General features: G+C 41.2%; 48 protein-coding genes, 1 tRNA gene and 1 pseudogene (1 of these 50 running past the window's edge). 18 read left to right on the top strand and 32 right to left on the bottom strand.

Going from position 1 to position 57,671, the window contains the following annotated elements:
• A protein-coding gene (locus H5125_RS04695; protein WP_101087597.1) for an AI-2E family transporter crosses the window boundary here: on the top strand, positions 1–174 show its final stretch. Its footprint begins 909 nt before the window's first position; the window shows 174 of its 1,083 coding nt (coding positions 910–1,083); its start codon lies beyond the left edge, outside the window; its stop codon occupies positions 172–174.
• Between the two features lie 263 nt (positions 175–437).
• Here H5125_RS04695 and H5125_RS04690 read toward each other — a convergent pair whose 3' ends face one another.
• The 13 genes from H5125_RS04690 to H5125_RS04630 all read right to left on the bottom strand — a co-directional run bounded on the left by H5125_RS04690 (position 438) and on the right by H5125_RS04630 (position 12,670).
• Positions 438–680 (bottom strand): DUF2897 family protein, encoded by a 243-nt coding sequence (locus H5125_RS04690; RefSeq protein WP_182743665.1) that lies wholly within the window; start codon positions 678–680, stop codon positions 438–440.
• Positions 681–755: 75 nt separating this feature from the next.
• Positions 756–1,493, bottom strand: a complete 738-nt coding sequence (kdsB, locus tag H5125_RS04685; protein WP_101087599.1) for an 8-amino-3,8-dideoxy-manno-octulosonate cytidylyltransferase KdsB — start codon at positions 1,491–1,493, stop codon at positions 756–758.
• Between the two features lie 88 nt (positions 1,494–1,581).
• Positions 1,582–2,652 (bottom strand): 3-deoxy-alpha-D-manno-octulosonate 8-oxidase KdnB, encoded by a 1,071-nt coding sequence (gene kdnB / locus H5125_RS04680; protein WP_182743664.1) that lies wholly within the window; start codon positions 2,650–2,652, stop codon positions 1,582–1,584.
• A 71-nt stretch (positions 2,653–2,723) separates the two neighbouring features.
• Positions 2,724–3,908, bottom strand: coding sequence for an 8-amino-3,8-dideoxy-alpha-D-manno-octulosonate transaminase KdnA (gene kdnA, locus H5125_RS04675; protein WP_011637227.1), 1,185 nt, complete (start codon positions 3,906–3,908; stop codon positions 2,724–2,726).
• Positions 3,909–4,077: 169 nt separating this feature from the next.
• Positions 4,078–4,692 carry a carbonate dehydratase gene (gene can, locus H5125_RS04670; RefSeq protein WP_101087601.1) on the bottom strand — a complete coding sequence of 205 codons (615 nt, stop codon included), beginning with the start codon at positions 4,690–4,692 and terminating at the stop codon, positions 4,078–4,080.
• A 109-nt stretch (positions 4,693–4,801) separates the two neighbouring features.
• Positions 4,802–5,650 (bottom strand): alpha/beta fold hydrolase, encoded by an 849-nt coding sequence (locus H5125_RS04665; protein WP_182743663.1) that lies wholly within the window; start codon positions 5,648–5,650, stop codon positions 4,802–4,804.
• Between the two features lie 35 nt (positions 5,651–5,685).
• Entirely contained in the window at positions 5,686–6,396 is a 711-nt protein-coding gene (locus H5125_RS04660; protein ID WP_182743662.1) for a M15 family metallopeptidase, read from the bottom strand.
• On the bottom strand, positions 6,387–7,520 hold the full coding sequence (dapE, locus tag H5125_RS04655; protein WP_220487226.1) for a succinyl-diaminopimelate desuccinylase: 1,134 nt from the start codon (positions 7,518–7,520) through the stop codon (positions 6,387–6,389). The genes H5125_RS04660 and dapE overlap by 10 nt, the downstream gene beginning before the upstream one ends.
• Positions 7,520–7,861, bottom strand: coding sequence for an ArsC family reductase (locus tag H5125_RS04650; RefSeq protein WP_182743660.1), 342 nt, complete (start codon positions 7,859–7,861; stop codon positions 7,520–7,522). The genes dapE and H5125_RS04650 overlap by 1 nt, the downstream gene beginning before the upstream one ends.
• Before the next feature lie 275 nt (positions 7,862–8,136).
• Complete coding sequence (gene crr / locus H5125_RS04645) at positions 8,137–8,646, bottom strand: PTS glucose transporter subunit IIA (RefSeq protein WP_101087606.1); 510 nt, start codon at positions 8,644–8,646, stop codon at positions 8,137–8,139.
• 81 nt (positions 8,647–8,727) lie between these two features.
• Positions 8,728–10,449, bottom strand: a complete 1,722-nt coding sequence (ptsP, locus tag H5125_RS04640; RefSeq protein WP_101087607.1) for a phosphoenolpyruvate--protein phosphotransferase — start codon at positions 10,447–10,449, stop codon at positions 8,728–8,730.
• Between the two features lie 12 nt (positions 10,450–10,461).
• Positions 10,462–10,719, bottom strand: coding sequence for an HPr family phosphocarrier protein (locus H5125_RS04635; RefSeq protein ID WP_182743659.1), 258 nt, complete (start codon positions 10,717–10,719; stop codon positions 10,462–10,464).
• Between the two features lie 334 nt (positions 10,720–11,053).
• Positions 11,054–12,670, bottom strand: coding sequence for a methyl-accepting chemotaxis protein (locus tag H5125_RS04630; RefSeq protein WP_162024329.1), 1,617 nt, complete (start codon positions 12,668–12,670; stop codon positions 11,054–11,056).
• Between the two features lie 275 nt (positions 12,671–12,945).
• On the opposite strand from H5125_RS04630, the gene H5125_RS04625 reads away from it, so the two are divergent.
• Positions 12,946–13,656 carry a DUF3334 family protein gene (locus H5125_RS04625; RefSeq protein ID WP_101087609.1) on the top strand — a complete coding sequence of 237 codons (711 nt, stop codon included), beginning with the start codon at positions 12,946–12,948 and terminating at the stop codon, positions 13,654–13,656.
• A gap of 145 nt (positions 13,657–13,801) precedes the next feature.
• Here H5125_RS04625 and H5125_RS04620 read toward each other — a convergent pair whose 3' ends face one another.
• Together H5125_RS04620 and H5125_RS04615 are read right to left on the bottom strand one after the other, a co-directional pair.
• The gene (locus H5125_RS04620; RefSeq protein WP_101087610.1) at positions 13,802–14,209 is read right to left on the bottom strand and encodes a hypothetical protein; all 408 of its coding nucleotides are present in this window, start codon (positions 14,207–14,209) and stop codon (positions 13,802–13,804) included.
• A complete protein-coding gene (locus tag H5125_RS04615; RefSeq protein ID WP_082707333.1) occupies positions 14,206–14,646 on the bottom strand; it encodes a T6SS effector amidase Tae4 family protein in 441 nt (146 codons plus the stop codon). Before H5125_RS04615 ends, H5125_RS04620 begins: the two co-directional genes overlap by 4 nt.
• Positions 14,647–14,991: 345 nt before the next feature.
• Between H5125_RS04615 and H5125_RS04610 the strand changes: the two genes are divergently transcribed.
• A complete protein-coding gene (locus tag H5125_RS04610) occupies positions 14,992–16,029 on the top strand; it encodes a LacI family DNA-binding transcriptional regulator (protein ID WP_101087611.1) in 1,038 nt (345 codons plus the stop codon).
• A 192-nt stretch (positions 16,030–16,221) separates the two neighbouring features.
• Complete coding sequence (locus H5125_RS04605; protein ID WP_101087612.1) at positions 16,222–17,154, top strand: DUF808 domain-containing protein; 933 nt, start codon at positions 16,222–16,224, stop codon at positions 17,152–17,154.
• Between the two features lie 164 nt (positions 17,155–17,318).
• Here H5125_RS04605 and H5125_RS04600 read toward each other — a convergent pair whose 3' ends face one another.
• The 5 genes from H5125_RS04600 to trmY all read right to left on the bottom strand — a co-directional run bounded on the left by H5125_RS04600 (position 17,319) and on the right by trmY (position 25,558).
• Positions 17,319–17,714, bottom strand: coding sequence for a DUF805 domain-containing protein (locus H5125_RS04600; RefSeq protein ID WP_101087613.1), 396 nt, complete (start codon positions 17,712–17,714; stop codon positions 17,319–17,321).
• Between the two features lie 172 nt (positions 17,715–17,886).
• A complete protein-coding gene (locus tag H5125_RS04595; RefSeq protein WP_182743658.1) occupies positions 17,887–20,349 on the bottom strand; it encodes a glucan 1,4-alpha-glucosidase in 2,463 nt (820 codons plus the stop codon).
• Positions 20,350–20,686: 337 nt separating this feature from the next.
• Positions 20,687–22,246, bottom strand: coding sequence for an MFS transporter (locus tag H5125_RS04590; RefSeq protein ID WP_182743657.1), 1,560 nt, complete (start codon positions 22,244–22,246; stop codon positions 20,687–20,689).
• 398 nt (positions 22,247–22,644) lie between these two features.
• Positions 22,645–24,738 (bottom strand): glycoside hydrolase family 97 protein, encoded by a 2,094-nt coding sequence (locus H5125_RS04585; RefSeq protein WP_182743656.1) that lies wholly within the window; start codon positions 24,736–24,738, stop codon positions 22,645–22,647.
• A 223-nt stretch (positions 24,739–24,961) separates the two neighbouring features.
• Positions 24,962–25,558 carry a tRNA (pseudouridine(54)-N(1))-methyltransferase TrmY gene (trmY, locus tag H5125_RS04580; RefSeq protein WP_162022952.1) on the bottom strand — a complete coding sequence of 199 codons (597 nt, stop codon included), beginning with the start codon at positions 25,556–25,558 and terminating at the stop codon, positions 24,962–24,964.
• A gap of 290 nt (positions 25,559–25,848) precedes the next feature.
• Here trmY and H5125_RS04575 point away from each other — a divergent pair, with 290 nt between their 5' ends.
• Positions 25,849–26,319 (top strand): GNAT family N-acetyltransferase, encoded by a 471-nt coding sequence (locus H5125_RS04575; protein ID WP_182743655.1) that lies wholly within the window; start codon positions 25,849–25,851, stop codon positions 26,317–26,319.
• A gap of 172 nt (positions 26,320–26,491) precedes the next feature.
• Here H5125_RS04575 and H5125_RS04570 read toward each other — a convergent pair.
• Positions 26,492–26,691, bottom strand: a pseudogene (locus tag H5125_RS04570) (delta-class carbonic anhydrase); the annotation flags it as partial.
• A 90-nt stretch (positions 26,692–26,781) separates the two neighbouring features.
• On the opposite strand from H5125_RS04570, the gene H5125_RS04565 reads away from it, so the two are divergent.
• Together H5125_RS04565 and H5125_RS04560 are read left to right on the top strand one after the other, a co-directional pair.
• Complete coding sequence (locus H5125_RS04565; RefSeq protein WP_182743654.1) at positions 26,782–27,024, top strand: YecH family metal-binding protein; 243 nt, start codon at positions 26,782–26,784, stop codon at positions 27,022–27,024.
• Positions 27,025–27,443: 419 nt separating this feature from the next.
• Positions 27,444–28,757, top strand: a complete 1,314-nt coding sequence (locus tag H5125_RS04560) for a coproporphyrinogen III oxidase family protein (protein WP_162022954.1) — start codon at positions 27,444–27,446, stop codon at positions 28,755–28,757.
• Between the two features lie 104 nt (positions 28,758–28,861).
• On the opposite strand, the gene H5125_RS04555 is transcribed toward H5125_RS04560, so the two are convergent.
• From H5125_RS04555 to H5125_RS04540, 4 genes are all read right to left on the bottom strand, one after another.
• Positions 28,862–30,850, bottom strand: coding sequence for an alpha-amylase family protein (locus H5125_RS04555; RefSeq protein ID WP_259395394.1), 1,989 nt, complete (start codon positions 30,848–30,850; stop codon positions 28,862–28,864).
• A gap of 179 nt (positions 30,851–31,029) precedes the next feature.
• A complete protein-coding gene (locus H5125_RS04550; RefSeq protein WP_182743652.1) occupies positions 31,030–32,949 on the bottom strand; it encodes a glycoside hydrolase family 13 protein in 1,920 nt (639 codons plus the stop codon).
• Between the two features lie 68 nt (positions 32,950–33,017).
• A complete protein-coding gene (locus tag H5125_RS04545; protein ID WP_182743651.1) occupies positions 33,018–34,541 on the bottom strand; it encodes a tryptophan halogenase family protein in 1,524 nt (507 codons plus the stop codon).
• Positions 34,542–34,652: 111 nt separating this feature from the next.
• The gene (locus H5125_RS04540; protein WP_182743650.1) at positions 34,653–37,370 is read right to left on the bottom strand and encodes a TonB-dependent receptor; all 2,718 of its coding nucleotides are present in this window, start codon (positions 37,368–37,370) and stop codon (positions 34,653–34,655) included.
• A gap of 505 nt (positions 37,371–37,875) precedes the next feature.
• Between H5125_RS04540 and H5125_RS04535 the strand changes: the two genes are divergently transcribed.
• The 4 genes from H5125_RS04535 (at position 37,876) to H5125_RS04520 (ending at position 44,938) form a co-directional block, all read left to right on the top strand.
• Positions 37,876–39,510 (top strand): alpha-glucosidase family protein, encoded by a 1,635-nt coding sequence (locus H5125_RS04535; RefSeq protein WP_101087625.1) that lies wholly within the window; start codon positions 37,876–37,878, stop codon positions 39,508–39,510.
• A 162-nt stretch (positions 39,511–39,672) separates the two neighbouring features.
• Positions 39,673–40,938: a sugar MFS transporter gene (locus tag H5125_RS04530; protein WP_101087626.1), complete on the top strand. Its 1,266-nt coding sequence runs from the start codon at positions 39,673–39,675 to the stop codon at positions 40,936–40,938.
• Between the two features lie 303 nt (positions 40,939–41,241).
• Complete coding sequence (locus tag H5125_RS04525; RefSeq protein WP_059746707.1) at positions 41,242–42,456, top strand: RsmB/NOP family class I SAM-dependent RNA methyltransferase; 1,215 nt, start codon at positions 41,242–41,244, stop codon at positions 42,454–42,456.
• 223 nt (positions 42,457–42,679) lie between these two features.
• Entirely contained in the window at positions 42,680–44,938 is a 2,259-nt protein-coding gene (locus H5125_RS04520) for an EAL domain-containing protein (RefSeq protein WP_182743649.1), read from the top strand.
• A gap of 124 nt (positions 44,939–45,062) precedes the next feature.
• Here H5125_RS04520 and ald read toward each other — a convergent pair whose 3' ends face one another.
• A complete protein-coding gene (gene ald, locus H5125_RS04515) occupies positions 45,063–46,178 on the bottom strand; it encodes an alanine dehydrogenase (RefSeq protein WP_101087653.1) in 1,116 nt (371 codons plus the stop codon).
• 182 nt (positions 46,179–46,360) lie between these two features.
• Between ald and lrp the strand changes: the two genes are divergently transcribed.
• The 6 genes from lrp to serS all read left to right on the top strand — a co-directional run bounded on the left by lrp (position 46,361) and on the right by serS (position 53,448).
• A complete protein-coding gene (lrp, locus tag H5125_RS04510; RefSeq protein ID WP_101087629.1) occupies positions 46,361–46,858 on the top strand; it encodes a leucine-responsive transcriptional regulator Lrp in 498 nt (165 codons plus the stop codon).
• 273 nt (positions 46,859–47,131) lie between these two features.
• Positions 47,132–49,789: a DNA translocase FtsK gene (locus tag H5125_RS04505; RefSeq protein WP_182743648.1), complete on the top strand. Its 2,658-nt coding sequence runs from the start codon at positions 47,132–47,134 to the stop codon at positions 49,787–49,789.
• Positions 49,790–49,791: 2 nt separating this feature from the next.
• Positions 49,792–50,436: an outer membrane lipoprotein chaperone LolA gene (lolA, locus tag H5125_RS04500; protein ID WP_182743712.1), complete on the top strand. Its 645-nt coding sequence runs from the start codon at positions 49,792–49,794 to the stop codon at positions 50,434–50,436.
• Between the two features lie 8 nt (positions 50,437–50,444).
• Positions 50,445–51,776, top strand: coding sequence for a replication-associated recombination protein A (locus H5125_RS04495; protein ID WP_182743647.1), 1,332 nt, complete (start codon positions 50,445–50,447; stop codon positions 51,774–51,776).
• A complete protein-coding gene (gene crcB, locus H5125_RS04490) occupies positions 51,769–52,143 on the top strand; it encodes a fluoride efflux transporter CrcB (protein ID WP_101087633.1) in 375 nt (124 codons plus the stop codon). Before H5125_RS04495 ends, crcB begins: the two co-directional genes overlap by 8 nt.
• An 18-nt stretch (positions 52,144–52,161) precedes the next feature.
• Entirely contained in the window at positions 52,162–53,448 is a 1,287-nt protein-coding gene (gene serS / locus H5125_RS04485) for a serine--tRNA ligase (protein ID WP_182743646.1), read from the top strand.
• Between the two features lie 512 nt (positions 53,449–53,960).
• Here serS and H5125_RS04480 read toward each other — a convergent pair.
• The 6 genes from H5125_RS04480 to punR all read right to left on the bottom strand — a co-directional run bounded on the left by H5125_RS04480 (position 53,961) and on the right by punR (position 57,209).
• Positions 53,961–54,299 carry a TusE/DsrC/DsvC family sulfur relay protein gene (locus tag H5125_RS04480; protein WP_182743645.1) on the bottom strand — a complete coding sequence of 113 codons (339 nt, stop codon included), beginning with the start codon at positions 54,297–54,299 and terminating at the stop codon, positions 53,961–53,963.
• Positions 54,293–54,601 (bottom strand): sulfurtransferase complex subunit TusB, encoded by a 309-nt coding sequence (tusB, locus tag H5125_RS04475; protein ID WP_182743644.1) that lies wholly within the window; start codon positions 54,599–54,601, stop codon positions 54,293–54,295. Before tusB ends, H5125_RS04480 begins: the two co-directional genes overlap by 7 nt.
• Positions 54,598–54,954: a sulfurtransferase complex subunit TusC gene (gene tusC / locus H5125_RS04470; RefSeq protein WP_182743643.1), complete on the bottom strand. Its 357-nt coding sequence runs from the start codon at positions 54,952–54,954 to the stop codon at positions 54,598–54,600. Before tusC ends, tusB begins: the two co-directional genes overlap by 4 nt.
• 19 nt (positions 54,955–54,973) lie before the next feature.
• Positions 54,974–55,363 (bottom strand): sulfurtransferase complex subunit TusD, encoded by a 390-nt coding sequence (gene tusD, locus H5125_RS04465; protein ID WP_182743642.1) that lies wholly within the window; start codon positions 55,361–55,363, stop codon positions 54,974–54,976.
• A gap of 65 nt (positions 55,364–55,428) precedes the next feature.
• Positions 55,429–56,088, bottom strand: a complete 660-nt coding sequence (locus H5125_RS04460; RefSeq protein WP_182743641.1) for a Bax inhibitor-1/YccA family protein — start codon at positions 56,086–56,088, stop codon at positions 55,429–55,431.
• Between the two features lie 218 nt (positions 56,089–56,306).
• Positions 56,307–57,209, bottom strand: coding sequence for a DNA-binding transcriptional activator PunR (punR, locus tag H5125_RS04455; protein ID WP_059746694.1), 903 nt, complete (start codon positions 57,207–57,209; stop codon positions 56,307–56,309).
• 339 nt (positions 57,210–57,548) lie between these two features.
• On the opposite strand from punR, the gene H5125_RS04450 reads away from it, so the two are divergent.
• A tRNA-Ser gene (locus H5125_RS04450) sits at positions 57,549–57,638 on the top strand.
• Positions 57,639–57,671 lie beyond the last annotated feature (33 nt).

The following is a 57,671-nucleotide window of genomic DNA, read 5'->3' as shown; positions in this document are numbered from 1 at the left end:
GATGCGGTTGATTTACACCCGGTTGTGATTATTGCCGCCGTATTAGTCTTTGGGGGCTTATGGGGCGTTTGGGGAGTCTTTTTTGCCATACCACTAGCATCGCTAGTAAAAGCAGTCATTAATGCTTGGCCGAATAACCAAGAGCAACAACGAGTCACACTTGACAGTGAATAACACTTGCCTGTGGTATTAAAACATCAGTACAGCAACAGAGCCGTTGGATACATTAAGCTAACCTCATTATGGGGTTAGCTTTTTTATTATTAGGCTTAAGTTGCGCCATATAGAGGTTATGACGAATGGAAATACAGATATAAAATAACTGCTAGGCAAATAACAACGATTAAGAACGAGAAGATAGGCCAACATGGGCGTTATGCTATTTGCAACCCACTAAATTATAGATAGGCTCATTTTATAGATAGGTACATTGAGCATTATAACGTTTTGTCTTTGCTGTCTTTGCTGCCGTTGTCTTTCTCGTCTGAAGGTTCTTCAGTCAGTTTTTGTTCAGATTCTGGTGAACTGGTTTCTTTTTCAGGATTTTGCTCTCGGTCTTTATGTTCACCAAATTGAGGCATTTTAAATTTGGCAGAATATTTCAACACCGCAATGTTACTTGCAATAACGCCGATGACTAAAATGATAATTAGCCAAACTTCATAACCTTCTAGACTCATTGGAAACTCCTTTTAACCTGCAATTTTATAGCTGATGTTGTTAAGACAACACCAGTTATAAGCATATATGTTTGGTTAGTCGACGGCTAAACGTAGTTCACATTTGCGAATATCTTCAGGGGTATCGACTTCTGGAGAGTCAAATGCGCTGATAGCAATTTTAATTTTGTGGCCGTATTCGAGTGCGCGTAGCTGTTCTAATTTTTCGAGATCTTCAAGTCTACCTAAAGGTAACTTAGCAAAGGCATTCACAAAACGCTTAGTGTAGCCATAAACACCTAAATGCTTGTAAACCGGATAGTCATTGGTATCGCGACCAAAGGGGATACGAGAGCGAGAGAAATACAATGCATTATGGTCATTATCAAATACCATTTTAACGTGCATAGGGTCGTCTAATTCTCTTTTATCGACGATTTCAAATCCTAATGTCGCCATTTCGAATTCACCAGGGTGACGTTCAAATAGACTTATGATTTGTTCGATTGAGATAGGATCAATCAGCGGTTGATCGCCTTGTAAATTAATCACTAAATCGTCATCGTTAAGACCAAGCAATGCAATGGCATCATTAATACGGTCGGTACCAGAGGCGGCATCAGGGCTGGTCATTACGACTTTACCACCAAAGGATTCAACGGCATCTTTAATGCGGTCGTCATCTGTAGCAACATAGATGCTATCGAGGCCTTTTGCTAATGATGCACGTTCATAAACGTGTTGGATCATGGGTTTACCATTAATCGGGGCTAGCGGCTTGCCCGGGAAACGGCTTGAACCATAACGTGCCGGGATTAATAGAGTAACTTTCATTAATATGACCTACTTGTGGTTGTGACAATAATATAGACAATAAATAAAAGGGCTCATAAGAGCCCTTTATGACTTAATCTGTCGTTTATTATATACGACGGAATAACTTAGTCAGCATTTCATCGGTAACTTTCTCTTCCCAGCCTTTACCGTACACGTTGTCCCAAAGTGGACCCATGCTCTTAGTCACGGCAACCATCTTAGCGATAGTTTCATCTGGCAAATCTTTACAGATGTTTTTAGGCAGAGTGATGTTATGAATTTTCATCATTTTACGGAATTCAGTCACACCTTCTGGATAGAATTCTTCCAGCACGTCAAAGGCTAAACAGTTACCAATACCGTGGTGATAACCCAGTACATAACCTAAACCGTAAGATACCGCATGACATGCACCGACTTGGCTATAAGCAATGCTCATACCGCCCATGTATGACGCCATCATTAACTTGTCGTCTTTTTCTGCGTGGTCGTCTAAGAACACTTGACGACATAAATCCATTGATTTTTCGGCAAATGCTTTAGCAAACTCGTTGAGGTATGTGCCTTGTAATGATTCTACACAATGGATAAAACAATCCATACCAGTATAGAACCACTGATCAGTCGGAACCCCTGCAATTAATTCAGAGTCCATGATGATTTGATCAAACACGGTGTAATCTGAGTTTAAACCTAGCTTACGAACGGGTCCGCACAATACTGCAGTACGTGATGCTTCAGCACCCGTGCCAGACACTGTTGGAATACCAATATGATGTATTGCAGGATTTTTAATTAAATCCCAACCTTGGTATTCAGAAGAACTACCAGGGTTAGTGAGCATTAGTGATACGGCTTTGGCTAAGTCCATCGTTGAACCGCCGCCTAAACCAACTACGCTCACTGGTAACTTAGTGTTAAATGCGTTAACTTGCGCCGTTAACGCATCAACTTGTTCAGTTGTTGGCTCATCATCTACTTTTACGTAAATCAGTAGGTCGTGCGCTTGAGTTGGCACGCGGTCAGCTAGCGGTTTACCTTGATGTACATCATCGACAAGGAAAACGACAAAATCGTTAGCATCTTGGCGTTCTTGACCTAATACAACATCAAGTTGTACAAATGAACCACGGCCAAAGATCATTTTTGGTACACATTTAAAATTTTTAAAACTCATTACAACAGTCTCCATTGAGATAAGTACTGTAAAAAGTGCTCTGAGCCATCACTGACCGAGAGGCATCAATGCTAGGCAAAAGCGCGTTTGATATTTTCAATACGTTCAGCTATTTGCTCATCAGTCCAAGACAACTTGATCAACATCGAAATCGTTCGGCTCATGATAGCGTCAGATTTAGGTGTCAGCACTTTAGTGTAGTCAGGGCGATCAGCGATTAGCATAATAGGTAATGCGGCAGGTGCTTTAAGTTCTTGGATGTGTTTCCAATTTTTAAGGTAATGCCAGTTGTTAACATACCAGTAAAAACAACCATCAACTTTGTTGGCAGCCAGCTTTTTATTAATTTCTTGAGTGCGTTCTTCTGTTGGCATCATAAATGTTAAGAAGCCTGCAGAATCGCCGTCTGGATCTGGAATTTCACGGAAGGTGATTTCAGCAATAGATGCCATAGCATCTTTAATGGTTTTCTTATTTTTACGCTGAATAGCAATGATTTTATCAAGCTTACGTAATTGTGCTAAACCCATTGCTGCATTCATTTCTGAAATTCGGAAATTCAAACCCATAATTGGGTGTGATTCTGCACCACGATCATTACCAACATGGTCATGACCGTGATCTGAAAACATGTGTGAGTGGTTATAAATTTCGCTATTGTTAGTGACAATCGCGCCACCCTCACCACAGGTGATGGTTTTAACTGAGTCAAATGAATAACAACCTACATCACCGATGGTGCCCAATGCTTGGCCTTTATAACTGCCACCGATGGCTTGACATGCATCTTCTAAAATCACCAAGTTATGCTTTTTACACACCGCTTTGATTTCGTCCATCTTCGCCATAGAACCACACATATGAACAAGGTTAATAGCCTTGGTACGTGGTGTGATGACAGCTTCAATACCTTCTGGAGATAAACATAATGTTTCGTCAATTTCAGCAAAAATAGGTACAGCACCGGCCATAAACACGGCTTCAACAGAGGCTACGAAGGTAAATGGAGGCACAATAACTTCATCGCCAGCACCAATGCCCGCTGCTGCCATTGCAGTTTGTAATGCAGCAGTACCGCTTGATACTAAATGAGCGTGTTTCACGTTCATTTTTTCGCAAAGTAGTTGCTCCATGTCGCGGGTTTTCCAGCGATCATTACGCATATGGTCGAAGTTATAACGGAAGGTAAAACCGTTCTCCATTACGTCAGCAACTTCCTGCTTTTCTTCAGGACCAAATAATTCAAAACCAGGCATGGAAATCATCTCCTAAAAATTCTGCGCATAGTAGCGCTAAATAAACTGGATGATTATAACGTTCTTCAGTGGTGGTTCGCGACTTTTATTGCATATTTTTAATAACAATAAACAAAGGCCTGCTAAATAACAGGCCTATTAAAAGTGTAAATGGAGATAGAAGGCAAGGTTAAGCTAAATTGCGCCCATGAAGACGGTCGATTGTCACGTCTAAATCTGTGAGTAATCCGTTATTAATTCCGTAAATCCAACCATGTATTGCAACATCTTGGCCACGATCCCATGCTTCTTGAACGATGTTGGTCGACACAACATTTGACACTTGTTCCATCACATTAAGCTCACACAGGCGATCAAAACGCCCTTGTTCACTCATCGATTCAAGAGCATCCTCGTGAATACGATAAATGTCACGTAAATGTCCGAGCCAATTGTCAATCAGGCCCAGTCGCTCTTTATTCATTGCCGCACGAACACCACCACAGCCATAATGCCCAACGACCATGATGTGCTTTACTTTTAGTACATCGACAGCATATTGCAGCACTGATAAACAATTTAAATCTGTGTGAATGACCATATTAGCGATGTTACGGTGAACAAACACTTCACCGGGTAATAAGTCGATAATCTGATTAGAAGGCACTCGGCTATCTGAGCAACCAATCCATAAGTATTCTGGGTTTTGTTGTTTTGCCAGTTGCGCAAAAAAGGTAGGATCTTCTTTATTGATCCGTTCAGCCCAACGGCGATTATTATCAAATAATGGTTTAAGAAGTTTCATGAGCGCTCGAATTAGGTCGTTTTTTACCGGTAAGGTATTACAGGTAATATGTCATTTTGTAATGAGTATATCAGCAATGCCGACGGATCTGGTCTATCCATTGAGGTGATTAATTAAAATTAACTTTACTCAAAAAATCAACAAGATGCTGATTAAAAATGGCTGGTTTTTCGATGTTAGCTAAGTGACCAGCTTGTTCAATGTGCAATAATTGACTGCCATCAATACAGTCATGCATTAAATAACTTTCCAGTGCGGTACGCAAATAACCACTTAATCCTACGGCCACCAAAGTCGGTAATGTTAATAACTCAACCGATTCGAGTGTGTCACGTTTGAATATGGCCATATTGGCAAATTTAAGTAACGCAGTAAGTTGGGCGCCAGAGTAAGACGTTAATTCAGCGCTAAATTGTGCAACAATATTAGCTAGATTGGGGTCTTGGTTGACCAATTGCTCAATCTCTTTACTAAAATATAATGTGCTAATGGTTTGTGCAAGGTCTGCTGATATAGCTTGGTCGTTGGCAACTTGAGCCATTAACCCTTGGTATTTAACGCAATTAACTTGCGGTTCAAATCCCACAAAACTGTTTAACATCACCAAGCCATTAATGCGAGCCGGTGCATGTAATATAAGCTCTGCCGCAATTGCACCGCCACTACCATGACCTACGATGGCGGCAGAGTTGATTTCAAGCTTATCCATTAACGTTAATACGTTTTGGGCCACATCTTGTAAATTTTCAACAGATTCTGGGATAGTGGTTGTTTGACCATGGCCCCAAAAGTCGATGGCAATACATCGATACTGTGATGACAGTTGGTCAATTTGCGATCGCCACATAGTGCTATTGGTGAGTAAGCCATGACAAAAAATAACAACAGGTCCATGTCCTTCATCTAAGTAATACAGTGGTTGATTATCAATTTCTATGTGATGCATTAAAGTGGACATAACAAACTCATTCAAAGAGGAAATGCGCGCAAACATTAAGCCGGAGAGGGCGCAACAAAGAAAACATAATGATTAACTAACTCTGTTAGCCGTTCAATTAAGGGTGATTTTAACGATATTTCTGCCGCAGACAACACTTTTGCAAATTCATCTGCGCTAAATTGCTCCAACAACTCATTAGCGACAGGAAAATAGCTCATGTGCCATGGCTCAGGACTAACGCCACTTAAATCAGGTTGATAGGGGAAATAAAATCCAAACTCAGCAGCATGCGAGATAAGCCATTGATGTAGAGGAGCACAAGGGCCATCGGCGGTATATTCTGCAGTGATTAACTGCAGTGCTTGTTTGCTAATGTTATTCGCATCATATATATCGAAATCGGTACCCCAATGATGCCGAGATGCGCCAGGGAGTGCAGACCATATCAAAATGGTATCAATCAGCTGTTGGGGCGTGAGTGACGTAAACTCAACTGGATTTGAGTCTTGGTCGAGTAATGGTCGCTGACCTGTGGCTTTGGCGTTCCAAATACTCAATTGACGATCAAATGGTCTATATGCAGAACATATTTGTACATTAAACCCCGCAGCAGATGCCGCGTTCTGCAACTGCTGAAATGCAGTTGCAGTGCGTTGTTCAAGCAAAAACTGTCCTACTGAAACTAAATGACGATCGTCTAAACCGTATAGTTTAGCTTGCTCGTTAGGGATATCAATCGAAGAAAACTGTGAGCTTATTTGCACAATAGCTTTTCCAAAATGCGTTCATAGCAATTAGCTAATATTTCTAAGTCGGCCACGTTGACACATTCATTCACTTTATGAATTGTCGCGTTGACTGGGCCTAACTCCAACACTTGTGCGCCAGTTGGTGCGATGAAGCGACCATCTGAGGTACCACCTGAGGTTTGGGGGTCGGTTTCATAACCTGTGACTTCGCGAATCGCTTCCCGTGTGGCATCAAGCAGTGGACCGTCACCCGTTAGAAACGGTAAACCATTAAATATCCAGCTGATATCATAATCTAAGCCATGGGCATCAAGAATACTTACCACCCGTTGGATTAACTCTTCAGCGGTCACTTCGGTTGAGTAACGGAAGTTAAACATCACGGTTAATTCACCGGGGACAACATTAGATGCCCCTGTACCGCCATTTATATTAGCAATTTGGAAACTGGTTGGTGGGAAAAACTCATTACCGTTATCCCAATGCATTTGTGCGAGTTCAGTTAGTGCTGGAACCGCGTTATGAATAGGGTTGTCGGCTAAATGTGGATAGGCAACATGGCCTTGAATTCCGTTAACGGTTAAGTTGCCCGTTAAGCTGCCACGACGACCATTTTTGACGACATCACCCAATTTATGCGTTGATGAAGGTTCGCCAACTAGCGCCCATGTCATTTTTTCATTACGAGCTTCGAGCGTATCAATAACCCGAGTGGTACCGTTAATAAAAGGACCTTCTTCGTCACTGGTAATTAAATAAGCAATAGAGCCGTTGTGGTCTGGATGCTTAGCAACAAAACGTTCAGTCGCGATAATCATCGCGGCTAATGATCCTTTCATGTCTGCTGCACCGCGACCATGTAAATAGTTATCAATGATGGTCGGTTCAAACGGAGGAGTATGCCAACGGTTAAGATCACCAGTAGGCACCACATCGGTATGACCTGCAAAGCAGAAAACCGGATCACTGTTCCCTCTTCTTGCCCACATATTGGTGGTGTCTTCAAAAACCATTGGTTCAATGTTAAAACCAATGGCGGCAAGGCGATTGGCCATTAAGGTTTGGCAACCTTCATCCAATGGTGTCACCGATGGACGTGAAATCAGATCTTTTGCTAATTCAACTACATCATTATTCATTATGCGAACCACGCTTGGTATTGAGCTAGGTTAAAACCAACCAGTAATTTATCGTTATTGACGAGAATAGGGCGCTTAATTAATGTTGGATGTTGCACCATTAAGGCAATGGCTTTGTCTTGAGTGATATCCGTTTTATCTGCATCAGATAAACCACGAAAACTGGTGCTACGTTTGTTAAACAAGGTTTCCCAACCTACAACATCAGCCCACTGCGTAACCATGGCTTCATTTAGGCCATCTTCACGGAAGTCGTGAAACGTGTAATCAATTTTTTCGGCTTCAAGCCATTTGCGCGCTTTACGAACGGTATCGCAATTTTTTATGCCGTATAAAGTCAAAAGAATACTCCATTAATGTCGATAGGGGTGTCATGTAGAGGCTTGGCTCTATAGATAAGCCTGAAAAAGTGCCTTATGTAACACTGATATCATTGAATGCATTTAACAACATTGTGGCATTGTGAAGCGGCTTGGACAAGCCGAAGACGGTGTTTTGAAAAGATTTCATAATATGCAACCTACGCTCACTTAAGCTGAAGGTTGCATATTATCGTGGCGTAATAGTTTACGACACGATTGAGTAGAGGTATTAAATAAATCGAACCAATTTGATGTTACATTTGCACCGTAAAAATAATATCTTTACCCGCAATAACGCTGCCTTGGGCCTTATCTAATTGTTTAACGTCTTCCATATTGGCCAGCACTACCGGAGTGAGCAAACTATCAACTTTTCCGCGTAAGTAAGCTAAATCGAAAGACAAAATCGGTTCACCGGCTTTAACTTGCTGACCTTCCTCGGCTAAACGCTTAAAACCATTGCCTCTAAGTTCAACGGTACCAACCCCAAAATGCACAAACAGCTCAAGCCCTTGTGGAGACTCAATACTAAATGCGTGGTTGGTTTCAAAAATTTTACCTATAGTGCCATCAATCGGGGCAACAATAAATTCGCCCTTAGGGTCGATAGCAATCCCATCGCCAACAATTTTTTCAGCAAATACCACGTCGGGTACTTTTTCAATTGCAACAATATCACCCGATACAGGTGCATAAATGGCAATACCACCCGTTAATGGTGGTTGGCCGGAAATAAGTCGTCTAATGCGGCTTAAAAATCCCATAAGAACAAGCCCCTTTTATTAATATTTTTATGCGCTTAATTGTAAACGGCTCTGTCAACTTTACCAACTTTATTCGTGTGATTAATCGCAATCATGTGCAAAAGCGTTAATGGCTTTACGAATTTCAGTAATTCGAGTTAACAAAGCAATGTGTTGTGCATGGCGGACAAATTTTGTGTAATTACCTTTAATCAATGCCACTTTTACGTCTAATAAATTAGCCGGGTTGATACTCAACTCATCAAGCCCAAGTCCGACTAACAAAGGTAAGACGTATGGATCGCTGCCAAGTTCACCACATAAAGAGACTTTAACGTTTGCCTGTTTACAGTGGTTTATGGTGATGGAAATTAATTGGATAACAGCAGGTGATAAAGGTGGATATTGTTTGGCTAAATGCGGATTAGTTCTATCGGCCGCTAAAGTATACTGAGTTAAATCATTGGTGCCGATACTGACAAAATCGAGCAGTGGCAGCATGCTGGGTAGGTTCAATACCGCTGCTGGGGTTTCAACCACAATGCCGTAACTCAGGGTACCAAAACCTTTTTCTTGTTCAATTAATTCTGCTTTGGCACGTTCAATTAATAAAAATGCGGCGTCAAGTTCTTCAACCTGGCTTACCATCGGAAACATTAATCGAACCTGGCCATGATTCGCCGCCCGAAGTATCGCTTTTACTTGGGTGATAAAGGTCTCTGGGTGCGCCAAACTATAGCGAATACCACGAATGCCAAGAGCTGGATTATCTTCGTTGCTTTGCGGCAAACAAGGGATCTCTTTATCTGCGCCGATATCAAATGTTCGAATGGTCAGTACGTCACCTTGTAAGCTATGAAGGGCGTCACAATAGAGTTTATATTGTTGCTGCTCATTAGGTAGCGCTTTGGCATTCATCAATAAAAATTCAGTACGAAACAAGCCAATGCCTTGTGCTCCGACTTCGGCTGTATGAGATATTTCACTCAGATTACCCACATTGGCCAGCAAAGTGACCAGATGACCATCATTGGTTTGACTGGGCTTATCTTTATAAATCATTAACGCTTGGCGACGCAGTAACTCTTGTTGTTGTTTTTGCTTTAATTGGTCGAAAAGTTCAGGTGATGGGGCGATATGTAACTCACCAGACATACCATCTAAAATAAGCTGCGAGCCATCTGTAATAGGGTCTTCAGATTGTGAAAACTGATAATTGAGTAATGCAGGAATTCCTGCTGCCCGAGCCAAAATGGCAGTATGGCTTGTTAGGCCTCCTGATTCGAGAATAAGTCCAGTAATGTGGGTTAATGGCAATATGGCAAATTCAGCAGGGGTTAAGTCATCTGCGAGTAAAATAGTGTCTTCAGTGAGTGTTGATAAATCCCATTGCAAATGGCCATGCAAAGCACTGGTGAGGCGTTTAGCCAAACAAATTATATCACCGCTACGATTGGCCAAATAAGGGTCGTCTAATGACAACATTTCTGCAGCATGTTGATTAAAAATACGATCAACTGCGACAGCTGCGCAGACTCTAAATTGCTCAATATGTTGATGTAGTTGCTGCTGCAGCTCCTCATCTTCAAGCAACATAATATCGCTATCAATCAGTTGGAAATTATCACAATCTGGGCACAGGTGATGTTGGCAGTGTTGTAAATGTGCAATCAAGTGATGAATTGCCTGGGTTAACTGTTGCTGTTGCTGGTCAATTTGTTCAATAGAAAGCAGTTTAAAATCGAGTGGTGGCAGTTGGGTGGTAATAGTCAATGCTTTACCAAAAGCGATACCTGCAGATACAACGATTCCATTGATTGACATAACGTTGTCCTATTAACTAAGCGTAATCAGCATTGAGGCTATTTTGTCAACGGCTGCTTGGCCGTGTTCACCTGACGCTAACACCGTCACAGACATGCCTTGGTAAAGGCCTAATGTTTGCAACTTAAATAAACTTTTCGCACTGGCTTGTTTTCCATTACATTCGACCATAATGTCGCAATCAAACTCTTTTGCCTCTTTTACCAGTAATGCCGCTGGACGGGTGTGAATACCGTGAGGAGCAACAATGGTGACCGTTTTATGATACATAAACAACATACTCTGTAATGAATGACAACTAAATACTCATCGGATTAAGTATCAATATTTCAATAAGCTAGTCGAAAGTACTCACTAGCCATTTGGTTGAAAAATGCTTGTAGAACCCAAGTTTTTAATCTGATGGAGACAATATACCCTAAAGTCAGAAGGGCTAAAAGTGATGTTCGACTCGAAATGATCGGCGATGTAATCATCAGGGATATAAGCCAATAATGGCAGTGCTAAGAATGAGAGGGTTTAGCAGGTAAAAAACTAAGGCTTTTGGGGCTGACATTTGCAATGCTCCGCCTGACAAGCCTTAGTTAATAAATCGTTTTATTAATTATATTTTAAATTGCCCTAGTGTTTTGCTCATATCAACACTAATGGCTTGCAACGATTGCGCTGCCTGGCTGTGGGTTTCGTTAGCGGTTAACGACTGTTCGGTGAGTTCAGAAATGGTATTGACGTTGACATTGATGTCTTCGGTAACCAATGCTTGTTCTTCAGTGGCACTAGCAAGTTGTGCTGTCATGCCACTAATATTATCGATGAGTGCTAGAATTTCGATAATTGCATCGCTTGACTGAACGGCTTTTGACTGTAACTGAGCAGACTCCCGTTGGGTATGAGTAATGCTGTCGATAACCGATTGAATACCCGTTTGGATCTGACTAATAATTTTATTGATTTCATTAGTCGATGACTGAGTTCTATTCGCGAGTGCTCGTACTTCATCTGCCACTACAGCAAAGCCTCGACCATGTTCACCGGCTCGTGCTGCTTCAATGGCGGCATTGAGCGCAAGCAGGTTAGTTTGATCTGCAATACTGCCAATAACATCAAGAATACTGCCAATCTCAGCGGATGAATGACTCAGTGTTAGTGACACTGTTTCAGCTTGATGTAATTCATGGACTAAACTTTGTGTTTGTTCAACGGTTTGTTGCATCAATTTTTGATTCTGTTCCGCTTGATGTTTTACATTAGCGGCACCGTCAGCTGCATCTTGTGTATTTCGTGCCATTTCTTGGCTAGTCGATAACATCTGGTTGATAGCCGCGGCGACACTTTGGGTTTCACTATGCACTTGATTCGCGCTTTGATTAGATGACTTTACGGTGTCTAATAAATGTATGGCTTCATCATTTAAGGTATGCCCGAGCGGTTGCAAATTAGCCACCATATTGGCAATTTTAATCACAAATTGATTGAATGCATCAGCCAATTTAGCCACTTCGTCGTTACCTTCAGTCGACAAACGCTGGGTCAAGTCACCTTCACCTTTGGCTATCTGTTCCATCGCATCGATAGTGACGTTAAGAGGTTGGGTAATGGAATGATTCAACAATAAAAAGAATGCAAAAATAGGCACTGAAATAATCATCATGATAATAAAATAATCAATAATGATACCCGTCATGCTTTCATTAACATCGTTGACGTTAGCTTGAGTGATTAAGGTCCAATCAAGGGCTGAATAATACTGCGCTGCGACTAATACTGTTTGAGGCTGATTTTGTTGGTCGACAATAGCAAGTTCATTTTGTGCGATGTTGTTTTTTTTGGCGTTAGCGATCAATTGTTGATATGAATTAGAACCGTTGAATGTTGCTAAATTGGCAAGTGGTTTACCGATAGAGTTTTGATTAAGCGGATTAACAATAATGCGGTCTTGGTTATCAACAATGATAAAAGCTTGATGATCATTAACCTCAATTTGACTGGCAAATTGGCTTAATATTTCAACCGTAGCGTCCGGCTTAGCCAATTTAAACGCATCAAGAGTGCTACTTAATTGGCTGACTTGTCCACTTATCTGCTTATATTTTTCCTCAATTAAATGATTATATTGTTCTTTAATTGAAAAAGAACCGAAAACCACAGTGCCTACAGCAGCTAAAGCTAACATAATGAATAAGCGCTTTAAAATGGTTAAGCGTCTTAATAATCCAATCATCATCAGTCCTAATTCAAACAATCCATACAAAGTTGTGCGATTATAATGAAAATATGAAAAAACATAAGCTTGAAAGATTGTTTTTGTGAGCAAACAGCTGATTTTTACATTTGTTAATTGAATGTGTTTATTTGTAAAAAATTATTGATTATCAAATGATTAGTGTACCATTAAGTTTGATTGGTTAATTAACATGCTAATCGATTGTTTTAATTTTGATTTTTTTTTGATTTACCCGCAAGATTAGCTTAATTAATGGATAAGGTACCTACGTTATGAATTCATCTTCTACAGTCAAAAATGACGACATTTTACTTAAACTTTGTCATTCTGTTTCTCATGTTCTGTCTAGCACTAGTGCGAGCCATATTAGTCATGCTGGGATGGTTCAAAGTATTTCTCGTACCCGTTTAAAGCCTGATTTGGCGTGTTTTTCCATTTTCGACGGCGGCTTTTCAGGTTTAGTTGTTATCAATTTTTCAGCTGCTGCGGCTATTGAAATTTATCGCCGCTATATGATCAACATGGGCATGCCTGAAACAGAACTCGCGTTTTCACATACTTCTGATGATGTCAGTAATGTTATGGGCGAATTAATGAACCAAATTTTGGGTGATTTTATTGGTAAAATATCGAAAGAATTGCAAACATCAATTAGCCAAAGCCAACCTAAAATGTTGGTTATCAATAAAGAGTTAACTATTTCTATCGATACAAACCTCGATAATGCAGTTGCCAGACGAGTGTCATTTAAGACTGAAAATAATCATATTTTTTATCTTGAATTCGCCATGGATAAAACTGAGTTTATACGCTCAGCAGACTTTGAAATGGACGAAGAGTTTGATTTGGATTCGTTAATTGAAACTCATGGTAAAACAGCGCAAGTCAGCACTGTAAAATCAAAAGATGTATTAAATGATCCCAATATTAAAGGCATTGTTGTCGATGACGCAGATGACTTGCTTAGTGAACTTGGATTATAAGTAATGCAGATTGAGAGACATAACCAAATAAGCAATTCATCTTGGTTGTTTCTCTCGATTTTGGCCATCTTGGTTGTTAATTTCTTTATTGAAGCTCTTTAAAGACATTCAACTTATAGCGTTAGAATCTTATTACCAGAAAAATTTATTGTTTATTATTTAAGAAGTGACGGTAGACCTTTTCATCTAGGCCAATTGTTGGACACGTTAACCCTTTATCTCTTACAGTTGAAACAGTCATCTTGCCATCAGTGATAAACACTGCTTGTGATTGTAATGAGCATTTATCAATCGCTTTCACTTGCCATCTTTTGAGTTCATCTAAAGCTGCAGGCGCACCAGCAACAATATAAACTTTCACATTATTGTATTGATAAAAATAACGCCCATCGTCATTAACCTTTACGAGAGAACATGGTGTTTTTAGTTGTAAAGAAATATGTTGAGTATCTTTATCGAAAACGCATTGCCCTGAATCATCGTTCAAACTGACATGAGCGTTAGCACATGACATTAACAATAATGATCCGAGTAAACCAAATGGTCGAATCATGCTGACATTTCCCAGAACCATATTTGCTCTCCTAAATTAAGCCAGTCAGGATCTCCAGCCTTTAAATATTCACCATCCCATAAATCAATATGATCAGTATTTCCCCAACCATTCATTATAAAAACAATGCCTTTTTTATCTTTTAAAACAGATAGAGCATCGTTTTTAAGGACTTGTTTGTTACCAACAAATGTACAGCTAGCAGAGTCAATCCAATTTGCAAGTTCTTGTGCAGCAAGGATATGCCTTGGTGTATGTTTTAAACCAGGATAACAGCGACGTTGAGGATACATTTTATCAAAAGATGAAATATCGATTCCAGACGCTTCTAATGACACACCCATACGGATAGCACATTGATTAGCGAATAATGTTTTGTCGCAAGGGTTGCTGGGATAAGGATGGTTAACCCATAATTTATTAAATTGAATAAGCATGTTACTAAGTCCTTTTAAATGAATAATTAACAATACCACCTTCTTAATGTTAAAAAAATTACCCATAGTAATTACTGATAACTTAACTTAACATATGATAATAGATACCTAAAACCAAAGTAAATGATGTAGTTAACTACCCCCATTTACGTATTCAGCTAGCTTAAGTTGGCTCATTACTATGAAATGATAGAATTATGAATAAATATTTTAAGTGAATAAACTACAATATTTATAAATTTCATAATAGTAGAGGCTAACTATTTTTTTAAATCATTATTAAAAGCAAATGTGGGTACTTTCAGTTTCAAACCTTCACCCATTAACTAAAGGCGATGCAGAGAAATGACATCTAAAGCGACTTCTATTGATATAGCTTACCGTGCAGGCGTGTCGCAATCGACAGTGTCTCGTGCGTTAAGAAACAGTCCATTGGTAAATTTAGAAACGCGACAGCGTATTCAAGCCATTGCAAAAGAACTCAATTATAAAGTCGATAAAAATGCCAGTAACTTACGCATGCAAAATAGCCATACGTTAGCATTGCTAATTTGTGAAGATCCTACTAACGATGAGTCGATGATCAACCCATTTTTTCTCTCTATGCTGGGTTCGATTACTCGAGCAACCGCCCGTCAAGGTTATGATTTATTGGTGTCATTTCAGCAGCTTTCAACGGATTGGCATGCAGATTATGAAGACAGCAATAAAGCCGATGGTATTATTTTATTAGGTTATGGCGATTATATGGATTATGCCCATAAACTTGATAAGCTTATCGAAAAAAATACTCACTTTGTTATCTGGGGAGCTGAGCATAACAATAAAGCGGTGTTGTCTATTGGTTGCGATAATCATCAAGGTGGTTTTGTGGCCACGGAGCATTTGCTCGGGTTAGGGCATAAACACATTGCGTTTTTAGGTGACTCGTCAAGTCGCAGCCCTGAATTTCGCGACAGATATTTAGGTCATGTTGATGCTTTAAAATCTACCGGTATCGAAGCCGACAAACAGTTACAGCATGACGCTATTAATACCGAAGCCTCTGGCTATCATGCCGCCAACGTATTATTAGATAGCGGCGTGACATTTGATGCTATTTTTACTGCGAGTGATCTTATTGCGATAGGGGCCATTCGTGCATTGAAAAAGCGCGGTGTTGTAGTGCCAGATCAAGTTGCTGTAGTGGGATACGATGATATTCCAGTGGCCAGTTTTGCCAATCCGGCGTTAACAACCATAAAGCAAGATACTCAGTTCGCAGGTGAAATACTTGTCGAAAGTGTGTTGAAGTTAATCCGTGGTCAAGAAGTTAGCCAGCGATTAATCAAGACCCATTTAGTGGTGCGTAGTTCATGTGGTGCAAATGTTGAAGATAATTAGATAATTGATATTAAGTGCATTGAATACTTTATGTAGTGCTATTTTTGTTTATTTACAGAAGCTTGGCAAACTAATGCTCTGAGTTAAGATCACTTATTTTACAGTAACAACTTACGTGCTCATATCATTAAATCGCTTTCAAACATGTGTGTAATTCCTGCTATTCAATTGTTTTTAAAGGATAAGTTTTTTATGGCCGGTGCCAGTTTATTAACCCTATTAGATGATATTGCGACTATTCTGGATGATGTGGCGGCAATGAGTAAAGTGGCTGCACGCAAAACTGCGGGCGTTCTGGGTGATGATTTAGCCTTAAATGCACAACAAGTGTCGGGTGTTGCTTCTGATCGTGAACTGCCTGTGGTATTTGCGGTGGCGATGGGATCATTTAAAAATAAAGTGATTTTAGTGCCGATGGCCATGCTGATCAGCGCATTTATTCCATGGGCTATAACGCCTTTATTAATGTTTGGTGGTTTGTTTTTATGTTATGAGGGCTTTGAAAAAGTCTATCATTCACTAACACATAAGCGTGCTCCTGTGATTGATGACGATGCGGTAGTCGCCAAAGCAAAAGCGGATATCGAAGATTTAGCCGCATTCGAAAAAGAAAAAATAAAAGGGGCTATTCGTACCGATTTTGTCTTATCGGCTGAGATCATCGCTATTAGTTTAGGTGTTGCTGCACACATGGATCTAATGGGGCAATTTTTAACCTTATGTGTGATTGCCATTGTGATTACGGTAGGGGTATACGGTTTAGTAGCAGGGATTGTTAAAATCGATGATCTTGGTTTGTTTCTGGCTCAGCGTAAGCCAAGTGGAATAGGGCATAAATTGGGTTTAGGATTAGTATCTGCTGCCCCTTACTTAATGAAGGTCCTGACATTTGTCGGCACTATTGCCATGTTTATGGTCGGTGGCGGTATTTTAACTCACGGAATTCATGTGGTGTCTGAATGGATTGTGCATGCAGAAACGCTGGTAAGCCAAGTGAGTGTTGTTGGTGACGTTTTAGGGCTATTAACCCCAAGCGTGTTGAATGCACTATTTGGTGTTGTTGCTGGTGGTTTGGCGGTATTATTGATGAATGGTGTGACCAAGTTACTGCCTGCAAAAGATTAGTTACTGCCTGCAAAAAACTAGTTAATGCCAGCAAAAAGTTAGTTAATCCAAGTATTTGTTGTGGTAAGCAATGATGGGTAAAAACATACGAAAAAAGCATAGTCCATGACTATGCTTTTTTCGTGGTATTGACGATAACGACGATGTTAATAAGTCTCTTAGGACTAAACCGTTAAATTATCGGGACTGTCTGGATTTGGTACTGTTTTTGGATTTGGCCCATATTCGTTGTCATCTTTACTGTTAAAGCACATCACAACCAGTAAAATTAATATGCCAAGTAATGGAATAAATATCAATAATAACCACCAACCAGAATGGTCTGTGTCGTGTAAACGACGGACACTCACTGCGATACTTGGGATCATGATGGCGAGTGAATAAATTGAGCTTAATACCCCTGCACCGTAGACGTCGCTGTAAAAACCGACACCCATGTCTAATAGCGTCAGTACGATACTGATCACCGCACTGATTAATCCAAACATCCAGTATTCTTTACGACGTGCACGGCCGCTAAAATCAAAATACTGCTTCAATACTTTTACATACCAATCCATTTGTTGTTCCTTAACGTTAACTTTTATTAATCCGGTGTATTTGTAACAAGATAGTGTTGAATTAACAAGGATTTGTTTCAAAATACACACAAAAAATAAAACCGTTGTGAGTCACAACGGCTTATTGAACAAGCTAATACAGTGCTATCAATACACTGTGATTAATACAGTGCTATTTAGCGAGTGTTTGTTGTACAACAGGGTAAAAGTCCCATACTTTTTCATCGGTCATCGAACGCACCAATTTAACGTATTCAGCATGAGTCCACGCTAGCGGTGTTGCTGAGTTGGTGCCTTGGCCCATTTTGTAATTATAACGAGTCTCATTGCCTACGCCGTCCCAAGCTTGCTCAGGTAACATTAACCCTTGGTTAGCAAAGGTTTCCATGCCTTGAACATAGGTATTGATTAATACTTTCTTCGTGTCAGGGGTTAAGGTGTCGTTCGCTTTTGCTAAGGCTAATTCGTAATGACCGCGTTCACCGGTAAAGAAAGGCCATACTCGACCTCGTTGATTTACGGTGTCGCCTTTTTCTGCGTAGCTAAGACCTGTGACTGTGTCTTCACCATATCCATCGTTACCATAGCGGCGATATCCTGGTACTTTACTGCCATCTTTGGCGGTAAATTGGTATTTAACTCGTAAGTTATCTTCAAGACCTTGGTTGTCTATTAGCATGACGCTGTTTTTAATAACAGGGTCTTGGGCGTTAACCACACCATAACGGACTAATTCTAAAAAACCACCATCGAGGATCATGCGCTGATCTAAACCAGGTTTACCATTGTTATCGATGAGTTTATCGGTGTTATTAGGGTTACCATTTGGGCTAATGCGAACATAGTAAGGCGCAATATTACCTTTGGCATCTGTTTCACCTAATAAGCCAGTGGTGGTGACCATCGTGGTTTCAAGCTGACTTTGAAGCTTACGTGCTAAATCGGCATACTCAGGTGCTCGTTCATCTTTGGCTAGCGCTCCAATATCACTGGCAGCCACTAAACCGGCAATTACGGCTGCAGTTGTGGATGGAGAGAATCCTGCTTGTTCTTCCCAGCGTTCTTGTTGAGTACTAGGAGGGTTAATTTCAGTGTCATTCCAATCCAGTTTTACGTTACCGCCTTTAACTAAAAAGTTAGCGGCTGGTTTAAGAATGTCGTTGTACCATTGTGTTATTTCTGCATCGCTAAGCACACCTGCTTGCCACAGTTTCCAGCCGAGCATGATTGGCATAGCGGTTTGATCTAACTGCACGCCAACCCATTCAATTTCACCATCGACATGGGTTTTCTGTAAAAACCATCCAGGTGTACCTGCAAAACCAGGTGTTTGTTGTTGTACTTGAACCTGCTTTAAATATTCAAAAGCCACTTTTGGTGTTTGAGTATCGCCCATGGCTAAAAATGCCATTGCACATTGGTAAAAATCACGTGGCCATACGGCTTTATAGCCTGTGCTACCGACTTTAGCTGAAACGGTGTCGCCCCAAGGATTTGAAAGTGATGCGATTAACGCACCAGCATGGGTTTTATCTTCTTGAGCTTTTAACACTAAGGCGCTGGCATAGAGTAACTTACCGTTATCTGTAGTGTTGCTGCTCATGTCATTTAATGGCTTCAGCGAGGCTAAGTAATCTTTCCAGCCAAGATGTTTATCGTCGCCTAAATACGCTTGTTTAACGGCGTCATAACCCGCATCTAATGTCGCTTGAGTGGTGGCTAAGCTGCTTGCTTTGTCTTTACCAAAACCAATAACCAAATTAAAGCTTAGGCTGTCATTAGCATTGGTGAGGGTAGGGTATTGTGCGGTTAGGGCGACGTTGCCGCCTTGATTGGTGTCGCTAGTGGTTTGGTAATGAGAGTCAAGTTTACCGTTATCTTGTAAATCGACAATACCATCTGATGTGCCGACAAACCCAGCGCTTGCAGCGACAAAATCAACATCTGTTTTAACGGTCATTACCGTTGAATTAGTGTCGCTGGTGTAAGCCACTAGCGATTGGCCTTCAACACTAGCAATGTCATTTGAACCACTGTTATCAATGTGCGGATTGACATAAAGGTGTGGCGTAATGCCAGCCTCAAAAGCAGTAAAGGTGACTTTCATCATCAAGCTATTTCTATCGGGATCGGTAAAAATATGTTTTTCTATTTGGTATTTACCTTCAACATCTTTATTAATGACTTTATAAGCCAGCGATAATGGTCGTCCCATATCATCGGTATCTAAATACTCAATAGTGCTGATAGTGTGGTCTTTTTCAGTATCGACAAAGCCATTGCCAGAGATAATAAATTGCAGTTCTTTAAGCTGGGCATTGTGAATAAGGCCAAACATGGTTTCGGTTAATACGCCTTGAGCTATCGAAAACCACACTTTACTGACAGGGTTTGCAGCTGTGTCTTGATAATGGCCGTTAACATAGGGCTCATAAGATGTGCCTATACCAGTTTTTCCTGAGAAAGCCCAAGTAGGTTCTATGCCCGGCGTACCGGGTGCGACGTTAATAACCTGAGCTTGTGTGTTTACTTGAGTATCAGCTGGTGAGCATGCACTTAAGGCTAGTGCCATCAGACTAGTTGTGACAGCTTTCGCTATGATGCTGTGATGCGTGAGTAAATGTGGTTTTAACATGGAATTCCCCAAAATAATGATCTTAATTTAGGGCCTGTTGATCTTTCAAGGTTGTTTTTGCAGCAAATTGTTGGTCATTTGTACAAGGCAGAGACTTTGTGGTGTAGTTATTCTACATAAAAAGTCGATAACGCAGTAAAAATGACCAACAAACGCTGCCCGAAAGGTTCGGCTAAAAACGTTTTACTCTTTGTTGAGTTACTCTTCGTTAAGTAAAAGTAGCTTAGATTGCTAGGCAGCAATCCGCTCGCCTCGATTAAAACGTTTTTATCTCGAACAAAATTTAACCTGCAAAGATCAACAGACCCTAGTTACCAGTGACAAAGACTGGTAATTCTTATTGTGTTTGCTTGTCTTGATCGACAAATAACACCGCAATGCCCGACAACATCATAAATATCCCGCCTAGTACTAACGCGTAAATAGGTTGTCCATCAAAAAATACCTTAAGCAATAAGCCAAGAATACTGGCCGCTAACAGCTGTGGGATCACAATGAAGAAGTTAAAAATCCCCATGTAAACGCCCATTTTTTTCGGGGGTAACACACCTGATAACATGGCGTAAGGTACCGATAGAATGGATGCCCAAGCAAAACCAACGCCAATCATCGGTATCCACAACAGGTTAGGGTTTTCAATAAACATAAAGCTGATGAGACCCGCACCGCCAATAAACATGTTGATGGTATGGGTGAGCTTAATGCCGACGGCTTTGGCTAGAAACGGAATAATAATCGCAGCAATTGCAGCAAAGCCGTTATATGACGCGAATAAGATACCGACCCAATCTGCACCATCATTATAGGCTTGTGATACCACATCAGTGGTGCCGTAATGGTACGAAGTAACGGCCGCTGTGGTGTAAATCCACATTGCAAATAGGGCAAACCAAGCAAAAAACTGTACCAGCGCTAGCTGACGCATGGCTTTAGGCATATGAAACAAATCATCGACAACATTAAACGTCATGCCTAAGCCGTCGCGTGTTGCTGACGATTCAGCGTTATTGTTTGACAGTTTGGCTAACTTACGCGAGCAGTAAAGTTGCAGTGGTCCGAAGGTAAAAATACCCAAACTTAAAATATAAAGTTGCTTATCTAGGTCTAGGCTTACAATTGCGAGAGTGAAAATGGCGCCAATCGCCATCCATATAATGGCACCATGTTGATATTGTTTGACTGTACGCGTATTGGCGTTAGTGTCTTGTGCATCAGTAGTGTCTTGTTGATGAAATTCAGCCAATTGCTCTGGAGAGTATTCTTTGGTTGAAATAATGGTCCAACCCACGGCCAACATTAGTACCGCGCCACCAAAGTAAAATGCATAGCGTACAGAGTCGGCAATTTCGCCCGCTGGGGCGGTATTTTCGACATCAAATACATTGGTTAAAATATATGGCAAGGCAGATGCCACCACCGCACCAATACCAATGAAAAAGCTCTGCATTGCATAGCCTTGGGTACGCTGGTTTTTGGGAAGATTATCGCCGACAAAAGCGCGAAACGGCTCCATGGCGATATTGATTGAGGCATCCATAATCCACAACATACCCGCAGCAATCCATAACGTAGGTGAGTGCGGCATGATAAATAGCGACAATGTGGTTAATACCGCACCAATTAAAAAATAGGGGCGACGACGGCCTAATCTATTCCAGGTGTTATCACTTAAATAACCGATGATAGGTTGTACTATGAGACCCGTGAGCGGTGCGGCAATCCATAAAATGGGAATATCATCAATGGATGCTCCTAGAGTTTGAAAGATACGGCTGACATTGGCGTTTTGCAGTGCGAAACCAAATTGGATCCCCAAAAATCCAAAACACATATTGAAGATTTGCCAAAAATTAAGCTGCGGTTGTTGGGTGACGTTTTTATAATTATTGTCAGACATGTGACATCCTTTTTGGTAAGTCGTTGTGCTTACTTCTTTTAATTTTATTGCTTATGGAGAATTCGTTGGTAACCATTACGTTGGCTACGTTACATATTAATAGTTAAAAAAATGGCGAATACGCATCTCCCTAAGACGGGTATTCGCCAAAACCTACGCTTTATCCATTAGCGACTTTCGTCAAATAATCAGTGGATAAAGTTAATCAAGGTACTCTAAAGCTGATGGTCTCCATGGCCGAAGACACACCATAAACGACCTAAACCATTCCATCCTGCAATTAGAAACGAAATAGCATGTTTTATAGTATCCTCGAGCTTGTTCTTGGTACAACTGACTACATACGTATTCATGCTTTGTGAGCAACCTAATGCGAACACTTATGTAACATTCTAGCGTTACAAGGCTTTAAAACGAATCGCGGTACCCCCACTGGCTGCGAGGTTAAGTGTCAGCGCGTCTTTTGCAGTAACGATTTTGGTTTCAATCACGTAATCATAAGGGTTTGTTAGCCAATCCGCTTTATCACCGTCACGATAAATTTGGGCTTGGTAGCGTTTCCCTGACGTGAGGAAGTCTAATTTTAGCGTCAATTTCCGTGATTCTTCATCTGTTAATGCGCCTAGATACCAGTCTTCTGCACCGCGCTGTTTTCTTGCAAAGGCAACATAGTCGCCAACTTCACCTGCAAGGGCGATACTGTCGCTCCAATCTGTTGGTACATCTTCAATAAACTGGAAGGCATCGAGACGTTGCACATAGTTACGCGGTAAGTCTGCAGCCATTTGAATAGGGCTGTACAACACGACATACAAGGCTAATTGCTTTGTGAGTGTGGTTTTTACGCGGTTAACCGCATCTAGACCTTCAGGCGCTAAATTAAAGATCCCAGGGGTGAAGTCCATCGGCCCAGCCAGCATACGGGTATAAGGTAGAATTGCTGTATGTTCTGGAGTATTAGGTGGGCTTCCCCATGCATTAAACTCTTGGCCTCGAGCGCCTTCGCGTGCTATCCAATTTGGATAAGTACGACGTAGACCGGTATCTTTAATCGGCTCGTGAGTATTAATGCTAATGCCACGTTTTGCGGCTTCGGTAACGCTATGTAGATATTCGTTAACCATAAATTGGCCGTCGTGCCATTCATGGCGCACTATACCATTTTCATCAACGCGCTTAATGTCACCACCGTCTGCTACGTAACCGGTTTTAACTTGAGTCACGCCATGTTTTTGATATAAATCATAAGCATCACTCATTTGATTTCGGTAATTAGTCACTGAACCTGAGGTTTCATGATGACCAATTAAACGGACATTTTTATTGTGACCGTATTGTGTAATCTCATCGATATTAAAATCAGGGTAAGCCTTCGTAAAGCTGAATACATCGCCGTTATCGAACCAACTACCATCCCAGCCTTCATTCCAACCTTCTACCAATACCCCATCAAACCCATATTGGGCGGCAAAGTCCATATAACGCTTAGTTTCGCTGGTGGTCGCACCATGCTTAGGGCCGCTTCCCCAGGTGTTTTCATTGAGGTGCATTCCCCACCAAATGCCGACGTATTTACCCGGTTGCACCCAAGACACATCACCTAGTTTATTGGGTTCATTAAGATTAAGGATAAGATCTGAGTTAAGTAAACCTGGGGCATCTTTAGCAATTTGAATCGTACGCCAAGGTGTTGAAAAGCCAGGTTGAGTCTTCACTCGAATACCATCTGACCAGGGGGTTAAATCAGCACGTAAAATACCGTCACGCCCTTGATTAAGCACCATTGCGGCATAATCGGTGAGGGCGGCTTCATGGATGCTTAAATGCACGCCATCAGCCGTTCTAAAAGTCATAGGTGTGTGGGCTCTGTCGATTTTATCAAGTGAGGTTGTACGGTATAAATATTCGTAGCGGTTCCAGCCGCGCCCGGGGATCCACCATGCGGTTGTGTGTTGTGGATCTGGGATGGCAAATTCAGTCAATTCATCGGTAATATCGAGTTTTGGTGTGTTAGCCAACCCGGTTTGTTTTGGCACTAGGTAACGAAAGCCAATACCGTCATTAAATGCTTTAAATTCGATATCGAAGTCAATTTTGCCGTTACTCAGAGTGGCGACCACGCGGTTGTAATGATCGCGGATATTTTCACGTTCACCCCAAGGTTGCTGCCATGTTTGGTCTACGCTGCTGTTAGTCACATGTTTAATGTTAAAATCAGTACCTAATTCACCTACCTGTTGAAATACCAACCCTAATTTACTTGGGTTGATAACAATATTGTCATTAAATTTTACTTGGTATTCAGGACGGCCATTATCATCGGTCAAGCTGATGTTGATGTGCTTGTCAGGCGAGGCGACATTAATGGTTTTAGCTTGAGCGAGACTGGGAATGGTTGATAACGCGACAGCACAAGCTACTGCGATAACATTAAGTGCAAAGTGTGACTGTGTGGATAGCGGATTTGCTCCGTTAAATAAAACGCGCGCCATAGTATGTCCTTGTTGATTATTATTTTATCTTTAGAACAAGTAATATATGACGCTTTTCGTTTATACAGCAAAGATTTGCATACGTATTCAGTGTGCCAAGCAAGTGCTTGAAGTGAAATTACGCAACAATTTTATTACCCCACGAACAATGATTGGCTCAGGGTTGATTACTTGACTCAGACATTGTTCACCAACACTTTATCCTTTACGCAATCGTATTAATTTACAATCTCATGTCCAATTCATTGTGTATTAACACCACGCATTGTGATGCAAACAACATTTTGGGCCCCAAGTTTATATGCTGGGTACCCAGGCGTTTAAGACTGTTAAAGCTCTTTTTAGGCATAGGAATATGATCGGTCAGTAAAAAACACGGGTTAGCAGCAAACTCGATATCACGTACTGGGGTGCCTTTTTTCTCTAACATATACAGCTGATAATCTTCCGCTAACTCTTGCACCAGTTTTTCAAAACTCACAGTGCGCACTGTGATACCTGCTTCAACTTCACGTAACTGTTCTTTCGCCATGCCTTTAGATGTCGTTAAAGCTTTAGCAATTTTATGGGTTAAGTTTTGCTCATGGAAGCCGCCAATATGACCTAACTCACTTGAACGGAAACAGATGGTGCGAGAAAAATCGAGGGTGCTTTCTAACACTAAATACACCACTACATCGTCGCGATGTGATTGGGCGACAAAAATGGTATTCATCAAAGTGTGAGCTAAAATTTCAGTGTGGGCCGATTGACCAATACCTGCCAAAAATTGTTGGCTATCAACGGGAGCTGCTCTGGCTCGAACTACAAAAGCGCGCATGGGGAAATCCTATTAGAGGTAAATTAAACATGAAGCGGATAACGTAGTCGAATAATCAATCAGTTACTGCGCATAGCATTATTATTGCAGTTTTGAGCTTGGCTGTAACGCGATTAATCTAATGGTTGAGTTTTAGATTGCACAGACTAGTGCTATTGAGCAATACAGTTGTTAAAACAAGCGCTAAGCGTTATGTTATTGATAATGAAGACGTGTGATTTATTCAATTATTGGTGCTGGTCACCAAACCCGTAAATTACATTCATGAGGTCACTAATTCAAGGTCATTTATGATGAAAATCAGGAAAGCGCTAGAGTCTGACGTTCAATCTATTTACAGCATGAGAAACCGAGCTATTATTGAAAAATGCACCGGCTTTTATAGTTCATCGCAGTTGGCACTATGGACACAAGGCGACATTTCAGCAGCATTGATTAATGATATTGTAGCGAACTTCTTTGTATCGGTATTCAAGGATCGTGTTATCGGATGCGGTAAAGTTAATCTCGAAACTGGCATGATAGACGCTATTTTTGTCGATCCTGACCATTCTGGCCAAGGGGTCGCAAAGTTCATGTTGGTTTTTCTGGAAGAGTTAGCCTTGGATAATGATCTGAAATTATTACAACTTGAATCTACACTGAACGCAGCGTCATTTTACCGTGCCTGTGGTTTTGTTGGTGATGAAGTATCGACTTATCATTCGCCAAGGGGAATTAGTTTGGATTGCATTCCGATGCGAAAATTGCTTAAAAACTAAAGCATCAATTATCATTCTGCAATTGCGGTAACAGTCATAACCCCTTAATCACCGCCAAATAAATAGCAAAGTCCATAATTATAGACAGTTATCTACAAGATGTAATCCAGAAGTTCACAGATCTGCTATCTGTGACTTCTCATTTCATCAGCTAAAGTTCGGCGAATCGCAGTTACTTGATTTCTGCAAGTAGCGCTGGGTTAGTGACTAAGTTTCTCACACCAAGAGCGTTTTCTCCTTGAAAATGTTACCCACACACCACTTGCCCACAGTGCTAACATTCACTTTAACCCCTTTAGGGCGGACACTCCAAGACACTTGGAATGGTGATCCTTTTTCATTATAACCAAGGCCTGTTGTTGAACCATTATACTGAATCAAATCTTGTGTGTGAGATCGATATTTATAATTAAAAAATACGTTATAAAGTACAAATAAATTACATCTTTAATTGGAGATACTATGTCTGGATCAGTTCACGGTCATCAAGTTATGCAAATGATGCTAACCCACGGCTCAGCGTTAACAAAACAAGAACTTAAAATGATGATGCAAACTACATTTGGTGCAGATACTCGTTATCATACTTGCTCTGCAACAGAGATGGACGCTGAGATGCTGATTGAGTTTTTAGAGGGCAAAGGTAAGTTTATTCCCAGTGACGGCGGTATTACCACTGCAGCAGATAAAATTTGTAATCACTAAATTAATCAAGATGACAATATGTGGCTTAGCACTAGTTGGTTCTAGATAAGCCTAATGTAAATATAATTTACCATACACTCTTCAATTTCACTCACTAACTCTTCAGTGTTGATTTCTGGCTCGGATAAATCCATTTCACCAATTAAGCACACAATCCCCTTTGAACCGTTGAATTTCAATATGTGATCAACATCAAACTTTAACAATAGGAAGGCTCGTATTGTGTAGATAAAGGTAAAGGTGTGGTTATACATATAAATATAGATTTTCTAATTACGCAATCTAATCACGCAATCTAATATCACACAAATAATCGCTGTTAAATAGCACACTTACGCAGATACTCAGGATTGGCTGAAGCCCATTCTGCTGATTTAAATACTCATGCCATTGGCAGTATCTAAGACTAAGGCCAACTCATGAACACATTCTTTTCGTCCTCAAAGTTGAATATTGCCACAAGCAGCCTTGACTGGGTTATGGGCCAAACCATAAGACATTCATTAAATCTGCAAGATGCTGTAGCACTTGATGAATTACAACAGCTGATTGTGCCAGACAAGCCGATTGAAACGCTTTATATCCACATTCCTTTTTGTCATACCTTGTGCCGTTATTGCTCGTTTCATAAAATTAAATTTAATGAACCAGTAGCCCGAGAATACTTTAAGGCGCTGAGACAAGAAATCCGCCAAGTGCTTGCCAAAGGATTTCGTTTTAATCGGGTGTATATCGGCGGTGGCACCACAACTATTTTAGAAGATGAGCTGATCAAAACAATAGAGTTGATTAAGTCATTAACATCAGTACGTGAAGTCACTTGTGAAAGCGATCCTATTTACTTTAAAAATGGTCAGCCGCATTTGCTTAACGGTTTGGTCGACCGAATGTCGATTGGAATACAAAGCTTTGACGATAAGATTTTAAAAGCGGTTGGTCGTTTTGAAAAATTTGGCAGCGGTTTACAACAAGCTGAGTATGTTAGCCGCGCTATCGAGATTATCCCTACGGTTAATCTCGATATGATGTATGGCTTTACCATGCAAACACCGCAGACGGTGGCGAACGACTTGGCTCAAACCATTCGTTTACGTCCAGATCAAATTACCACTTATCCGTTAACCATTGGCATTGGTAAAAATCGCAAAAAAGCCGGTTGCCTTGCTGGCGAACCTGAAGCGTTATGGCCACAGTTTTTAGCGGTAAAACAAGCGTTAGCTGAACACTATATTATGGAGTTTCCGTGGACCTTTAGCCGTAATTTTGGTCAGCCAGTTGAACATAAATATGTATTAGATGGTGAAGACTGCTTCGGTGTCGGTTCAGGCGCATTTGGCCGCTTTGGGGAGCAATTTAGAATTTCCAGTTTTAATATCCCAGATTACATTAACCGTATCAAAGCAGGACATAGCGGCACTTGTTATACCAAACCATTAAAAACCAAGGCACTGTCACAGCATTATTTAATGATGATGATGGGCTGCGGCTTACTGGACAATCGACAATGTAAAGCCTATACCGGCAAGTCTTTGTGGCACGCATTCCCGTTAGAAATGAGTTTTTTAATTTCAGCTGGAGCACTGAATAAGCAGGGTGATAATTATATCACTACGGTTGAGGGCCAGTTTATAGCGCTAAAAATGTTTTCAGGCTTTTTGTCTGGAATGGATTTTTTACGCGAACAGGCCTGTGGATTGCCCTTAAGCGCAATTGAAACGATGCCGAATATTTAGTCTGTGCGTTATCGATAAACGTTTAAAAAAGCCACAGGTAAGCATATCTGTGGCTTTTTAATGAGATACTTTTTTACATAAACTAAACAATTATAAGTATCAGTTTATGCCTTATTGGCGACGTTAAGAATAACAGACTGCAAAGGGGCTAATTCAATATCAACACTGGCGCTGCCATCTTTGTGTAAAATGAGTTGTTGATTCTGTGGGGTACTTTTCAGCAAATCTGTCAGCTTTTTATTACTGCTAATTTGCCACGTTTGTATCAGTGTGTTTGGTAACTGAAGGGTAAATTGTTTGCTGTGGCTTTGACTGAAATTACTGACAATGATCAATTGCTGTACTTCGTTAAAACGGCTAAAAGCAAATACGCTGTCGTCATAGCCTTTAAGCTTATTTTGGCGTTGTAGGCTATCGAGTTCCCTGTACTCACCGCTTAGCGCAGTAGCAGTGTGGCTTAAGTTTAATAACGTTTGATAATAACCGCGTAATGTCTTTTCATCGCTTGTGGACTGTCCGCCATCAAACTTGCCGTTGTTCATCCAGCGTTGATGAGCCGGTACGCCCACATAATCAAAAATACTGGTGCGGGTCGGTTGTCCAAAGCCTGCATTTTCAGCGCCTGATTCACCTACATCTTGGCCAAAATATAGCAAAGTGGGTGAGCGACTTAAGGTTGTAGACACCACCATCGCTGGTAGGGCATTAAATGGATTGCCGGCAAAGTCGATGGTGTTGATGCGTTGTTCGTCGTGGTTTTCTAAAAAATGCAGCATGTGCTGATCGATGTCACTGACTTTGGCTTGAACTGTCGCAATGGCTGCAGTGCTAGCTTTACCTTGAATTATGGCTTTTAAGCTGTCATATAAATCGACTTTGTCGTACAAGTAATCCATTTTACCTAAATGAATATAATCGCGGTATAAATCGGGGTTATACACCTCAGCCAGAATAAACGCATTTGGGTTGGTGTGCTTGATGTGGCTATTGAGGTAGCTCCAAAACTCTACTGGTACCATTTCAGCCATGTCGTAGCGAAAACCATCTACGCCTTTGGCTAGCCAATATTGCGCAATGTGCTCAAACTTACGCCATGAATCTGGAATGTCATCAGTCGCTTGTGCTTGCCAAAAGGCTAAATGCTCGGCTGCGCTTTTGTTTGCATATTCTTTTGGCAGAGCAGGGAAGTCATGGCTACCATCGGGTTTGACTCCATAATTTATTTTAACGGTTTCGTACCAATCGTTGGCATCGGGCTTGGCTAAACGTGAGCCATTGCCGGTCCATTTAGCCGGTGACTCGGCAAACTTTCCATCAATGAGGGAATGTGTTTCGCCGCCTAATGGCAGATAACCATCCGATGCTTGTGGGACTTGAAAGTCTTCACCGACTACATAATAGAAATTGTTGTGTCTACTATAGGTGTTAGTTTTATCGTCGTTAGCACCAAAGTCTGGCTCGCCTTTTGGCGCTGAAATAGAATGATAATTGCGCGCGACATGATTAGGTACGATGTCGATGATGACTTGCATACCACTGGCATGGGTGCGGTCGATTAATGCTTCGAATTCTGCCAATCGATTAGCCGGATTATCCGCTAAATCTGGATTGACGTTGTAATAGTCTTTTACCGCATAAGGTGAGCCCGCACGGCCTTTGACGACATCAGGATCATCATTACCAATGCCATAAGCCGTATAGTCATTGACCAACGCATGATGTGGTACGCCGGTATACCAAAGGTGAGTGGTGCCTAATGATTTTATATCTTGTAATGCCACATCGGTAAAATCACTGAATTTACCTACGCCATTTTCGGCTATAGTTCCCCAAGCTTTGTTGGTAGTATTGGTGTTGCCATACAGACGAGTGAATACTTGATATACCACAGGTTTGCCTGTTGCAACAGTTTGACTTGTTTGAGTAACTGATACGTTTTCGTTATCGTTTTTTACCGCAGTATCAGTTTGTTCAACGCTATTGGGTTGGCAAGCGCTTAATCCTAACCCCAGTATACAGGCTAGTACCAATGCCTTTGGGGTCGGTGAAGGTAGGCGAAGTTGGCTTACTAACGGTTTAGTGATGGGGCGCATGAGTCTCTCTTTTATTATTTTTATGAGAGTGATTCTATTGGAGAACATAGAACCACTCCTTAATGTCAAATAACTGAACGTATCTGTATCTAAACTTTAGAGCGTAAATTCCAACGTCTAAATATTCGACTCTAAATATTCGACTCTACATATTCGAGTCTACATATCTGTGATAAAAATCAATGGCTCAGTTTAAGAATCGTGACACCTTTATTGGCCAAGGTAAGCGGCTTAGATAATGAGTACGTGTGTTTGTTGATAATATCAACGCCAGCAGTGTTGTCATTAATAGCAGGTTTAAAACGTTGTAAATCAAGCTCAATGGCTTGGCTGTTTTTATTGTAAATGATCAGTAACGTTTCATCGCCTTGATGACGACTTTGAACATAAACACCGTCTTTTGGCACAAAGTGCTGCAACTTACCTTGTTGAATCGCTAATGAGTTTTTACGGTAATTTAATAATGTACGTACGAAGTTAAGTGCTTCGGTTTGTTGTGCATTCAACCCTTTACCCGTAAACACATTGACACTGTCTTGTGGCCAGCCACCAGGAAAATCTGCGCGTACAGCGCCGTCGTTACGGTCTTCTGTAGGACTTTGCATGACTATTTCTGAGCCGTAAAATATTTGTGGGATTCGGTTGCTGGTCAGTACATAAGCCATGGCCATTTTGTACAGTGCAATGTCGTTTTTCATTAAACTGTAAATACGGTTAGTGTCGTGATTACCTTCAAATAACACTAACTGGCTTGGATTGGCATACACCACGTCGTTAGCCAACATTTGGTAAAGATCGATAAATCCAGCGCCCCAATCTTCCTCTTTGGTTAAGCTTGCTATAAGAGAGTCATACAACGGAAAATCCATCATGCTAGGTGCAAAAGATTGATAACCATCTGCATTTTTCTTTCCAGCTTGCCAGTAGCTTACCGTCACTGGGTTACTACTCCATTCTTCACCAACAATATTAAAATGCGGGTATTCATCCATAATGGCCTTTGACCATGCTGTTAGAAAATCTTTGTCAGCATAAGAGTAGGTGTCTTCGCGAATACCGCTCAGCCCCGCGTATTCAACCCACCAAATGCTATTTTGAATTAAGTATGTTGCCATGTGCGGATCGCGTTGATTGAGATCTGGCATAGTGACGTCAAACCATCCATCACTAAAATCGACCGTGTCTGCATTCACAGAGTAAGGATCTTGTACGGTAGTGCGTCTATGGCTTGAATAGCTAACATTTGTAGGGTCTTTCACCCAACGTGATTGACCATTAATCCAAGTGTTACTCGGCATACTGCTCATCCATTTATGACCGGAGCCCATGTGATTAACAACCACATCTTGGATGATGCCAATGCCAAAGGTTTGCGCTTCTTCTACCAAGGCTTGGTATTCTTGATTGCTACCAAAACGAGGGTCTATTTTATAAAAATCTGTGGTGGAATAACCGTGATAAGAATATTTTTGTTGGTTATTTTCAAGCAAAGGATTAATCCACAACTGAGTCACGCCTAAATCATGCAAGTAGGGCAGTGCTTTGCGGATCCCCATAATATCACCACCATGGCGGCCGTCATCAAAGCTTCTATCGGCTTTTTCAAGCATGTCTGGGTGGTTATCATTGTCGGGATTACCGTTAACAAAACGATCTGGAGTGATTAAGTAAATCACATCTTTATTACTAAACCCTTGGCGATCGCGTGAACCTTTTTGACGGGTTTGCAGCTCATAATCAAATTGATCAACTAATTGGTCGTCTTTATATAGACCCAAAGTAAGTTGTTGTGGTTTAGCTTGGCTTAAGTCCAAATTAACGAATAAATGGTCGTTACTGTCGGTTTTATCAACGCTGCTGAGCGTGACACCTTCAGCCTTGATTAATTTCACTTGGGTGTCACGAATGTTATCGCCAGCAATCAACAGTTGTAACGTAGGTTGTTGCATACCCGCCCACCATGACATGGGCTCGACGTTAAGTGCGGCATTCACCGACATGGCGCTGACACTGAGCGCACAGCCTAATACTAAACGTGATGCGAGCTTGCTGATGCGATGTTGGCCTAGGGGCGTTGGGTGTGAGTAATGTGATGACATGATTACTAGTCCTGTTTTATGTAATTTATTTTTATTTTGTTAACGCATTATTACTTTTTATCAAATACTTAAATTTTTTCGATATAGGTTTCATGGGTCGGCATTTGCTTCACCGTGCTGGCAATGACCTTACGGATATTAGTTAAGTAGTCGGTTAAATCGACTTGGGTGACCGCTTGGGTAAGTGGATGATAATCTGCAGGAATAATGCCTTGCCCTAACATGACCTGGATCCAGGCCGCTTCGGTAAAGAGTTCATCTTGATGCCGAAAAACCGTTGCCGTGGTGGTAAATAAATCTATTTTACGTTGTAAGCTTGCGGGAATATCCATGTCGCGACATTGCTGCCATAAACCGTGTTCACCGTCGGCAGATTGTTTAGAATTAAGATGATAGTGCAAAATAATAAAGTCGCGAATTTGCTCAAACTCTGTTTGTGATTGGCGATTAAACTCATCAATGTGCTGGGGTTGAATGCCGTTTCGGGGAAATAATTTGGTTAAACGAATGATAGCCGATTGGACTAAATGTAAGCTGGTGGACTCTAAGGGTTCTAAAAATCCGCTCGATAACCCAATAGCAACACAGTTTTTATGCCATTGCTTGACGCGCCTGCCTGTGGTGAAGTTGATTTTACGTGGCTCGGCTAACGGTTTTCCGTCTAGGTTGGCTAATAAATGCTGCTTAGCTTGCTCGTCGCTCATATGTTGGCTGCTATACACAATGCCATTGCCAGTGCGATGTTGCAGTGGAATCCGCCATTGCCAACCAGCATCGTGGGCGGTTGCTTTAGTGTAAGGAATGACAGGAGAAGAACTTTCAGATGGCACGGCATATGCGCTGTCACAGGGGAGCCAATGCTGCCAGTTTTCGTATTCTACCCCTAATGCTTTTTCAATTAATAAAGCAGAAAAACCTGAACAATCAATAAATAAGTCACCACTAATACAGCGACCATTTTGTAAGGTGATACTGTCTATCGAGTCATCATTGGTGAGTTGAGTGCTGGTTATAGTGCCTTCTATTCGAGTGACGCCACGTTGTGTGCTGTATTGGCGAAGTAAGTTGGCGTATAAGCTGGCATCAAAATGATAGGCATGGGTGATACCACTCATCTGCGCTTGAGCAATACTTTGAATAGGTTGGAATTTATTATTTTTAGCGGCCTGATAATTAAGCGAGTATTGCCAGAAATCTTTAGCGCTAAACGTACTTTGATTTTGTTGGCCACAATGAGCTTGTGCGCTGAGCCAATAATGATGAAACGAGGTAAAGCCTAAGTCACGACCAATATTGCCAAAAGCGTGCATGTAAGCATCGCCTTGTTGGTGCCAGTTTTCAAACTCGATGCCTAATTTATAGGTTGCTTGGGTCGCTTTAATAAAGTCTTTCTCGCTGATGCCTAATACGCTGTTAAATATCTGCAGGGGCGGAATGGTGGCTTCACCCACACCTATAGTGCCGATGGTGTCAGATTCAATGAGAGTGATATTAAGTTGTGTTTTAAACAATTTGGCTAACATGGCTGCGGTCATCCAGCCCGACGTTCCGCCACCTACAATGACAATGTTTTTTATTATTGTTTGATCCATTGTTATCGCCTTTTATCTCTTGTTATTTGTATTCAGTATCAAAAAATAAAAAAGCCCCTGTAATTGGTTACAGAGGCTTTTTTTGTCGGTTTAGTACATTCTACAAGCCTATTAGAACTTGTAGTTTGCGCCTAACATAAAGTTACGACCGTAGTTTTGATAATCACGCACGTGACGTGCATCTTCACCTGTGTACGATGTAAATGGCTCGTTGGTTAAGTTGTTTACTTGGAACTGAACCGATAAGCCGTAAAGAGCATCGATACCGCTTTCGGTAAAGTCATAACCAATTTGGGCATCAACAACGGTTTCAGCTTTTACGTTTACGTTGACACGAGTCAAGCTGATTGCGGTGACTTCACCTAAGAAGTCACTACGGTAACGTGAGCTAATACGTGCTTCGAAGCCAGCATTTTCATAGTAAACAGTGGCATTGAAGGTTTTTTCTGAAAGGCCAGGTAACGTGGTTGGATCGCTATCTGGTGTTTCTTTCACTTCACTGTCGTTGTACGAACCACTTAAGATAGTACCAAAACCTTCTAGTTGGTCTGCAAAAAGGCCAAAGTCGAGAGACAAAGACGCTTCTATACCTTGTACATAACCACCTTCACCATTTTGTGGTTGTGAGGCTAAACCAATTGGATTACCTTCACGATTTGGAAACAACTCTCCAAAGTTAAAAGGAGCTTGTTGGTCATATACATAGTTTTCTAAGTCTTTATAGAACACAGCTAATGAGAAATAACCTTGGTCGCTAAAGTAGTTTTCGTAGCTAATGTCGTACTGACGCGCTAACCATGGACGTAGTTCTGGATTACCTGCACCACCGGACCAGTTTACGCCGTCAGTTGGGTTTTCGTTGTAGCTAAAGTTTACGTTAGCATTCATTTTGTCCATGCGTGCGCGGGTTAACGTACGTGCAGCGGCAAAACGCAGCATTTGACCATCGGCAACTTCAAAGCCTAAGTTCATGCTTGGTAACCATTCAAGGTAGGTATCGCCCGCTGTGCGTGCTGTCAATACAACTGCATCATCTTCAACTGTCGCGACAGTGCCATTTGAGCTTTGATCAGTATGAACGGCCTGTATACCAATGTTACCGGTTAGTGGGAATCCGAATAGCTCAGACTCTAAGTTGGTTTTAACATAAAAAGTTGAGACTTCTTCTGAAACGTCCCAAGAGTTAGTCGCACGGGATAAATCGACATCTGCTACGTCTGTTTCGGTATAGCCGCCCGCATTGTAAAAGGCTAACGAATCATAACTGAGCACATCACCCATGCCGAAAAAGTCGAGTGAGGTTGGCGATAATAAATATTGCTCTGGTACAGACTCTAGGTAGTTATCTGTGCCGTCATAGCCCGCTAACGTTAGGTAATAACCTTTATCAAGCTTGCTTTTATCACGATTAGTGCGGTTAACACCAAACTCAACGCTGCGCACAGCACCTTCATCAAACACATATTCAGCACTTAAGCGGAATGAGTTTAACTCATCTTCAATTTCAGGCTTGTTAATAAAACCGTCTTGAGTATTGGCACCAAGTGGGCTACCCCAACCCAGTGGGTCACCTAATTTGATGACATTAGGGTCTGCATAGTTAAGGTCATGAGTAAAGTTGTAACCACCATTACCGTTGTAAGCAAAGCCTAAGTCATCAACTGCACCAACACCGGTGCCACGGCCTGTACCAGTATAACTTTCCATACCAATGTCGGTACGATCCACTTTTGATAAAGCAATATCGGCTTCAACGCGCCAGTTATCATTAATGGTGAACTTGTTATTCCAGCCAATTGAAAGTGATTCAGCATCACGTTTGTTGACATCATTACGGATAACGACTTCGGCACCATTAATGGTTCCTTGTGTCACTAAACCATCTTCGGTAGTTGTCGCAGTCACTCCACCGTTAGTACCCCAAGCTGCAGGGATTTCAATACCGCGTAAACGCTGGTCATCAGTGAACTTTGTATAGTAAATGTCAACAACTGAAGTGAATTTTTCATTAGGTGCGTATTCAAATACAGCTAATACACCATCACGTTCTAATTCACTTGAACGCACAAATGGTTTTGCGCCACCTAAAACACTGTCACCGGCATCATTTTCTGGGTAACCCCATGCCTGCCAGCGTTCTTCTTGGTTGGGTGACATCATGCGGGCATAACCTAACGCAATACCGATAGTGTCGTCTGCAAACTGGTCGATGTATGAAATGCTGCCACGATAACCGGTGTCACTTGAACCACTGTTAAGTGATCCTAAATCATTCATTTCGCCACGAAGCGACATCGCAATAGTTTGCTCACCATGGGTTAATGGGCTGATAGTTTGCATATCTACCGTGCCGCCAATGGCCTGCGCCATGACAGACGCATCAGGTGTTTTGTACACCACAACACGATTTAATAATTCAGAAGGATATTGGTCAAACTCAACACCACGGTTATCGTTAACCGAGGCTTGTTCGCGACCGTTTAATGTCGCGGTAGTAAAATCTGGGCCTAAACCACGGATAGAGATAACGTTTGCACGTCCATCTAAACGCTGTGCTGATACACCGGGTAAGCGTGCGAGTGATTCTGCAATACTGACATCAGGCAATTTACCAATGTCTTCGGCAGAAATGGCTTCAACAATGGATGATGAAGACATTTTTAGTGATTGTGATTCTTGTAAGCTGCGACGAATACCAGTGACTTGAATCACTTCAATATTTTCTTCGGCAGTGTCAGTAGTATTAACGTCATCAGCAGCGTAAGCACTCATGCTTGCACCTGCAGCAACTAACGCTAGCGTAAGTAGGCTCGGTTTAAATAGCAACATTCATCTTTCCCCTTTAGTGGATACTTAACAACTTGAAGTCCAGGTCGAGTGTTAGTGTCCTTTTGAATTTTGGTTACAGTCTTTATTGTGTTTTTCCCTCAGCATGCTTAATTAACTTTTATAAGTGACTGCATAAGTGCTGAAGTTATGACCAAATTGTTGCGCAACAGTGACGATACTACTCCCAGTACAGTTTTGCCGACAATATTATGCATACGTATTCAACGTTATTAGTGGCGAATTAGCGGCTCAATTTTACAATTTCGAAACAACTTAAGGATACTATTTATGCAGTTTAACCTATTGTATTCATGGTTTTTTTATTGTTTCCAGTAAGTGCGTTAGGTCAATTAATTCTTTGCATACGTATGCAGGTGTATTGAACCTGATTTCCTTATTCACGTATCCTCGGGGTAATGAAAAACAACAGCGAGCTGTTACCCAGCCGCAACATCAAGGTAACTCACAGGTAATTTTGGGGTTAGCTTAATTCTAAGGGGAAGCAATGGATCAGGTAACCTGGTGGCGCGGTGGAGTGGTATATCAAATCTATCCACGCAGTTTAATGGATTCTAATGGTGACGGTGTTGGCGACTTACAGGGCATCATTGCTAAACTTGATTATATTGCCAGTTTAAACGTTGATGCTATTTGGATTTCGCCTTTTTTTAAATCACCGATGAAAGACTTTGGTTACGACATTAGTGATTATCTTGAAATAGACCCACTGTTTGGCACCATGGCCGACTTTGATCAACTTATTGAGAAAGCCCATCAATTAAATATAAAAGTGGTGATTGACCAAGTACTCAGTCACACCTCAGATCAGCATGATTGGTTCGAGCAAAGTCGTCAAAGCCGTGATAACGATAAAGCAGACTGGTACGTGTGGGCCGATCCTAAAGATGATGGCAGTGCGCCAAACAATTGGCTCGCTATTTTTGGCGGTTGTGCATGGGAATGGGAACCACGCCGTCAGCAATACTATTTGCATAATTTTCTTAAAAGTCAGCCAGATTTGAATTTCCATTGTCCGCAGGTTCGTCAAGCTGTGCTGGATAATGTTGAATTTTGGCTTAAAAAAGGCGTTGATGGTTTCCGTCTCGATGCGATTACATTCTGTTATCACGATGAACAATTACGCGATAACCCCGCTAAACCAAAAGATAAGCGTCAAGGCCGTGGCTTCAGTGAAGATAACCCGTATGCTTACCAATACCATTACTACAATAATACTCGTCCACAAACCGTTGGCTTTATTGAAGAGTTACGCGCATTAATTAATCGCTACCCTGGCGCGGTTACCTTAGGTGAAGTGTCATCTGAAGATTCACTTGCCACGATGGCTGAATACACTCAAGGCGATGACCGTTTACACATGGCCTACAGTTTTGAGTTGTTAACCGATGATTTTAGCGCGGCTTATATTCGCCAAACTGTTGAAGAACTGGAAGCCAGTATTGGTGATGGTTGGCCATGTTGGGCTATCGGCAATCATGATGTGAAGCGGGTTGCATCACGTTGGGGTAAAGATAGTGTTAACCAAACGATGGTGAAAATGCTCAATGCGATGTTGTTTTCATTACGCGGCAGTGTGTGTAGTTATCAGGGTGAAGAATTAGGCTTAACGGAAGCACCGATTGAGTTTAATCAATTACAAGACCCCTTCGGCATAGCATTTTGGCCGATGTTTAAAGGCCGTGACGGATGTCGCACGCCAATGCCTTGGGTAAAAGAAGCACCTAATGCAGGTTTTAGTGAGGCAACACCTTGGCTACCAATAGATCCGTTACACAATAATAGTGCTGTAGATGTACAAGAAGCCGATCAAGATTCAATACTGAACAGTTATCGTCATTTTTTACAGTGGCGTAAACAGCAACATATCCTGATTGAAGGTGATATTCAGTTTATTGATAGCCATCCTGATGTATTAGCGTTTATCCGCAGTCAAGATCAACAACGGATGCTAGTTCTGTTTAACTTGTCAGCAATGCAACAAACCTTTGACCTAAAAGCGTTACGTTTATCTTCGACCTTAGATGGACATGGCTTACTCAGTGGCATGCAAGATAAACAGCATCCTGCGACTATCGTATTACCAAGTTATGCCAGTTTTTATGGCTTGCTTGCTAAGTAGAGTGACTAAGCTGAAATACGACAGTATTTCAGCTTTTTTGATCTATTAGTTTTCAGTAGAGAGACAATATAAAAATTAATGTATCAAACTTCAAATGCTATACGGCCGCCATTATAAATTTATAAAACAGCGACATAATAATTAACAAGAAGAGACCACACTATGGCTTCATCAATGCAAAGTACTCAACAAACAACAGTGACCGGAGGCAGCGGTAGTTATCGCTTTGCACTTGTGTCATTAACTTCACTGTTTTTCATGTGGGGATTTATTACCTGTTTAAATGATATTCTCATTCCACATTTAAAAGCGGTGTTCTCGCTTAATTACACCGAAGCGATGTTGATCCAATTTTGTTTCTTTGGAGCCTACTTTTTAGTCTCATTACCAGCAGGTAAGTTAGTCAAAAAATTAGGTTATCAAAAAGGTATCGTGACTGGGCTTGTTATTGCTTGTATCGGGTGTTTGTTATTTTACCCTGCTGCAGCGTTTGCAACGTATGGATTATTCCTTGGTGCACTGTTTGTATTGGCGTCTGGGATCACCATTTTACAAGTGGCGGCAAACCCTTATGTCAATGCGTTAGGCAGCGTTGAAACCGCATCAAGTCGTTTAAACCTAACTCAAGCATTTAATGCATTAGGCACGACGGTTGCTCCTTTTTTTGGTGCTGTATTGATATTATCTGTTGCATCTGGCGCGGTAGAAGGCTTAAGCCAAGCGCAATCAGAAGCAGAAGTGGTTAAACTTCCATACCTTATTTTGGCTGCGATGTTAGGCTTACTCGCGTTAATTTTTTCTAAACTCAATTTACCTACCATTGCTGAACACAGCGATGATTCAGCGACTGGCGTGATAACGCATAATGGCAAAACAAGTGCCTTACAAAGCATCCATTTGGTGTTAGGTGCTGTAGGTATTTTTGTCTATGTTGGTGCTGAAGTGTCTATTGGTAGTTTTTTAGTTAACTTTTTAGGCGAAGAGCAAGTTGCCGGTTTACAAGAAGCAGAAGCCGCTAAATATATCACCTACTATTGGGGCGGGGCGATGATAGGCCGTTTTGTCGGTTCGGTTATTATGCAAAAAATTCCAGCAGGTACTTTGTTAGCCTTTAATGCCTTTGTTGCCGCTGCACTGGTGTTAGTGGCAATGAACAGTACTGGCGCAGTGGCCATGTGGTCTATCTTGGCAGTTGGATTGTTTAATTCGATTATGTTCCCAACTATTTTTAGCTTAGCACTCCGAGATTTAGGCCCACACACCTCACAAGGCAGTGGCATATTATGTTTAGCCATTGTTGGCGGCGCAATTGTACCGTTATTACAGGGTGTGATGGCCGATAGTATGGGCTTACAAGTGGCGTTTATTTTACCTGTGGTGTGTTATGCGTTTATTTTATTCTATGGCGCTAAAGGCTCAAAAATGTAATCTGGTTTTGATTACAGATACATTACACTAAATCAACAGCGGCTTTCGGGCCGCTTTTTAATGCATTGCATTAGTGAACATAACATCACACAGTAGTGAAAGGGGGAAGGGTTAGCTTCAATGTATTAAGGTCGGGTGATGTTAAAAAAGGTCATTCACAGAAAATCTATAAACATAGAATGATTGACTCTTTTATGCTGCCAAAGTGAGGAGTAAAGGCTGATATGGCCTTGCTATCAACAGCGTTAATCCCTATGATCAGCACGTTTTTAAATTGATCGTTATATTAGATAGAGAGCCCCCATGTTGACTTATCCGTTGTCAGGCAGTTCATCAGAGTTAGTCTTAAATGTGCTAACCATGGTGTTAACCCGAGGAAAACCATTAGATAGAGCTTATTCAGAGCATTTTTCTGGTTTAACGCTTAACCCATCAGAGCAAGCGCGGATCACGCAAGTCACCGGCGATATTTTACGTCGTTTAAACTTATATTGTTTTCTTGTTGATATTAAACCAGAAGAATTTGATCGTTTAGGGTCAAAACTACTCAACGGTTGGCATGTATTTCACGGCTTAGATTTACCTAAAATGCAGTATTCATTGCAACTAGAGCAAGCAGCATTTGAGGCGAATCTAGAACAAGCCAAAACTGATCCTGTATTATGGGATGGTTGTCCTGAGTGGCTAAATGAGCTTGGTCAGGCACAACTTGGTGATAAGTGGCCTGCTGAACGTGCGGCACTGGCTGAACAACCAAAACGCTATTTACGCGTTAATGAACTGAAATGTAATCGCGACGCCCTTATTGAAAGGCTTAAAAAAGAAGGCGTAACGGCAATAGAAGTAAGCGATGTAGCTTCTGCTATTGAGGTCACATCAGACTCAGCATTATTTCGCACCGATGCATTTAAAGACGGTTGGTTTGAACAGCAAGACGCGGGTTCACAGTTAGTTGCCAATGCTGTGGATGCAAAACCAGGTATGCGTGTTGTTGATGCTTGTGCTGGCGCAGGCGGTAAAACCTTGCACATTGCGGCACAAATGCAAGGTAAGGGCCGTTTGCTCGCGATGGATGTTGAACAATGGAAACTGGATAATCTTAAAACTCGCGCTAAACGTGCAGGTGCTCATAATGTTGAAACACGGATTATTGCCAGTTCGAAAACCATTAAGCGTTTAAAATTAACCGCTGACCGTGTGCTATTAGATGTCCCTTGTTCTGGACTTGGTGTGCTAAAACGCAATCCAGATTCAAAATGGCGTGATACTCCAGAGCGTTTGCCTGTGTTGGTTGAATTGCAGAAACATATTTTGCAAAGCTACAGCCGTATGGTTAAAGTCGGCGGAATATTAATCTATGCGACTTGTTCAATCATGCCAGAAGAAAATCGCGATCAAATTGATGCATTTCTTGCAGACAATCCACAGTTTACGCTTATTGAAGATGAAAACATCTTAGTTTCAGAACGCGGCTTCGATGGTTTCTATCTTGCAAAGATGGAACGCATTAGCGAATAATTATTCAAATAATACCAATTTTTATATTCATTAAATTGATGGTGAGTAACATAAAAACAGTGCATTTATTTGCACTGTTTTTATTTATGGATAAATTTTGCTCGTTAAACTGAGTGTTTTGAATTAATTTACGTTAAGACATTGATTAAGTTCTCACAAATGCATAATCTTATTCATATTAGAAATATCTATTTTTAAGCATTCGCCGTAATAATGGAGCGTTATGGATATAGGACCGCATATCAATAAATTCATAGAAGATACAGACCAACATGATTTTCGTGAATCGAGTATCGAGCGATACAGTACAATACTCGATATGGTATTGCAGGGCCTACCCTTAGGCGAAATGCTTCATGCCTTAGTATTATTGATAGAAGCACAAAAAATTGGTACTCGTGCATCAGTGCTTTTATTGAGTGATGACGGTAAACGGTTATTCTCGGGTGCGGCTCCTAATCTTCCTGAAGAATATAACAATGCGATTAACGGCATCGAGATTGGCGTTGATGTGGGCTCTTGTGGCGCCGCCGCATATACTTGTGAAAGAGTCATTGTTGAAGACATTGAACATCATCCTAATTGGAAAGACTTTAAAGCATTACCTTTAAAAGCCGGACTAAAATCGTGTTGGTCTGAACCGATAAAAGACAGTAATCAAAAAGTACTGGGCACTTTTGCCATGTACTATGACACGATTAAATCGCCGTCCAAGCAAGATTTGCACCTAATACAAGAAGCGGCACGTTTGGCCAGTTTAGCCATTGAACGAAGCCGCGGAATGCATATTCAACGGTTAAGTAGCAAGATTTTTAACAGCTTGCCTATTGCGTTAGTTATCACCAGTGAAGATAACTCGGTGTTATCAGCCAATCCAATTTTTAAATCCTTAACGTCTACCTATTACGCCAATCTTAAATTATTTGATGTTCATCGTTTTTTGAGTCACTCCCAACAAGATGTAGTAGCAGATTTATTTGAGCATTTAAAGCGCGGACACCCTTGGCAAGGGGAGTTAAAAGGTCTTAAAACCGACAATGATATTATTGATATCTCGCTTAATGTGACCGTTATTCGGGATAGTTTTACGCAACAGAATTGTTTTGCATGGTTAATTACCGATATTTCCGCCCGTAAAAACGCTGAAAAAATGATTAACTTTCAATCCAACTACGATCAACTTACTGGATTGTCGAACCGTAAATACTTGTTTGAAAGTCTACAAGCTATGATCGATTCAGAAGACAGCGTAAACGGTTGCAAGCAAGACTTTAGCTTGATGCTGATGGACATCGACCATTTTAAACAAATTAACGATACCCTCGGACATGATAACGGTGATCTTGTATTGAAATTTGTCGCGCAGCGCTTACTGAGTGCCATTCCTGATAATGTCCTTATTGCGCGTATTGCGGCCGATGAATTTGCATTAGTGTTACCGGGTAAAATGTGTACCGAGTCATTAATTAGTCTTTTTGATGATCTAACGGATGAGTTGAAAAAGCTTTTTATTGTTGGCGGTCAAGATGTCATGTTATCCATGAGTACTGGCCTTGCTCGTTATCCACACGATGCTGATAATGTGGAACAAATATTAAATTGCGCCACGCAAGCTATGTACAACGCAAAATCTCGAGGTCGTAATTGTCTGCAGTTCTTTAATCAGCAGATCCAAAAAGATGCAGAAAGACATGCAGAATTGTACTTACACCTTAAGTCTGCATTGAGCCAGAATGAATTTGAACTGTATTATCAACCCATTGTGAATCCGTGTAGTGGCCAAATCATTAAAGCTGAAGTGTTATTGCGCTGGATACATGATGGTCAATTTATTTCGCCAGATGAGTTTATTCCTATTGCAGAAGAGTCTGGTTTAATTGTTCAAATCGGTGAGTGGGTGAGAACACAAGCAATAACCAGTATCATCGCATTGCAGAAAAGTGGTTATGCCATTCCATTTTCAATTAATGTGTCGACGATTGAATTTTGGACGACCGATCTACAACAACGATTTTTACGGTATTTTGATGACCTTTCACAGTTGTTAGGTGGTAGCCAGATCCCGTATCAGCTGATCACTTTAGAAATCACCGAATCATTAATGATGAAACAACAATCATCGATTAGCCAATTATTAACAGAACTTCGGCATCGTGGAATGAAAATTTCAGTGGATGATTTTGGTACTGGCTATTCATCTTTATCTTATTTGGCAAACTTCCCAGTGGATCAAGTTAAAATTGATAAATCCTTCATCCAGAAAATTTCATTGGGTGCGCGACATGAAGCGTTGATAGAAGCTATTGTCAGTATGAGCCGAGCATTAGATCTGTCAATTGTCGCTGAAGGTGTCGAAACTGAAGTTGAATTAGATTTTATCAAAAAACAGAATATTGAAGCGGTGCAAGGGTATTATTTTTATAAACCTATGCCAAAAGCTGACTTCTTTGCATTATTGGCGAAACAATCTCGTATCTTTTGATATCAGTGTTTGATATCAGTGTTTAATATAAGTGTTTGATATTCGCGCTTAATAAACATAAAAAATGCCGCATTTATTAATGCGGCATTTTTATTGAATAAAGTTAATTCAATGACTTACTCATTTAAGCAAGCATGCTTTTTGGTTCAGTGAACTCAAGGTTCAACGCTTCTGCCACTTCTTTACAGACGACTTTACCGTGCATTACGTTTAAGCCATTTAATAAATGTTTGTCATTTAATAATGCTTGTTTGTAACCTTGGTTAGCTAACTTGATAATGTAAGGTAGTGTTGCATTGTTTAATGCAAATGTAGAAGTACGCGCTACTGCACCTGGCATGTTAGCCACACAGTAATGTACTACGTCATCAACAATGTAAGTTGGGTCTTGGTGAGTGGTAGCGTGCGATGTTTCAACACAACCACCTTGGTCAATAGCAACGTCAACAATTGCACTGCCTGGTTTCATGCGCTTAACCATGTCACGAGTGATTAATTTTGGCGCTGCAGCACCTGGAACTAATACACCGCCAATAACAAGATCAGCTTCTAATACGTGACGCTCAATAGCATCAGCTGTTGAGTAAATAGCTTTAACCGCTGAACCAAACTGAACGTTTAGACGACGTAATGCATCGATGCTGCGATCTAAAACAACAACATCAGCACCCATACCAACAGCCATTTGCGCTGCGTTTGTACCAACCATACCGCCACCAATGATGACCACTTTAGCTGGCTCAACACCTGGAACACCACCAAGCAACATACCACGGCCGCCTAATGATTTTTCAAGTGCGCGAGCTCCTGCTTGGATTGACATGCGGCCAGCCACTTCTGACATTGGTGCAAGTAATGGTAATCCGCCGCGGTCATCTGTTACGGTTTCGTAAGCAATACAAACAGCGCCACTGGTGATTAATTCTTCAGTTTGCGGCAAATCTGGTGCAAGGTGCAAATAAGTGAATAAAATCTGGTCGTGACGTAACATTGCACGTTCTACTGCTTGTGGCTCTTTAACTTTTACAATCATGTCTGACTTAGCAAACACTTCAGCTGCTGTAGCTAAAATCGAGGCGCCCGCATCCATATAGTCTTGATCGGTAAAACCAATACCCACACCCGCATCTGATTGAACATAAACAACGTGACCTTTTATGGTTAATTCACGTACGCTTGAAGGGACCATGCCTACACGGTATTCGTGGTTTTTGATTTCTGTTGGAACACCAATAATCATTATTTGAGCCTCGATTGACATAAAAAACCCCACTTCAAGTGGGTATAGTTGTTATTAATTGTGACCTGAACGTGCTTATTTCAGGTGACTCTAGTATAGTGCTGCTTTAGCAGATTATGTTGCTGAATTTCGATAATTAATAGGCAGAAGTGTTGTTTTAAGGACAAAACAAGGTTGAATATATGGCAAATAGTAAAAGCTTTTCAGTGAAAGATTTAGACCGCATTGATCGTAATATCTTAAATGAACTTCAACAGGATGGTCGCATATCAAATGTTGAACTATCTAAACGAGTCGGCTTAAGCCCTACACCGTGTTTAGAAAGAGTAAAAAGGCTTGAGAAACAAGGTTTTATTAGCGGTTATACTGCGTTGGTTAATCCACATTTTCTCGGTGCTTCTTTATTAGTCTTTGTTGAGATCACTCTAAATCGTGACACTCCAGACATTTTTGACCGTTTTAACCGTGCTGTGCAATTGCTTGATGACATCCAAGAATGCCATTTGGTCTCTGGTGATTTTGACTACTTATTAAAGACTAGGGTGTCAGATATGTCTGCATATCGGCGATTATTAGGTGAAACCTTACTGAAACTGCCATCCATTTCAGACACTCGTACTTATGTAGTGATGGAGGAGGTTAAACAAACCAATAAGGTTGCGTTATACAACCTAGGGTAATCTCGCTAACTTAATCGCCTATCCCGTTTTTAGAGCCGGAATGATGAATTATAGATGACTGTTGTTGCCTATGTTCATCTTTTTCGCTAACTAAACATTTTTTGTATATAAAATCATCATCTTGACTACCATCATCAATGCTTTTATGTTTCTTGATTAATTCGACATAACAATCGATTGAGCTTGATTAATTCAAGGTGCATAATCACTGCAAATACAGTGATATTCTGTTATCTTAACCCTTATTTTTCACTTTTTTATGGATGCTTTCGTTTGACTCAGGAAAATAGTCTTAAAACACTCAGTGGCTTACAAAGGCTACTTGAAGGTGGTCTTATATTATGTTGCATGGTTGCAACCTATATTCTATTGGCATTATCCAGTTTCAATCCAAGTGACCCTGGCTGGAGTCAGTCGCATTTCCAAGGTGAGATACACAACTGGACTGGTGCTGTAGGTGCTTGGACAGCAGATGTGCTGTTTTATTTCTTCGGGTTCATCGCTTTTTTAATTCCCATGATTATAGCCACAACCGGTTGGTTTATTTTTAATCGCGCGCATCGAGTGTTCGAAATAGATTATTTTTCTGTTGGCCTAAGAATTATTGGTTTTATTCTGATGTTGCTGGCGTTAGCTGCACTGGTCAGTATGAATGCCGATAATATGTTTGTGTTTTCAGCCGGTGGTGTTGCAGGTGACGTTATTGGTCAAGCCATGTTGCCGTATTTTAATAAGCTCGGCACCACATTACTATTAATGTGTTTTATTGGTGCAGGCTTCACCTTAGCGACAGGCGTGAGTTGGTTAACCATTATTGAGTTAACGGGTTTAGGTTCTATCTGGTTAGCTAAGAAAATATGGACATTGCCACGATTATTTAAACGTGAACGTGAGACCGAAGATACCAAAGGTTTTATGTCATTAGTGGATAAGTTTACCCAACGCCGTAATGAAATTGATCTACAAAATGAACCCTCACAGGATAAGCCAAGCAAATCGGCAGTCAAAGTGCCAATTCATATTAAGCCAGCAATAGAGACGCCACCTATTGTTGAGAAAAAACGCAGTTTCTTTAGCCGCAAGGCTAAACCTGCTGAAGATATTAACGTATCAGACAATGATGACGATGAATTTGATATAGATGATCGCCAAGAACCGTCGATGCAACTCGATAATGACGACACATCTTTTGCACCTTGGGTCGCGACTAAAGATGATGTCGATTTTGATATTGATGACGACAATGATGATGGCGTTAATGATAGCCCTGCAATTAATAATCTAGATATCGCAGATGAACCTTTTGAGGAAGCATTTAATAAGCCTCATTCAACAGGGGCATTAGTCGCTCAGCAAAAGCCGAAAAAAGATGTCCGAATTGTGGATGGCGTTGTGGTAATTGATGGCCAAACCCCTCAACAAGCGCGTCAAAAAATGGATCCGCTACCGAGCATTACCTTACTTGATGTTCCTGATCGTAAGAAAAACCCCATAAGTGAAGCTGAATTACAGCAAGTTGCTCGATTGGTTGAAACAAAACTGGCCGACTTTAACATTATCGCCAATGTAGTAGGGGTGTATCCTGGACCTGTGATTACTCGTTTTGAACTTGAATTAGCTCCAGGGGTTAAAGCGTCTAAAATCACCAATTTATCGAAAGATTTAGCCCGTTCATTATTATCTGAAAACGTGCGTGTAGTTGAAGTTATTCCTGGTAAAGCTTATGTAGGCTTAGAATTGCCGAACAAGTTCCGTGAAACCGTGTTTATGCGCGATGTACTCGATTCTGCCGCGTTTAAAGACAGCAAATCGACATTGTCTATGGTGTTAGGACAAGACATTGCCGGTGAGCCTGTGGTCGTTGATTTAGGCAAAATGCCGCATTTATTAGTTGCTGGTACAACGGGTTCTGGTAAATCGGTCGGTGTGAATGCGATGATCACCAGTTTGTTGTATAAATCGGGCCCAGATGATGTCCGCTTTATTATGATTGACCCTAAGATGCTCGAATTGTCGGTGTATGAAGGTATTCCACATTTATTGTGTGAAGTGGTTACCGACATGAAAGAAGCAGCCAATGCACTGCGATGGTGTGTAGGTGAAATGGAACGCCGATATAAATTAATGTCGGCATTAGGTGTGCGTAACCTTAAAGGCTACAACTTTAAAATTAAAGAAGCAGCTGCCAAAGGGGAGTACATTCCCGATCCATTATGGAAGTCTTCTGAAAGCATGCTAGACGATGCGCCACCATTAGAGAAACTGCCTTCTATTGTGGTGGTCGTCGATGAATTTGCTGACATGATCATGATTGTCGGTAAGAAAGTAGAAGAACTCATTGCCCGTATCGCGCAAAAAGCGCGTGCGGCAGGTATTCACTTAATATTAGCGACACAGCGTCCATCGGTTGATGTGATCACTGGCTTGATTAAAGCTAACATTCCAACCCGTATTGCGTTCCAAGTGTCGTCACGAATTGACTCTCGTACCATTCTTGATCAACAGGGCGCAGAAACCCTATTAGGCATGGGGGATATGCTGTATTTACCTCCAGGAACGGGTTTGCCAAATCGTGTTCATGGGGCGTTTATTGATGATCATGAAGTGCATAAAGTCGTAGCCGATTGGTGTGCTCGTGGTAAGCCACAATATATTGAAGAAATTCTTAATGGTGCTACAGATGGTGAACAAGTACTGTTACCCGGTGAAACCTCCGATAGCGAAGAAGAGTTGGATGCGTTATATGATGACGCGGTAGCATTTGTTACCGAAACTCGCCGCGGCTCCATATCTAGCGTACAACGTAAATTTAAAATTGGTTACAATCGCGCCGCCCGCATTATTGAAATGATGGAAAGCCAAGGTATTGTGACAGCCCAAGGCCACAATGGTAATCGTGAAGTGTTGGCTCCGCCACCACCGAGGAATTAATGATGAATAAACGTATTACAGTGTTAAGCCTATTATTAGCCACAAGTTTAAGCAGCGTTGCCGCAATGGCCGATGACGCAACCGAATTACGCGCTAAGCTATCTAATATAGACAGCTTGCATGCGACATTTACCCAACAAGTGACTGACATTAACAGTAAGCCTATTCAAACCGGAAGCGGGGTGTTTGCACTTGCGTATCCGAATCAATTTTACTGGCATTTAACTCAGCCAGACGAATCATTAATTGTGGCAGATGGCGCTAACTTGTGGATTTATAATCCTTTTGCGGAAGAAGTGACTGTGATGGATGTTGCTCAAGCCGTTGATGCATCACCTATGGCCTTGTTAGTGCATCGAGACGAAGCTACATGGGCTAAGTATTCGGTCACTAAGCGTGCCGTAAGCGGAAAATCAACTTGTTTTGATATTCAACCTAAAAAACTTAACAGCAATGTTGTTGCTGTGAGTGTGTGTTTTGACGCGAGCCAGTTAGTTAAATTCAACTTAACCGACGAGCAAGGCAACCTCAGTCAATTTGCGTTAACTCAGCAACGTAAAGTAAAAGATAACGAGACAAACATTTTTAAGTTTGCCGTACCTGATAACGTTGATATTGACGATCAACGTTTAAAGCAAACAAACTAGGTTGTTTGATGGCTAATTTAGGTTTTGATTTTGCACCAGATTTTCGCCCCTTGGCCGCTCGCATGCGCCCAAGGGACATTAGTGAATACATAGGTCAGGCACACTTATTAGGTGAAGGTAAACCTCTGCGTAAAGCGCTAGAGGCTAATCGAGCACATTCTATGTTGTTATGGGGCCCACCCGGTACGGGGAAAACCACCTTAGCTGAGTTAATTGCCCATTATGCCAACGCCCATGTTGAACGTATCTCTGCGGTAACATCTGGCGTAAAGGACATTCGCGCCGCAATAGAACAAGCTAAAGCCATTGCCCAAAGTCGTGGTCAACGAACCTTATTATTTGTCGACGAAGTTCATCGCTTTAATAAAAGTCAGCAAGATGCATTTTTACCTTTTATTGAAGACGGCACGGTTATTTTCATCGGTGCCACCACCGAAAATCCCTCATTTGAAATCAATAACGCTTTATTGTCGCGTGCGCGTGTTTACCTTATAAATCGACTAAGCTCTGACGAAATAAACTTAATTGTTACTCAAGCATTAGCTGATGTTGAACGTGGTTTGGGCAAACGCCAATTAACATTACCTGCAGATGTAGCCAAGCAATTGGCCGACATTAGTGATGGTGACGCACGTAAAGCACTTAACTTGCTTGAGTTAATGAGCGATTTAGTGGCTGATGCTGGCGCGTTTACCACCGAGATGCTGACGCAAGTCGCCGGACACCAAGCTGCGGGTTACGATAAAAATGGCGATCAATTTTACGATTTAATTTCAGCTGTACATAAGTCTGTGCGGGGCTCTGCGCCGGATGCCGCTTTGTATTGGTATTGCCGTATTTTAGAAGGTGGCGGTGATGCTTTGTATGTTGCTCGCCGCTTATTAGCGATTGCCTCAGAAGACATTGGTAATGCCGACCCAGTAGCCATGACCGTTGCACTTAATGCGTGGGATTGTTATCACCGCATTGGCCCTGCAGAAGGTGAACGAGCGATAGCGCAAGCAGTATTATATTTAGCCAGTGCTCCTAAAAGTAATGCCGTTTACAGTGCATTTGGTGCTGCTCGCGAGTTAGCCAAACAAACCGGACACGAACCTGTACCCAACCATTTACGTAATGCGCCAACCAAACTGATGAAAGACATCGGCTTTGGTAAGGAGTATCGTTATGCACATAATGAACCTGGTGCTTATGCTGCTGGCGAAAATTACTTTCCAGAATCACTGCAACACAGTCAATTTTATCAACCCACTAACAGAGGTTTTGAAAAGCGCATTCAAGATAAATTGGCCCAATTAAACCAACTTGATCAACAAAGCGAGGACAAACGCTATGACTAATGTGTTCTTGGTGGCATTAGGTGGGTCGATTGGTGCAGTTTTACGCTATCTTCTGTCAATTTTTATGATCCAGGTATTTGGAAGCAGTTTTCCTTTTGGTACACTGTTAGTCAATCTATTGGGATCGTTTTTAATGGGCGTCGTTTATGCGCTAGGGCAATTGAGTCATATTAGCCCTGAAATTAAAGCGCTTATTGGCATTGGTCTATTAGGTGCATTAACGACGTTTTCGACTTTTTCGAATGAAACCTTACTGCTATTGCAAGAAGGCTTATGGCAGAAAGCTATTTTAAATGTGTTGTTGAATGTCACCTTATGCCTCTTTATGGTGTATTTAGGTCAACAGCTTATATTTTCACGTGTTTAACTAAAAAGAACTCACAACATGCTAGATCCAAAATTTTTGCGTAATGAACTGGAAATCACTGCCGAGCGTTTAGCCACTCGTGGCTTTATTCTTGATGTCGATAATTTGACCAAACTTGAAGAAAAGCGTAAATCGCTACAAGTTGCTACAGAAGACTTGCAAGCATCGCGTAACGCGATCTCTAAGTCGATTGGTCAAGCTAAAGCGCGCGGTGAAGATACCAGTTCCATTATGGCGCAAGTGGGTGATTTAGGTGCGCAGCTAGATGCAAAGAAAGCTGAGCTTGCTGAGTTGTTGCAACAAATCAATAGCATCGCCATGAGCATGCCAAATTTGCCAGACGAATCGGCTCCGGTAGGCGCTGATGAAAACGACAATGTTGAAGTGCGTCGTTGGGGCACCCCAAAGGTATTCGACTTTGAAGTGAAAGATCACTTAGATTTAGGCGAAGCACTAGGCGGTTTAGACTTTAAAAGCGCGGTTAAAATTACCGGTTCACGTTTTATTATCATGCGTGGTCAAATTGCCCGTTTAAATCGTGCCTTAGGTCAGTTTATGTTAGACCTACACACCACTGAACACGGCTATACAGAAACATACGTACCGTTATTGGTTAACGAAGACAGCTTATTAGGCACAGGTCAATTACCTAAGTTTGGTGAAGACTTATTCCACACTAAACCGGCCACAGAAGAAGGCCAAGGTTTATCACTTATACCAACTGCTGAAGTGCCATTAACTAACTATGTGCGCGATATGATCGTGGACGAAAATGAACTGCCAATGAAAATGACGGCGTTAACGTCATGTTTCCGCAGTGAAGCGGGCTCTTATGGTCGTGATACTCGTGGTTTGATCCGTCAGCATCAATTTGACAAAGTTGAGTTAGTGCAAATTGCTCACCCAGATAATTCAATGCAAGCACTAGAAGAAATTACTGCCAATGCTGAAAAAGTATTACAGTTATTAAACTTACCGTACCGCACTATGGTGTTATGTACTGGTGATATGGGCTTTGGTTCAAGTAAAACTTTTGATATCGAAGTGTGGTTACCGGCGCAAAATACTTACCGAGAAATTTCATCTTGTTCAAACATGAAAGATTTCCAAGCGCGAAGAATGCAAGCTAGATACCGTAGCAAAGTTGATAACAAACCTGCTTTATTGCACACCTTAAATGGTTCAGGTTTAGCGGTTGGCCGTACGTTAGTAGCAGTACTTGAGAACTATCAAAATCAAGATGGCACCATTACAGTACCTGAAGTATTACGTCCATACATGGGCGGTTTAAGTCTGATTGGTTAATGTTAAGCGCTAATTATAGTTAGCTAATTATAGTTAGCTAATATGATTGGCCAATTGATATAGTCCTAGCCGCAGTCCATTTTAGTGTGGCTAGGGTGTTAATTGTCAGTCTTGTGCAAGATAGAGCTTTAGGCATTCGTGGCCTTAAAAGACCTGTATGTTGTAGTGCGTTGAGTAACCCCCGTAATCCGTAAATCGTGTTAATGGCGTTACCGTATCGCAGCACATATTTTATTTTTACGTTGCATTGGAAATTGTGTCACTCAGTTTGAGTTGGTCACATATTTATAAGGGTTGGTACAACCAGCAATGGGTTCAAGTCGGCGTGATAATCGTAGGCTTATCTACTTATCAGTTATCTCCTTTTTTATGTTGTTGGTAATTGTTCAACTAGCTCAAGCAGCATTTATAGTGATAGAAAATATATTTCCAAAATAACCTCAGTTAAGGTTAGCCATTTAAAAAGCCCGCTTAAGTTATCTTGAGCGGGCTTTTTTGTCAGCATGAATCAGCTATAAACATTTTGCTGGTTTGGGTAAGCCTGCAATTTTTGTTGCTTGTTTTGCTGGGCCAATCGGAAACAAGGTATATAAATATTTAGAATTACCTTTATCCGCACCTAAACGTTGACCGATAGCTTTGACCAGCACACGTATAGCAGGGCTGGTTTTGTACTCTAGATAAAAATCCCGCACAAACCGGATAACTTCCCAGTGTTGCTCGGTTAACTCAATGTTCTCTGTAGCGGCAATCGCAATTGCCATAGGTTCTTGCCAATCATTAACATTTTTTAAATAGCCTTGATGATCGGTTTCAATTTGTAGGCCATTAAATTCAAAAAAGTTTACCAAGTTATCACCTTATCGTGTAACAAAGATTGTTCAACAAATTGTGAATAATCAATAATATCAAAAGAGCCCGCAGCTTTATTGGCTAACATAATCATCAAGCGATCCGATAAGCCCCTGGCGGCGACATCATCTTGTAGCACAAACAGAGCAATGTTTGCTAAACGCTGTTGCCACTGGGTTTGTAATAAACAATTCACTGCATCGCTAGACAATAAAATACTGTCTGTAGGGTGAATATAGCGTAAGCATGTACTTAAGGCGTCGTCAGTCATTACTGATGTTTGGATATGATGTAATATCAAAATACTAACACCTCATCAGCAGCTTGCAGGGTTTGACTAATCACCTCTGGAGTCGCCACCGTCGCGGCAATACTAAGGTCATTGGGCTGAAGCCCTAATGTGTGCATTGACTCTGCACACACCAATACGGTATCAATATCGTAAAGAGAAAGCGCTTTAAATGCCGACACATAATCTTTAGATCCTGCTCGCTCAGGTGTTTGGCCTGCCAGCAAATGTAATACCGCTTCATTGGTAAATATAATACTCACTTGTTGTTCAAAGCTGGCACTGAGCATGGCAAAATCTAGCCCTTCACGGGTACTTGTGGTACCCAATGGTGCATGCCTAAACATAATTGCCAGTGATTTCATTATCTATTCCACTCATACGTTAAAAGCTAATCAACCTGTCAGCTTGTTCAATACCGACCACTAATTCACCTAAACCGCCCATGGTAAATGCGTCACTGCTATTCCATTGTGGTTTGCCGTTTTCGGTTGCATCTTGTGGAGATAACACACCACGACGCAGCGCTGCAGACACACAATTGGTTAGCGGTATTGAATGTTGTGATGACAATGATTGCCAATTGGAATGCATATCAATTTCGTCAGATGCAGGACAGGTGAGGGCATTACTGTTGGTTACGCCATCTTGATAGAAAAAGACATTGATGACTTGATGGCCATTGGCTAATGCACTTTGACAAAATGATAACGCACGAAAACTGGCCGTAGAGCCATAAACGCTACCGTTTACTTGAATGATGAATTTGCTCATGATAAAAAAAATGACCCTAATGTAGGGTCATTTTAACGTAATTTGTCAATGAACTCTATCGACGATTAATCGTCGTTGCCAATACCCATTAAATGTAACAGGCTTATGAATAAGTTCAAAAAGTCTAAGTACAATGAGATAGTCGCACGAACGTAGTTTGTTTCGCCGCCATTCACGATACGACTAGTGTCATATAGAATGAAACCTGTCATTAGCAACGCAATACCTGCATTCATTGCCATAAATAATATTGAGCTACCGACGAATATATTAATGACCATCGCACCAATCATCACTAATAAACCCGCAAATAAGAAGCCGCGCATAAATGAGAAGTCTTTCTTAGTGGTTAACGCATACGCTGAAAGCGACACGAAAATGATAGAGGTTAACCCTAAGGCCTGCATAATTAAGCCAGGGCCATTTGCCATACCAGCATAATGGTTAAGAATGTAACCGAGCGACGCACCTTGCATACCGGTAAAGGCAAACACCCAAAATATAGCGGCAGCACTGTCTGCTTTTTTAAGGGTCACAAATAATAACACTAAGCTACCAAGCGATAAGCCTATTGACATCATTGGACCAATGTTGATTGCCATGGCGAAACCTGCAGTAACAGCAGAGAATGCCAATGTCATTGCAAGCAGCATATAAGTGTTTTTTAGCATTTTGTTGACATCAGTAGTCGATAGACTAGGTGATATAACTGATTGTTGATTCATTATCGTCTCCAGGTGTTAACTCAATGATTTGCTCAACGAGAAAAATATCTTTCACAAAAAATATATTTCACTCTGAAGCTAAATCCTTTTGTATAGCGTAAGCAATGTACATTAAACAAAAATTAATTCATAACAAACATCATCTTAATAGTCGCTAATTTAACATAAACGTTTGTATAAGTAATGTTATTAACAAAAACTTATTTTGCAAAAGTGGTTTAACTAAGCCACTCTTTTTTTAATTTTTCGGTATCGCCGAGATGATCTAATACCCACTGCATAGCAGGCGTCATATTGGCATTATTCCAAGCTAAACAGCAGGCTGTGTCTTGCTTTGGGGTGGCAAGTTGTTTTTCTATTAGCGCGCCGGCTTTAATAAAAATATCGGCCAAATGATATGGCATGTAACCCACGCCTAAGCCTTCTCTAAAACAATTTATTGCTCTGATCCAATCAGGTACCACAATTCTGCGCTGGTTATTTAACAACCAATTTGGCCTATGGGCAATATTATGAGCCGTGTCTTGCAGGCAAATTGACGGATATTGTAATAATTCATCATCGGTTAACGCATGCTCTGCTTTGGCTAACGGGTGATTTTTACCCACTAAAAAAGACCACTGAATCATTCCCATATCGCGCGACTTGAAAGTACCACCAACAGGAATACTTGAGGTTGCTCCTATGGCGATATCGCTTTTACCCGTCGACAATGCTTCCCACACACCATTATAAACTTCTAAGCGAATAATCAATTCAATGTCGGTAAAGTGGCGATAAAAATCAGCAATCAAGCCACTGATTTTGTCTGCGCGAACCATATTGTCAATCGCAATAGATAAAGAAGGGCGCCAGCCATTAGCCACTTTCTGGGTATCACGTTTAATGTTGTTCAATTTAGTCATTATCTCGCGCGACTGCGCCACAAAATGCTCACCCGCGGGCGTCAAACTGACACTGCGATGGTGACGCTCAAACAATATTACCCCTAAGTCATCTTCAATCTGTTTAATGGCGTAACTCACTGCAGACGGTACTTTATTCAATTTATTGGCTGCGGCGGTAAAACTGCCCACACGGGCAACAATATCTATCATCTCGAATGCTTGTTCTGAAAGCATCTCGCTATCCTTGGCATTGGCAAAATTACTTGCAGTAAAGGTAAACATTAAGCCTAATCAAATCAAGCAAAGTCGCCGCTATCAGCTGTTTAATCAAATTTTAAATGACAAAAATGGTCAGCTTAAGTTGATTAGCACAATTCAACTGCCGTTGAGCTCGTTTAAGAACACTTCAAACCACATATTGTGTTCATCCTCAGTATAGAGGCTTAGCTGTTAGCGAATAATCCATATCGATACACCAATTACAGTTAACTTGAGTGTTTAATCACCACTTAACAAATTATTTGCAATTTACCCTTTACACAAAACAGTCATTGTCATATTATTCGCCCGCTCGGAGGGATGGCAGAGTGGTCGAATGCACCGGTCTTGAAAACCGGCAACGGTTTATCCCGTTCTAGGGTTCAAATCCCTATCCCTCCGCCACATTAAAATAAAAAGGCCCGCTATTTATAGCGG

It is taken from the genome of Shewanella sp. SR44-4, assembly GCF_014163715.1.
In the GTDB taxonomy this organism is placed as follows: Bacteria; Pseudomonadota; Gammaproteobacteria; order Enterobacterales; family Shewanellaceae; genus Shewanella.
The sequence above is the reverse complement of the archived record's forward strand: the minus strand, read 5'-3'. Positions and strand labels throughout refer to the sequence as shown.

What these genes read in the sequence shown, in the direction of transcription:
- lolA (WP_182743712.1), top strand. Translation starts at nt 49,792, where the DNA reads ATGAATAAACGTATTACAGTGTTAAGCCTATTATTAGCCACAAGTTTA.
- punR (WP_059746694.1), bottom strand. Translation starts at nt 57,209, where the DNA reads ATGCTTTCAGAACAAGCATTCGAGATGATAGATATTGTTGCCCGTGTG.
- H5125_RS04560 (WP_162022954.1), top strand. Translation starts at nt 27,444, where the DNA reads ATGAACACATTCTTTTCGTCCTCAAAGTTGAATATTGCCACAAGCAGC.
- H5125_RS04520 (WP_182743649.1), top strand. Translation starts at nt 42,680, where the DNA reads ATGGATATAGGACCGCATATCAATAAATTCATAGAAGATACAGACCAA.
- H5125_RS04690 (WP_182743665.1), bottom strand. Translation starts at nt 680, where the DNA reads ATGAGTCTAGAAGGTTATGAAGTTTGGCTAATTATCATTTTAGTCATC.
- serS (WP_182743646.1), top strand. Translation starts at nt 52,162, where the DNA reads ATGCTAGATCCAAAATTTTTGCGTAATGAACTGGAAATCACTGCCGAG.
- H5125_RS04595 (WP_182743658.1), bottom strand. Translation starts at nt 20,349, where the DNA reads ATGTTAAAACCACATTTACTCACGCATCACAGCATCATAGCGAAAGCT.
- H5125_RS04620 (WP_101087610.1), bottom strand. Translation starts at nt 14,209, where the DNA reads ATGATTCGACCATTTGGTTTACTCGGATCATTATTGTTAATGTCATGT.
- ald (WP_101087653.1), bottom strand. Translation starts at nt 46,178, where the DNA reads ATGATTATTGGTGTTCCAACAGAAATCAAAAACCACGAATACCGTGTA.
- lrp (WP_101087629.1), top strand. Translation starts at nt 46,361, where the DNA reads ATGGCAAATAGTAAAAGCTTTTCAGTGAAAGATTTAGACCGCATTGAT.
- H5125_RS04605 (WP_101087612.1), top strand. Translation starts at nt 16,222, where the DNA reads ATGGCCGGTGCCAGTTTATTAACCCTATTAGATGATATTGCGACTATT.
- H5125_RS04460 (WP_182743641.1), bottom strand. Translation starts at nt 56,088, where the DNA reads ATGAATCAACAATCAGTTATATCACCTAGTCTATCGACTACTGATGTC.
- kdsB (WP_101087599.1), bottom strand. Translation starts at nt 1,493, where the DNA reads ATGAAAGTTACTCTATTAATCCCGGCACGTTATGGTTCAAGCCGTTTC.
- H5125_RS04495 (WP_182743647.1), top strand. Translation starts at nt 50,445, where the DNA reads ATGGCTAATTTAGGTTTTGATTTTGCACCAGATTTTCGCCCCTTGGCC.
- crcB (WP_101087633.1), top strand. Translation starts at nt 51,769, where the DNA reads ATGACTAATGTGTTCTTGGTGGCATTAGGTGGGTCGATTGGTGCAGTT.
- H5125_RS04535 (WP_101087625.1), top strand. Translation starts at nt 37,876, where the DNA reads ATGGATCAGGTAACCTGGTGGCGCGGTGGAGTGGTATATCAAATCTAT.
- dapE (WP_220487226.1), bottom strand. Translation starts at nt 7,520, where the DNA reads ATGAATAATGATGTAGTTGAATTAGCAAAAGATCTGATTTCACGTCCA.
- H5125_RS04610 (WP_101087611.1), top strand. Translation starts at nt 14,992, where the DNA reads ATGACATCTAAAGCGACTTCTATTGATATAGCTTACCGTGCAGGCGTG.
- H5125_RS04635 (WP_182743659.1), bottom strand. Translation starts at nt 10,719, where the DNA reads ATGTATCATAAAACGGTCACCATTGTTGCTCCTCACGGTATTCACACC.
- H5125_RS04630 (WP_162024329.1), bottom strand. Translation starts at nt 12,670, where the DNA reads ATGATTGGATTATTAAGACGCTTAACCATTTTAAAGCGCTTATTCATT.
- trmY (WP_162022952.1), bottom strand. Translation starts at nt 25,558, where the DNA reads ATGCGCGCTTTTGTAGTTCGAGCCAGAGCAGCTCCCGTTGATAGCCAA.
- H5125_RS04530 (WP_101087626.1), top strand. Translation starts at nt 39,673, where the DNA reads ATGGCTTCATCAATGCAAAGTACTCAACAAACAACAGTGACCGGAGGC.
- H5125_RS04545 (WP_182743651.1), bottom strand. Translation starts at nt 34,541, where the DNA reads ATGGATCAAACAATAATAAAAAACATTGTCATTGTAGGTGGCGGAACG.
- H5125_RS04550 (WP_182743652.1), bottom strand. Translation starts at nt 32,949, where the DNA reads ATGTCATCACATTACTCACACCCAACGCCCCTAGGCCAACATCGCATC.
- kdnA (WP_011637227.1), bottom strand. Translation starts at nt 3,908, where the DNA reads ATGCCTGGTTTTGAATTATTTGGTCCTGAAGAAAAGCAGGAAGTTGCT.
- can (WP_101087601.1), bottom strand. Translation starts at nt 4,692, where the DNA reads ATGAAACTTCTTAAACCATTATTTGATAATAATCGCCGTTGGGCTGAA.
- H5125_RS04525 (WP_059746707.1), top strand. Translation starts at nt 41,242, where the DNA reads ATGTTGACTTATCCGTTGTCAGGCAGTTCATCAGAGTTAGTCTTAAAT.
- H5125_RS04585 (WP_182743656.1), bottom strand. Translation starts at nt 24,738, where the DNA reads ATGGCGCGCGTTTTATTTAACGGAGCAAATCCGCTATCCACACAGTCA.
- H5125_RS04665 (WP_182743663.1), bottom strand. Translation starts at nt 5,650, where the DNA reads ATGTCCACTTTAATGCATCACATAGAAATTGATAATCAACCACTGTAT.
- H5125_RS04615 (WP_082707333.1), bottom strand. Translation starts at nt 14,646, where the DNA reads ATGCTTATTCAATTTAATAAATTATGGGTTAACCATCCTTATCCCAGC.
- ptsP (WP_101087607.1), bottom strand. Translation starts at nt 10,449, where the DNA reads ATGTCAATCAATGGAATCGTTGTATCTGCAGGTATCGCTTTTGGTAAA.
- tusC (WP_182743643.1), bottom strand. Translation starts at nt 54,954, where the DNA reads ATGAAATCACTGGCAATTATGTTTAGGCATGCACCATTGGGTACCACA.
- H5125_RS04540 (WP_182743650.1), bottom strand. Translation starts at nt 37,370, where the DNA reads ATGTTGCTATTTAAACCGAGCCTACTTACGCTAGCGTTAGTTGCTGCA.
- H5125_RS04625 (WP_101087609.1), top strand. Translation starts at nt 12,946, where the DNA reads ATGAATTCATCTTCTACAGTCAAAAATGACGACATTTTACTTAAACTT.
- kdnB (WP_182743664.1), bottom strand. Translation starts at nt 2,652, where the DNA reads ATGAGTTTTAAAAATTTTAAATGTGTACCAAAAATGATCTTTGGCCGT.
- H5125_RS04555 (WP_259395394.1), bottom strand. Translation starts at nt 30,850, where the DNA reads ATGCGCCCCATCACTAAACCGTTAGTAAGCCAACTTCGCCTACCTTCA.
- H5125_RS04575 (WP_182743655.1), top strand. Translation starts at nt 25,849, where the DNA reads ATGATGAAAATCAGGAAAGCGCTAGAGTCTGACGTTCAATCTATTTAC.
- H5125_RS04590 (WP_182743657.1), bottom strand. Translation starts at nt 22,246, where the DNA reads ATGTCTGACAATAATTATAAAAACGTCACCCAACAACCGCAGCTTAAT.
- H5125_RS04565 (WP_182743654.1), top strand. Translation starts at nt 26,782, where the DNA reads ATGTCTGGATCAGTTCACGGTCATCAAGTTATGCAAATGATGCTAACC.
- H5125_RS04600 (WP_101087613.1), bottom strand. Translation starts at nt 17,714, where the DNA reads ATGGATTGGTATGTAAAAGTATTGAAGCAGTATTTTGATTTTAGCGGC.
- crr (WP_101087606.1), bottom strand. Translation starts at nt 8,646, where the DNA reads ATGGGATTTTTAAGCCGCATTAGACGACTTATTTCCGGCCAACCACCA.
- tusD (WP_182743642.1), bottom strand. Translation starts at nt 55,363, where the DNA reads ATGAGCAAATTCATCATTCAAGTAAACGGTAGCGTTTATGGCTCTACG.